Origin of the sequence: Caballeronia sp. LZ024, from assembly GCF_031451455.1 — a bacterium.
Taxonomy (GTDB): Bacteria; Pseudomonadota; Gammaproteobacteria; order Burkholderiales; family Burkholderiaceae; genus Caballeronia; species Caballeronia telluris.
In genome coordinates, this window is the sequence record NZ_JARUXL010000001.1 from 2,882,363 (window position 1) to 2,939,294 (window position 56,932).

Annotated in this window: 52 protein-coding genes and 1 tRNA gene (1 of these 53 only partly in view); 16 read left to right on the forward strand and 37 right to left on the reverse strand. The window is 64.1% G+C overall.

Going from position 1 to position 56,932, the window contains the following annotated elements; all coding sequences use genetic code 11:
- Positions 1–176 precede the first annotated feature (176 nt).
- The 4 genes from QCE48_RS12945 to QCE48_RS12960 form a co-directional block, all read right to left on the reverse strand.
- Positions 177–3,176, reverse strand: a complete 3,000-nt coding sequence (locus QCE48_RS12945; RefSeq protein ID WP_309787354.1) for a ribonucleoside-diphosphate reductase subunit alpha — start codon at positions 3,174–3,176, stop codon at positions 177–179.
- A gap of 545 nt (positions 3,177–3,721) precedes the next feature.
- Positions 3,722–4,324 carry a 1,6-anhydro-N-acetylmuramyl-L-alanine amidase AmpD gene (gene ampD, locus QCE48_RS12950; protein ID WP_309787352.1) on the reverse strand — a complete coding sequence of 201 codons (603 nt, stop codon included), beginning with the start codon at positions 4,322–4,324 and terminating at the stop codon, positions 3,722–3,724.
- Positions 4,321–4,638 carry a PP0621 family protein gene (locus QCE48_RS12955; RefSeq protein ID WP_309787350.1) on the reverse strand — a complete coding sequence of 106 codons (318 nt, stop codon included), beginning with the start codon at positions 4,636–4,638 and terminating at the stop codon, positions 4,321–4,323. Before QCE48_RS12955 ends, ampD begins: the two co-directional genes overlap by 4 nt.
- Before the next feature lie 30 nt (positions 4,639–4,668).
- On the reverse strand, positions 4,669–5,580 hold the full coding sequence (locus QCE48_RS12960; protein ID WP_309787349.1) for a cytochrome c biogenesis protein CcsA: 912 nt from the start codon (positions 5,578–5,580) through the stop codon (positions 4,669–4,671).
- Between the two features lie 101 nt (positions 5,581–5,681).
- On the opposite strand from QCE48_RS12960, the gene ffh reads away from it, so the two are divergent.
- Both ffh and QCE48_RS12970 read left to right on the forward strand, forming a co-directional pair.
- Positions 5,682–7,049, forward strand: a complete 1,368-nt coding sequence (gene ffh / locus QCE48_RS12965) for a signal recognition particle protein (protein WP_309787348.1) — start codon at positions 5,682–5,684, stop codon at positions 7,047–7,049.
- A 120-nt stretch (positions 7,050–7,169) separates the two neighbouring features.
- Positions 7,170–7,721, forward strand: a complete 552-nt coding sequence (locus tag QCE48_RS12970) for a hypoxanthine-guanine phosphoribosyltransferase (protein ID WP_116563688.1) — start codon at positions 7,170–7,172, stop codon at positions 7,719–7,721.
- 42 nt (positions 7,722–7,763) lie between these two features.
- On the opposite strand, the gene QCE48_RS12975 is transcribed toward QCE48_RS12970, so the two are convergent.
- Positions 7,764–8,363 (reverse strand): MarC family protein, encoded by a 600-nt coding sequence (locus tag QCE48_RS12975; protein WP_087632312.1) that lies wholly within the window; start codon positions 8,361–8,363, stop codon positions 7,764–7,766.
- 1 nt (position 8,364) lies between these two features.
- Positions 8,365–10,101 (reverse strand): proline--tRNA ligase, encoded by a 1,737-nt coding sequence (locus QCE48_RS12980; RefSeq protein ID WP_309787346.1) that lies wholly within the window; start codon positions 10,099–10,101, stop codon positions 8,365–8,367.
- Between the two features lie 214 nt (positions 10,102–10,315).
- Between QCE48_RS12980 and QCE48_RS12985 the strand changes: the two genes are divergently transcribed.
- A complete protein-coding gene (locus tag QCE48_RS12985; RefSeq protein WP_309788329.1) occupies positions 10,316–10,963 on the forward strand; it encodes an RNA pyrophosphohydrolase in 648 nt (215 codons plus the stop codon).
- A 143-nt stretch (positions 10,964–11,106) separates the two neighbouring features.
- On the forward strand, positions 11,107–11,664 hold the full coding sequence (locus QCE48_RS12990) for a CNP1-like family protein (RefSeq protein ID WP_309787345.1): 558 nt from the start codon (positions 11,107–11,109) through the stop codon (positions 11,662–11,664).
- A 58-nt stretch (positions 11,665–11,722) separates the two neighbouring features.
- On the opposite strand, the gene proB is transcribed toward QCE48_RS12990, so the two are convergent.
- From proB to rplU, 4 genes are all read right to left on the reverse strand, one after another.
- Complete coding sequence (gene proB / locus QCE48_RS12995) at positions 11,723–12,841, reverse strand: glutamate 5-kinase (RefSeq protein WP_309787344.1); 1,119 nt, start codon at positions 12,839–12,841, stop codon at positions 11,723–11,725.
- A gap of 52 nt (positions 12,842–12,893) precedes the next feature.
- Entirely contained in the window at positions 12,894–14,000 is a 1,107-nt protein-coding gene (cgtA, locus tag QCE48_RS13000) for an Obg family GTPase CgtA (RefSeq protein WP_116563680.1), read from the reverse strand.
- A 178-nt stretch (positions 14,001–14,178) separates the two neighbouring features.
- The gene (rpmA, locus tag QCE48_RS13005) at positions 14,179–14,439 is read right to left on the reverse strand and encodes a 50S ribosomal protein L27 (protein ID WP_087632317.1); all 261 of its coding nucleotides are present in this window, start codon (positions 14,437–14,439) and stop codon (positions 14,179–14,181) included.
- A 41-nt stretch (positions 14,440–14,480) separates the two neighbouring features.
- Positions 14,481–14,792 (reverse strand): 50S ribosomal protein L21, encoded by a 312-nt coding sequence (gene rplU, locus QCE48_RS13010; protein WP_008342953.1) that lies wholly within the window; start codon positions 14,790–14,792, stop codon positions 14,481–14,483.
- Between the two features lie 276 nt (positions 14,793–15,068).
- Here rplU and QCE48_RS13015 point away from each other — a divergent pair, with 276 nt between their 5' ends.
- Together QCE48_RS13015 and QCE48_RS13020 are read left to right on the forward strand one after the other, a co-directional pair.
- Positions 15,069–16,061 (forward strand): polyprenyl synthetase family protein, encoded by a 993-nt coding sequence (locus QCE48_RS13015; protein WP_309787339.1) that lies wholly within the window; start codon positions 15,069–15,071, stop codon positions 16,059–16,061.
- Positions 16,062–16,111: 50 nt separating this feature from the next.
- Positions 16,112–16,188: transfer RNA gene (locus tag QCE48_RS13020), tRNA-Pro, on the forward strand.
- 171 nt (positions 16,189–16,359) lie between these two features.
- Here the strand turns inward: QCE48_RS13020 and QCE48_RS13025 are convergent.
- The 3 genes from QCE48_RS13025 to QCE48_RS13035 are packed head-to-tail and all read right to left on the reverse strand — an operon-like array spanning position 16,360 to position 19,211.
- Positions 16,360–17,619 (reverse strand): patatin-like phospholipase family protein, encoded by a 1,260-nt coding sequence (locus QCE48_RS13025; RefSeq protein ID WP_309787337.1) that lies wholly within the window; start codon positions 17,617–17,619, stop codon positions 16,360–16,362.
- Positions 17,620–17,630: 11 nt separating this feature from the next.
- Entirely contained in the window at positions 17,631–18,419 is a 789-nt protein-coding gene (locus tag QCE48_RS13030) for a 3-hydroxybutyrate dehydrogenase (protein WP_309787335.1), read from the reverse strand.
- Between the two features lie 12 nt (positions 18,420–18,431).
- Positions 18,432–19,211: an acetoacetate decarboxylase gene (locus QCE48_RS13035; RefSeq protein WP_309787334.1), complete on the reverse strand. Its 780-nt coding sequence runs from the start codon at positions 19,209–19,211 to the stop codon at positions 18,432–18,434.
- A gap of 460 nt (positions 19,212–19,671) precedes the next feature.
- Between QCE48_RS13035 and QCE48_RS13040 the strand changes: the two genes are divergently transcribed.
- The 7 genes from QCE48_RS13040 to QCE48_RS13070 all read left to right on the forward strand — a co-directional run bounded on the left by QCE48_RS13040 (position 19,672) and on the right by QCE48_RS13070 (position 26,229).
- Positions 19,672–20,964 carry an HlyC/CorC family transporter gene (locus tag QCE48_RS13040; RefSeq protein ID WP_309787332.1) on the forward strand — a complete coding sequence of 431 codons (1,293 nt, stop codon included), beginning with the start codon at positions 19,672–19,674 and terminating at the stop codon, positions 20,962–20,964.
- A gap of 81 nt (positions 20,965–21,045) precedes the next feature.
- A complete protein-coding gene (locus tag QCE48_RS13045) occupies positions 21,046–22,245 on the forward strand; it encodes an ATPase, T2SS/T4P/T4SS family (protein ID WP_309787331.1) in 1,200 nt (399 codons plus the stop codon).
- Positions 22,245–23,441: a type II secretion system F family protein gene (locus QCE48_RS13050; protein ID WP_309787330.1), complete on the forward strand. Its 1,197-nt coding sequence runs from the start codon at positions 22,245–22,247 to the stop codon at positions 23,439–23,441. The genes QCE48_RS13045 and QCE48_RS13050 overlap by 1 nt, the downstream gene beginning before the upstream one ends.
- Before the next feature lie 39 nt (positions 23,442–23,480).
- Positions 23,481–24,392 (forward strand): A24 family peptidase, encoded by a 912-nt coding sequence (locus QCE48_RS13055; RefSeq protein WP_309787328.1) that lies wholly within the window; start codon positions 23,481–23,483, stop codon positions 24,390–24,392.
- A gap of 28 nt (positions 24,393–24,420) precedes the next feature.
- Positions 24,421–25,026 (forward strand): dephospho-CoA kinase, encoded by a 606-nt coding sequence (gene coaE, locus QCE48_RS13060; protein ID WP_309787327.1) that lies wholly within the window; start codon positions 24,421–24,423, stop codon positions 25,024–25,026.
- A 185-nt stretch (positions 25,027–25,211) separates the two neighbouring features.
- Complete coding sequence (gene zapD, locus QCE48_RS13065; RefSeq protein ID WP_062632512.1) at positions 25,212–25,967, forward strand: cell division protein ZapD; 756 nt, start codon at positions 25,212–25,214, stop codon at positions 25,965–25,967.
- A 70-nt stretch (positions 25,968–26,037) separates the two neighbouring features.
- Entirely contained in the window at positions 26,038–26,229 is a 192-nt protein-coding gene (locus tag QCE48_RS13070) for a DNA gyrase inhibitor YacG (protein ID WP_062632511.1), read from the forward strand.
- Positions 26,230–26,236: 7 nt separating this feature from the next.
- On the opposite strand, the gene QCE48_RS13075 is transcribed toward QCE48_RS13070, so the two are convergent.
- The 4 genes from QCE48_RS13075 to secA form a co-directional block, all read right to left on the reverse strand.
- The gene (locus QCE48_RS13075) at positions 26,237–26,653 is read right to left on the reverse strand and encodes an NUDIX domain-containing protein (protein WP_309787324.1); all 417 of its coding nucleotides are present in this window, start codon (positions 26,651–26,653) and stop codon (positions 26,237–26,239) included.
- Entirely contained in the window at positions 26,650–27,513 is an 864-nt protein-coding gene (locus tag QCE48_RS13080) for an ATP-binding protein (protein ID WP_309787323.1), read from the reverse strand. Before QCE48_RS13080 ends, QCE48_RS13075 begins: the two co-directional genes overlap by 4 nt.
- 30 nt (positions 27,514–27,543) lie before the next feature.
- Positions 27,544–28,785, reverse strand: a complete 1,242-nt coding sequence (gene argJ, locus QCE48_RS13085) for a bifunctional glutamate N-acetyltransferase/amino-acid acetyltransferase ArgJ (RefSeq protein WP_309787321.1) — start codon at positions 28,783–28,785, stop codon at positions 27,544–27,546.
- 180 nt (positions 28,786–28,965) lie between these two features.
- Complete coding sequence (gene secA, locus QCE48_RS13090) at positions 28,966–31,767, reverse strand: preprotein translocase subunit SecA (protein WP_309787317.1); 2,802 nt, start codon at positions 31,765–31,767, stop codon at positions 28,966–28,968.
- A 263-nt stretch (positions 31,768–32,030) separates the two neighbouring features.
- Here secA and QCE48_RS13095 point away from each other — a divergent pair, with 263 nt between their 5' ends.
- Positions 32,031–32,519 (forward strand): DUF721 domain-containing protein, encoded by a 489-nt coding sequence (locus QCE48_RS13095; protein WP_087632332.1) that lies wholly within the window; start codon positions 32,031–32,033, stop codon positions 32,517–32,519.
- A 62-nt stretch (positions 32,520–32,581) separates the two neighbouring features.
- Here the strand turns inward: QCE48_RS13095 and lpxC are convergent, their stop codons facing one another.
- From lpxC to coq7, 18 genes are all read right to left on the reverse strand, one after another.
- Entirely contained in the window at positions 32,582–33,499 is a 918-nt protein-coding gene (gene lpxC / locus QCE48_RS13100; RefSeq protein WP_116563653.1) for a UDP-3-O-acyl-N-acetylglucosamine deacetylase, read from the reverse strand.
- A gap of 277 nt (positions 33,500–33,776) precedes the next feature.
- Positions 33,777–34,280: a peroxiredoxin gene (locus QCE48_RS13105; RefSeq protein WP_309787314.1), complete on the reverse strand. Its 504-nt coding sequence runs from the start codon at positions 34,278–34,280 to the stop codon at positions 33,777–33,779.
- Between the two features lie 265 nt (positions 34,281–34,545).
- On the reverse strand, positions 34,546–35,742 hold the full coding sequence (ftsZ, locus tag QCE48_RS13110; protein ID WP_087632334.1) for a cell division protein FtsZ: 1,197 nt from the start codon (positions 35,740–35,742) through the stop codon (positions 34,546–34,548).
- A 146-nt stretch (positions 35,743–35,888) separates the two neighbouring features.
- The gene (gene ftsA / locus QCE48_RS13115) at positions 35,889–37,121 is read right to left on the reverse strand and encodes a cell division protein FtsA (RefSeq protein ID WP_062632502.1); all 1,233 of its coding nucleotides are present in this window, start codon (positions 37,119–37,121) and stop codon (positions 35,889–35,891) included.
- 27 nt (positions 37,122–37,148) lie between these two features.
- Complete coding sequence (locus QCE48_RS13120) at positions 37,149–37,901, reverse strand: cell division protein FtsQ/DivIB (RefSeq protein ID WP_309787310.1); 753 nt, start codon at positions 37,899–37,901, stop codon at positions 37,149–37,151.
- A gap of 9 nt (positions 37,902–37,910) precedes the next feature.
- On the reverse strand, positions 37,911–38,852 hold the full coding sequence (locus QCE48_RS13125; protein ID WP_309788328.1) for a D-alanine--D-alanine ligase: 942 nt from the start codon (positions 38,850–38,852) through the stop codon (positions 37,911–37,913).
- A 20-nt stretch (positions 38,853–38,872) separates the two neighbouring features.
- Positions 38,873–40,273, reverse strand: a complete 1,401-nt coding sequence (gene murC / locus QCE48_RS13130) for a UDP-N-acetylmuramate--L-alanine ligase (protein ID WP_309787309.1) — start codon at positions 40,271–40,273, stop codon at positions 38,873–38,875.
- Positions 40,270–41,412 (reverse strand): undecaprenyldiphospho-muramoylpentapeptide beta-N-acetylglucosaminyltransferase, encoded by a 1,143-nt coding sequence (murG, locus tag QCE48_RS13135; protein WP_309787304.1) that lies wholly within the window; start codon positions 41,410–41,412, stop codon positions 40,270–40,272. The genes murC and murG overlap by 4 nt, the downstream gene beginning before the upstream one ends.
- Positions 41,409–42,710, reverse strand: a complete 1,302-nt coding sequence (gene ftsW, locus QCE48_RS13140) for a putative lipid II flippase FtsW (RefSeq protein ID WP_309787303.1) — start codon at positions 42,708–42,710, stop codon at positions 41,409–41,411. Before ftsW ends, murG begins: the two co-directional genes overlap by 4 nt.
- The gene (gene murD, locus QCE48_RS13145) at positions 42,707–44,212 is read right to left on the reverse strand and encodes a UDP-N-acetylmuramoyl-L-alanine--D-glutamate ligase (RefSeq protein WP_309787302.1); all 1,506 of its coding nucleotides are present in this window, start codon (positions 44,210–44,212) and stop codon (positions 42,707–42,709) included. Before murD ends, ftsW begins: the two co-directional genes overlap by 4 nt.
- Positions 44,213–44,238: 26 nt before the next feature.
- On the reverse strand, positions 44,239–45,408 hold the full coding sequence (gene mraY, locus QCE48_RS13150) for a phospho-N-acetylmuramoyl-pentapeptide-transferase (protein WP_062632495.1): 1,170 nt from the start codon (positions 45,406–45,408) through the stop codon (positions 44,239–44,241).
- A gap of 18 nt (positions 45,409–45,426) precedes the next feature.
- Positions 45,427–46,848, reverse strand: coding sequence for a UDP-N-acetylmuramoyl-tripeptide--D-alanyl-D-alanine ligase (gene murF, locus QCE48_RS13155; RefSeq protein ID WP_309787299.1), 1,422 nt, complete (start codon positions 46,846–46,848; stop codon positions 45,427–45,429).
- Entirely contained in the window at positions 46,845–48,386 is a 1,542-nt protein-coding gene (locus QCE48_RS13160) for a UDP-N-acetylmuramoyl-L-alanyl-D-glutamate--2,6-diaminopimelate ligase (RefSeq protein WP_309787298.1), read from the reverse strand. The genes murF and QCE48_RS13160 overlap by 4 nt, the downstream gene beginning before the upstream one ends.
- Entirely contained in the window at positions 48,383–50,230 is a 1,848-nt protein-coding gene (locus QCE48_RS13165) for a penicillin-binding protein 2 (protein WP_309787296.1), read from the reverse strand. The genes QCE48_RS13160 and QCE48_RS13165 overlap by 4 nt, the downstream gene beginning before the upstream one ends.
- Entirely contained in the window at positions 50,227–50,571 is a 345-nt protein-coding gene (ftsL, locus tag QCE48_RS13170) for a cell division protein FtsL (RefSeq protein ID WP_035927432.1), read from the reverse strand. The genes QCE48_RS13165 and ftsL overlap by 4 nt, the downstream gene beginning before the upstream one ends.
- A complete protein-coding gene (rsmH, locus tag QCE48_RS13175; RefSeq protein ID WP_309787294.1) occupies positions 50,568–51,521 on the reverse strand; it encodes a 16S rRNA (cytosine(1402)-N(4))-methyltransferase RsmH in 954 nt (317 codons plus the stop codon). The genes ftsL and rsmH overlap by 4 nt, the downstream gene beginning before the upstream one ends.
- Before the next feature lie 15 nt (positions 51,522–51,536).
- A complete protein-coding gene (gene mraZ / locus QCE48_RS13180) occupies positions 51,537–51,965 on the reverse strand; it encodes a division/cell wall cluster transcriptional repressor MraZ (protein WP_062632489.1) in 429 nt (142 codons plus the stop codon).
- A 391-nt stretch (positions 51,966–52,356) separates the two neighbouring features.
- Positions 52,357–53,013, reverse strand: a complete 657-nt coding sequence (coq7, locus tag QCE48_RS13185) for a 2-polyprenyl-3-methyl-6-methoxy-1,4-benzoquinone monooxygenase (protein WP_309787292.1) — start codon at positions 53,011–53,013, stop codon at positions 52,357–52,359.
- 59 nt (positions 53,014–53,072) lie between these two features.
- Between coq7 and QCE48_RS13190 the strand changes: the two genes are divergently transcribed.
- Both QCE48_RS13190 and QCE48_RS13195 read left to right on the forward strand, forming a co-directional pair.
- Entirely contained in the window at positions 53,073–53,309 is a 237-nt protein-coding gene (locus QCE48_RS13190) for a hypothetical protein (RefSeq protein ID WP_309787291.1), read from the forward strand.
- Positions 53,310–53,348: 39 nt separating this feature from the next.
- The gene (locus QCE48_RS13195) at positions 53,349–54,521 is read left to right on the forward strand and encodes a porin (protein ID WP_116563624.1); all 1,173 of its coding nucleotides are present in this window, start codon (positions 53,349–53,351) and stop codon (positions 54,519–54,521) included.
- Positions 54,522–54,660: 139 nt separating this feature from the next.
- On the opposite strand, the gene QCE48_RS13200 is transcribed toward QCE48_RS13195, so the two are convergent.
- The gene (locus QCE48_RS13200; RefSeq protein WP_309787290.1) at positions 54,661–56,334 is read right to left on the reverse strand and encodes a long-chain fatty acid--CoA ligase; all 1,674 of its coding nucleotides are present in this window, start codon (positions 56,332–56,334) and stop codon (positions 54,661–54,663) included.
- A gap of 127 nt (positions 56,335–56,461) precedes the next feature.
- Positions 56,462–56,932: the 3' portion of a molybdopterin oxidoreductase family protein gene (locus QCE48_RS13205; protein WP_309787289.1), read on the reverse strand. The gene runs 1,620 nt beyond the window's last position; 471 of the gene's 2,091 nt are visible here — the last part of the coding sequence; the start codon falls outside the window, past its right edge; it ends in the stop codon at positions 56,462–56,464.

Sequence of the window (56,932 nt, forward strand, 5' to 3'; positions counted from 1 at the left end):
CGTCTGCTGCGTCCCCCCCCCCCCCCCACCAACCCCGGGGGCGTGTTCTTGCACCCGCCCCCCGCGCCCCGCCCCCCCCCCCCCCCCCCCCGGGGCCCCCCCCCCCCCCCGACTCTTCACTCAGTCGCGCCGGCCGGGCGTTCGCCCGGCCGGCGCTTGGGGCAGAATGCCGACGCTTACTGGCAAGCCTCGCACTCGTCGAAGCCCGGATCGCCCGGACGCATCATGCAGACCGGACCATCCGCTTCCGGCGCTGCCGCCACTGCCGGCGCCGCTGCCGCTGCCGCGTGGAAGCCGCCAGCCGACGAACCGCCCATGCTCATGCCGCCGCCAAACCCCGCACCCGACGCGCCACCCGCGCCATTGCCCGACTCGCCCGACGGCACCGAGTTCAGCGCGCCGTGCGCGACCGTCGACTTCTCGACGCTCGTCGCGGACATCGTGCGGAGGTAGTACGTGGTCTTGAGACCGCGCAGCCACGCGAGCTTGTAGACCTCGTCGAGCTTCTTGCCCGACGCGCCGCCCATGTAGATGTTCAGCGACTGCGCCTGATCGATCCACTTCTGGCGGCGCGCCGCCGCTTCCACGACCCACTTCGCGTCCAGCTCGAACGCCGTGGCGTAGATCGCGCGCAGGTCGGCCGGGATGCGGTCGATGCGCGAGAGCGTGCCGTCGAAGTACTTCAGGTCGGAGACCATCACTTCGTCCCACAGGCCGCGCGCCTTCAGGTCGCGAACGAGGTAGTCGTTCACCACCGTGAATTCGCCGGACAGATTCGACTTCACATACAGGTTCTGGAATGTCGGCTCGATACACGCCGACACGCCGATGATGTTCGAAATCGTCGCCGTCGGTGCGATCGCGACGCAGTTCGAGTTGCGCATGCCGTGCGTGGCGATGCGCGAACGCAGCGTCGTCCAGTCCATCGATTCGCTTTCGTCCACTTCGACGTAACCGCCGCGCTCTTCGGCCAGAAGCTTCAGCGAATCCTGCGGAAGAATGCCGCGATCCCACAGCGAGCCGCGATAGCTCGTATAACGGCCGCGTTCTTCGGCCAGTTCCGTCGAGGCGTAGTACGCGTAGTAGCAGACCGCTTCCATCGACGTATCGGCGAACTTGACGGCCTCATCCGACGCATACGGCGTGCGCAGCAGGTGCAGACAGTCCTGGAAGCCCATGATGCCCATGCCGACTGGGCGATGCTTCAGGTTCGAGTTACGCGCCTTCGCGACCGCGTAGTAATTGATGTCGATCACGTTGTCGAGCATGCGCATCGCGACGCTGATCGTGCGCTTCAACTTGTCGTGATCGAGCGCCAGCGTGCCGTCGGCCTGCTTCGCCAGGTGCGCGACGAGGTTTACCGAACCGAGATTGCAGACGGCGATTTCCGTGTCGCTGGTGTTCAGCGTGATTTCCGTGCACAGATTCGACGAATGCACGACGCCGACGTGCTGCTGCGGCGAACGGATGTTGCACGGATCCTTGAACGTGATCCACGGATGGCCGGTTTCGAACAGCATGCCCAGCATCTTGCGCCACAGCTGCGCCGCCGGAATCTTCTTGAAGAGCTTGATTTCGCCGCGTGCCGCCTTGTCTTCGTAAGCCGTGTAAGCCTTCTCGAACGCCGCGCCGAACAGGTCGTGCAGGTCCGGGCAGGTCGCCGGCGAGAAGAGCGTCCAGTCGCCGCCTTCGTGGACGCGCTTCATGAACAGGTCGGGAATCCAGTTCGCCGTGTTCATGTCGTGCGTGCGACGGCGGTCATCGCCGGTGTTCTTGCGCAGTTCCAGGAACTCTTCGATGTCCAGGTGCCACGTCTCCAGGTACGCGCACACCGCGCCCTTCCTCTTGCCGCCCTGATTCACCGCGACGGCCGTGTCGTTCACGACCTTCAGGAACGGCACCACGCCCTGCGACTTGCCGTTCGTGCCCTTGATATGCGAGCCGAGCGCACGCACGCGCGTCCAGTCGTTGCCGAGACCGCCCGCGAACTTCGAGAGCAGCGCGTTTTCCTTCAGCGCTTCGTAGATGCCGTCGAGGTCGTCGGCGACGGTCGTCAGATAGCACGACGACAGCTGCGAGCGGCGCGTGCCGGAATTGAACAGCGTCGGCGTGGACGACATGAAGTCGAAGCTCGACAGCACGTTGTAGAACTCGATGGCGCGCGCTTCGCGGTCGATTTCGTTCAGCGAGAGGCCCATCGCGACGCGCATGAAGAACGCCTGCGGCAGTTCGATGCGCTTGCCTTCCGTGTGCAGGAAGTAGCGGTCGTACAGCGTCTGCAGGCCGAGGTAGCCGAATTGCAGGTCGCGGTTCGCGTCGAGCGCGGCGCCGAGACGCTTCAGGTCGAATTGCTGGAGCTTGTCGTCGAGCAGTTCCGCTTCCACGCCCTGCTTGATGAAGAGCGGGAAATATTCGGCGTAGCGCTCGCTCATGTCGGCTTGCGTGACTTCGCCTTCCAGAATTTCGCGGCGGATCGTGTGCAGCAGGATGCGCGCCGTGACTTGGCTGTACGCTGGGTCCTTTTCGATCATCGTGCGCGCAGCGAGGATGGCCGAGTCGTAGACCTGGCTCATCGGCACGCCGTCGTACAGGTTCTTCACCGTTTCCGCGACGATCGGATCGGCGCTGACGGCGTCGCCGAGGTTCTCGCATGCCGAGACGATCAGCGCCTTCAGCGCGTTCAGGTCGAGCGGACGCGAGATACCGCCGTCGATCACGTTGATGCCGAGTGCGTTCGCCTGCACTTCCGGCGCGTGCGCGCGTTCCTGCGTGCGTTTCTCGCGATACAGCACGTAGGCGCGCGCGACGTTGTGCTCGCCGCCGCGCATCAGCGCGAGTTCGACCTGATCCTGAATGTCTTCGATGTGGAACGTGCCGCCGTTCGGACGGCTGCGCACGAGCGCGCGCACGACGCTCTGCGTCAGTTGCTCGACCAACTCGCGCACGCGCGCGGACGCCGCGCCCTGTCCGCCGTTCACGGCGAGGAACGCCTTCGTCACCGCGATCGCGATCTTCGACGGCTCGAACGACACCACGGTCCCGTTGCGACGGATGACCTTGTAGTCGGCAAGCGTCGTGTTCGGCGCGAGCGTCTGTGCGCCCGGCTGCTGCGTGGCCGCGGCGGGACGTGCGGAGGCGCCGTCAAAGGAGGTCGTGGTGTTGTCGGTGGTTTGCATGTGCAAATCTCCTGGTGTTCGATGGTGCGGAACGTCCGCGGTTGGTTGGTTCAAGTTCGCGCCGGGCGCGTCGCCGGTGCGGACATCTGGAAACTGAAAACGGTCAGCCGGAGAGACATGTTTCGTGCGGGCTGTGCCGTTCTTCCCCGACGCTTTTCTGCGATGGGTGGCTTTCATCGACTGTGTGGCCTTCTCGGTGCTACGTGCATGCGGTTGCCGGCGTGCTGCCGACGGATTGCAGACGCGTTTGCTGCTTACATCGCGGCGGCCCGACGCGGTTCTGGTCTTCGTTTCATGACCGCGCGGCCGCCTTCTGCTTCACCTTCCCCGTAAAGCCGACGGCGCCGGCTCTCAGAGCGGGCGCCGCCTCGACAACACAAGATGTAGTGCAATTTGCGTCTATGGGCACCAAGTATAGTGAACTTCCGCACAGTCTCAAAAAGATTTATTTGCCTGTCGAATGCCTGCGAGGGATTGACTTTTGCTTGGCCGAAGCGCGGCGCGGCCTCGGGCGTTCCCCGTGCTGCGGCGCAACGAGAATGCCCTTACGCGTGATTCAGGTACGGGAAGAATCGCGAGGAGAGACCGGTGGCGCGCACGAACCGCGGCCAGTCGAAGTGAGGACCGGGATCGGTCTTGCGGCCCGGCGCGATGTCCGAATGGCCGGCGAGCGCATCGATCGGATAGCGTTTCGCGAGTACGCCGACGAGCGTCTGTAGCGCATCGTATTGCGCGTGGTCGAAGGCAAAGCGGTCGCTGCCTTCCAGCTCGATGCCGATCGAAAAATCGTTGCAGCGCTCACGTCCGAAAAAGTCCGAGACGCCCGCGTGCCACGCGCGATCGTTGCAGGAGACGTACTGCTCGATCGCGCCATCGCGACGAATCACGAAATGCGCCGACACGCGCATGCCGCGCAGCTGCTCGAAGTACGGATGCGCGTCGTGATCGAGCCGATTCTGGAAGAAGTCGCGGATCGCGTCGCCGCCGAAGTCGTCGGGCGGCAGGCTGATGTTGTGCACGACGATGAGCGTCGGTTCGATCGCGCCGGGCCGCGCCTCGAAATTCGGCGAGGGTAGCCGCGTCGCGGTGGAGAGCCAGCCGTCGGCGTCGACCGAAGCGATGGCTTCGGCGCGCGGTGACTGCGTCATCGCGCGTCGCGGCCCGTGGCGCGCGCGGCGTGGCGATGCGCGTGATCGGAGCAGCAAAAGCGCTGCCCCGCGACGACGAGCGTTTCACTGCGCGGCGTATGCACGCCGCACTCGGCGCAGCGCACGAGCGGATCGGGCAGTTGCGGCGCGCCGCTCGCACCGTTGCCGCTGCGCGCGCTGGCGCCACTCGCGCCGCCGGTGTCGGCGCGCGTGCCTTGCGTGGCGGTCTGCGCGCGCGCGTTCGCGCGGCGCAGCTTGCGAAACAGCCACTGGCTCGCGAAGAACACGAAGATCAGGAGGAGAATTTGTCGCATGGCGTGACTAATAGAAGAAGGCTGCCCGGCTCAGACGACCGCGCGATGCAGCAGCACTTCGAACACGAAGCGGCTGCCGACATAAGCGAGCAGGAGCGCGACGAACGAAGCGAGCACCCAGCGCAGCGCGGCACGACCGCGCCAGCCGGAGACGCGGCGCGCGGTGAGGAGCGCGCCGAACATGAGCCATGAAAGGAAGGCGAACACCGTCTTGTGATCGAGCTTGAACGCGCGGTCGACGAGTTGTTCGTTGAAGGCGATGCCCGAAACGAGCGTGAGCGTCAGCAGCACGAAGCCCGCCGCGATCAGGCGAAACAGCAGCTTTTCGAGCGTGAGAAGCGCCGGCAGCGTATCGAGCCAGCTCGTCAGCCAGCCGTTCGACGTGTGACGCGCCGCCGAGCCGCGCATGTTCTGCAGGCGCTTTTCGACCATCAGCATCAGGATCGCGTGCAGCGCCGCAATCGCGAAGAGGCCATACGCGATGTTCGCGATCAGGAAATGCAGCTTGAACATCGGCGCGGCGGAATACGGCAACACGCGCACGCCGCCAAAGAGAAGCGGCAACAGCGACGCCACGCAGGCGAGCGGCAATACGAGCAGCCGCAAACCGTCGAGCGGAAAGAAAAAGCTCTCGATCCAGTAGATGCCCGCGCCGAGCCAGAACATCGCCGACAGCGCGAACGCGAAGCCGAAGATCATCGCGTTCTGCGGGAAGATGGTGGTGTGCAGCAACACCCCGTGCACGACGAGCGCGACAAATAACAGCGCGCGCCCGATGCCGCTCATGCCCGACGCTTTCGATGCCCGCGCGGGCGGAACCGGTGCGCCTGCGGGAATGCCCGCCAGCACGGGCTCGACGGCCGTGTGGCGATGCGCGCGCCAGCCCGCTACGGCAAGACCGCCGTACAGAAGCGCAGTGAGGGCATACAGTACAATATCCATGTTCGAAGTTTACACTAGGCCCCGAACTCACGACGTCTTCCCCTCCCGCCGTCAGGGCGGGCGCGGGCGCCACGGCGAGGCCGCACTCTCTACCGCTCCCCATGCTCGACAATCTCACTCAACGGATGGCGCGCGTCGTCAAGACGCTGCGCGGCGAGGCCCGGCTCACCGAGGCCAACACGCAGGAAATGCTGCGCGAAGTGCGTCTCGCCTTGCTGGAGGCGGACGTCGCGCTGCCGGTCGTGCGCGAATTCATCGCCAAGGTGAAGGAGAAGGCGCTCGGCGAGGACGTCATTTCGAGCCTGTCGCCGGGACAGGCGCTCGTCGGCGTGGTGCAGCGCGAGCTGACGGCCGTGATCGGCGGCGACTACGAAGGCAAGGCCGCCGAGCTGAATCTCGCGGTCACGCCGCCCGCCGTGATCCTGATGGCCGGCCTTCAGGGCGCGGGCAAGACCACGACCACCGGCAAGCTCGCGAAGCTGCTGCGTGAGAAGCACAAGAAGAAAGTGCTGACGGTTTCCGTCGACGTTTACCGCCCCGCCGCCATCGCGCAGCTGAAGACAGTGACCGAGCAGGTCGGCGCGGACTTCTTCCCGTCCGAGCCGAACCAGAAGCCCGCCGACATCGCGCGCGCCGCCGTCGACTGGGCGAAGCGTCACTACCACGACGTGCTGATCGTCGATACGGCCGGCCGTCTCGGTATCGACGAAGCGATGATGAAGGAAATCAGCGAGCTTCACACCTTGCTGAACCCGGCGGAAACGCTCTTCGTCGTCGATGCGATGCTCGGCCAGGACGCCGTGAACACCGCCAAGGCGTTCAACGACGCGCTGCCGCTCACCGGCGTCGTGCTCACCAAGCTCGACGGCGACTCGCGCGGCGGCGCGGCGCTGTCCGTGCGTCACGTGACCGGCAAGCCGGTGAAGTTCGTCGGCGTCGCGGAAAAGCTCGACGGGCTCGAAGTCTTCCATCCGGACCGCATGGCGAACCGGATCCTCGGCATGGGCGACATTCTGGCGCTCGTCGAGGAAGCGCAACGCGGCGTCGACCAGAAGGAAGCGCAAAAGCTCGCCGACAAGGTCAAGAAAGGCGGCGACTTCGACCTGAACGACTTCAAGGCGCAGCTCGCGCAGATGAAGAACATGGGCGGGCTGTCGTCGCTGATGGACAAGCTGCCCGCGCAGTTCCAGCAGGCCGCGCAGGGCGCGGACATGGGCGTCGCCGAAAAGCAGATGCGCCGCATGGAAGGCATCATCAATTCGATGACCATCAAGGAGCGCGCGAAGCCCGAACTGATCAAGGCCGCGAGAAAGCGCCGGATCGCCGCCGGCGCGGGCGTGCACGTTCAGGACGTCAACCGGATGCTGAATCAGTACGAGCAGATGCGCGGCATGATGAAGAAGCTCAAGGGCGGCAACCTGCAGAAGATGATGCGCGGCATGAAAGGCATGATGCCCGGCATGCGCTGACCGACGCGCCGTCGAACCCGCGCCCCGCCCGCGAAGCCGCGGCGTGCGCGGGTTTATCATATGGCGCTCGCCGCCGTTTTTTCCCACACTAGGTATTCACGCCACCGCGCCGCTTTCCTTATGAATCGCGAAGAAGCTCTCCACATTTTCAGCCACTCCGAAGAAATCGTGTCGGCGGCCGATGTCAATGCGTCGATCGAACGCATGGCGCAGGCCATCCGCGCGGCGACCAGCGAGGATTTCCCGCTCGTCCTCTCCGTGATGGGTGGCGCGGCGGTGTTCACCGGCATGCTGCTGCCGCATCTCGACTTCCCGCTCGAATTCGATTACATCCACCTGACGCGTTACCGCAACGCGATCAAGGGCGGCAGCGAAATGCAATGGCGCGTGGCGCCGGCGGAATCGGTGAAGGATCGCGTGGTGCTCGTGCTCGACGACATCCTCGACGAAGGCGAGACGATGGCCGCCATCCGCGACCGCATCATGATGATGGGCGCGAAGCAGTTTCTGTCGGCGGTGCTGTGCGAAAAGACCATTCCGAAGGCAAAGCCGTTGCGGCCGGATTTCTGCGGATTCGAGGTGCCGGACCGCTATGTGTTCGGCTGCGGCATGGACGCGAAAGGCTACTGGCGTAACCTGCCGACCATCCGCGCGCTCACTGAAGGCGCGTGAAGTTCGAATCAGCTGTAAAAAAAGCGGCCTCGGCCGCTTTTTTTACAGCTGATGCACGAAGGTGCGTATTCCGGTCAGGATCATCTCGACCGAAATCGCGACCAGCACGAGTCCCATCAGCCGCTCGAACGCGGTGACGGCCCGCTCGCCGAGCCAGTGCTGGATCTTCTCGGCAAGAATCAGCACGATCGCGCAGACGATCATCGTGACCGTCAGCGCGCCGACCCATTCCAGCATCTTTCCCGGCGCCTGCGACGTCAGCAGCATCACCGTCGCCAACGCCGAAGGACCCGCGATCGCGGGAATCGCGAGCGGCACGATCAGCGGCTCGCCGCCGCGCGAATCGCCGCCCATCGGGCCATCGGGATGCGGGAAAATCATCCGGAGCGCGATCAGGAACAGCACGATGCCGCCGCCGATCCGAAGCGACAAGTCGGTGAGACTCATCGCGCGCAGGAAGCGGTCGCCGACCAGCATGAAGACGAGCAGAATGCCGAACGCGATCGCGATTTCCCGCAGGATCACGATACGCCGCCGCTCGGCCGCCACCCCGCGCAGCGCGTTGATGAAGATCGGGATGTTGCCGAGCGGATCCGTAATCAGAATGAGCAGGACGGTCGCCGAGAGGAAGTTGTACTGCACGTTACTTCGACAGCGCCGCTTTGACCTTCTCGATCACGACGCGCCCCGCCTCTTCAACGGGCAGGAGCGTGGCTTCGGTGTCGCGGCGCGCCTGGTATTCGAGCTTGCCTTCCTTCAGCCCGCGGTCGCCGATCACGAGCCGGTGCGGCACGCCGATCAGTTCCCAGTCGGCGAACATCACGCCCGGGCGCTCGCCGCGGTCGTCGAGGATCACGTCGATGCCCGCTTCCTGCAACTGCGCGTAGAGCTTGTCGGCCTGCTCGCGCACGGCGTCGCTGCGGTCGTAGCCCATCGGGCACAGCACCACTTCGAACGGCGCGATCGATTCCGGCCAGATGATGCCCTTGTCATCGAAATTCTGTTCGATCGCGGCGCCGAGCACGCGCGTCACGCCGATGCCGTAGCAGCCCATCAGCATCGAAGCGGGCTTGCCGGTTTCGTCGAGATAGGTCGCGCCCATCGCATCCGAATATTTCGTGCCGAGCTGGAACACGTGGCCGACTTCGATGCCGCGGCACATCGCGAGCGCGCCCTTCCCGTCCGGCGACGGATCGCCCTCGACGACATTGCGGATGTCGGCGACGACCGGCTCCGGCAGATCGCGGCCCCAGTTCACGCCGGTCGTGTGATAGTCGAGCTCGTTCGAGCCGACGACGAAGTCGCTCATGTTCGCGACCGTGCGGTCCGCGACCACCTTCACCGGCTTTTTCGTGCCGACCGGGCCGAGATAGCCCGGCGGCGTGCCGAACCACTCCACGATTTCCTGCTCGGTCGCGAAGCGGTATCCCGCGAGGCCCGGCAGCTTGTTCGCCTTGATGTCGTTGAGCGAGTGATCGCCGCGCAGCATCAGCAGCCAGATGGTCGGCTCGGCGCCTTCGTTCTCGGTGGCGAGCACGATGGACTTGATCGTGCGCTCGAGCGGGATGTTCAGATATTCCGCGACCGCTTCGCACTTTGCCTTGCCCGGCGTCGGCGTCTTCTTCATCTCCTCGGCGGGCGCGGCGCGCTCGGCGATGAGCGGCAGCGCGTCGGCCGCTTCGACGTTCGCCGCGTAGTCCGAATCCGGGCAATACGCGATGGCGTCCTCGCCCGTATCGGCGATCACGTGGAACTCGTGCGAGCCGCTGCCGCCGATGGAACCGTTGTCCGCCGCGACCGCGCGGAATTCCAGCCCGATGCGCGAGAAGATGCGCACGTAGGCGTCGAACATCTTGCGATACGACTCGGCGAGGCCGGCCTGGTCCTTATCGAACGAATACGCGTCCTTCATGATGAATTCGCGACCGCGCATCACGCCGAAGCGCGGACGGATCTCGTCGCGGAACTTCGCCTGGATCTGATAGAAATTGACCGGCAACTGGCGGTAGCTCTTGATGTCGCGGCGCGCGATGTCGGTCACGACTTCCTCGTGCGTCGGTCCCACCACGAAATCGCGCTCGTGACGGTCCTTGAAACGCAGCAGTTCAGGGCCGTATTGCACCCAGCGGCCGGATTCCTGCCACAACTCGGCGGGCTGCACGGCCGGCATCAGAATTTCGAGCGCGCCCGCCCGGTTCATCTCCTCACGCACGATGGCTTCGACCTTGCGGATCGAGCGAAGCCCGATCGGCATGTAGTCGTAGATACCGCCCGCGACGCGGCGAATCATGCCGGCGCGCATCATCAGCTTGTGGCTGACGATTTCGGCGTCGGCGGGGGCTTCTTTCAGGGTGCCGATGAAGAAACGTGATGCTTTCATTGAAAAATATCCAAAAGCGAAGCGCGCCGGAGTGCCGCTGGCGGCGTAGTGGCGTGCAGAACGAGTGAACGACGGGATGGCTGGCGGAAGGAAGAATCTGCCGCCGGCCGGAATATCCGGCGAATGGCGTACCCGGATTCGGGTTCGTGCCGGTGCGCCAGGCCCGTTATCTGTTTATAATCAAAGCAATTTTAAAGGATTCGAAGGTGGTTGTATGCTGGATCGTGAAGGCTTTCGCCCGAACGTCGGCATCATCCTCTTGAACGCGCGCAACGAAGTGTTTTGGGGTAAGCGACTGCGTGAACATTCCTGGCAGTTTCCGCAAGGGGGCATCAAGTACGGCGAGACCCCCGTGCAAGCGATGTATCGGGAGTTACACGAAGAAACCGGCTTGCTACCGGAACACGTCAAAGTCGTGGGGCGAACCCGCGACTGGCTGCGTTATGAGGTGCCGGACAAATTCATCAAGCGCGAGGTGCGCGGTCATTATCGCGGCCAGAAACAGATCTGGTTTCTGCTGCGAATGGTAGGCCGGGATTGCGACATCTGCCTGCGTGCGACGGATCATCCGGAATTCGATGCCTGGCGCTGGAACGAGTATTGGGTCCCGCTCGACGCGGTGATCGAGTTCAAGCGTGACGTTTATCAACTGGCGCTCACCGAGCTGTCGCGCTTTTTGCGGCGGACAGCCGCGAGAAGCGAGCGCGGCGAGCGTGCCGCACATCATGGACCGCGCTATCCGCGCGTCATCCAGACGATGACAATCGAAGCACCCGCGGTTTCCGCGGCGGGTGCCGCGATTGAGGCAGAATGTTCGGTCGAGGAAGTGCATGTTTTCGCGCGACGCCCGTTGCACGAGTAACGCCGCCCTTCCTTGCAAACTTTTCCACTCCGCATGACTTAAAAGCGGCGACACGGCAACGTGTCCCGCTTTTTTTCCGCTCGGCACGCTTCGCTCGCTTGGTTCTGTCGGGCGTGCTGCGCGAATGTTTCGGGAAGATCTAATTGAAAGCCATCGCCTTATTTGCGGCATCCGCGGCAGCGCTTGCCGTGCTCGCCGGTTGTTCCAGTAACAAGGGCCCGTCCAATCAGGACGACGGCGTGTTCACCTACCTGCTCGACCGCAAGACCGAGTGGACTGAGAACAAGGTCGAAAACCTGCCGCCGCTGCCGCAGTCGTCGAGCTTGCTGCCGTTCACGGTTTCTCAGAACACGCCGCTCACCTTCTCCGTCGACAAGAATTCGGTTTCCGTCGGCACGGATGGTGTCGTGCGCTACACGGTGGTCGTGACGAGCCCCGCAGGCGCGCGCAACGTGAACTACGAAGGAATTCGATGCGACAACTACGAGTGGCGCCTCTACGCCAGCATCGACGACAGTCAGAGTGCCTGGGACCGCACGGTAGCGAACGACTTCCGGCGCATCGAAAACGGAGAACTGAACGCGTATCACGCGGCGCTGTATCAGGACTACTTCTGCGCGAACAAGCTGCCGATGGGCGACGCCAAGCAGATCGTCAATGCCATCCAGTACAAGCGGCCGGCGGGATCGCAGTATCGGTGAAGTGCCGGATTCGATTGAAAAAAGCCCGCTGAATCCTGAGATTCAGCGGGCTTTTTCGCTAGACCAGCACCAGATTGTCGCGATGGATCAGCTCGGGCTCCAGCATATAGCCGAGCACGGTTTCGATCTCCGCGCTCGGCCGCCGATGAATCAACCGCGCCTCCGAACTGCTGTAATTCGTGATGCCGCGCGCAACTTCATGGCCGTCCGGATTCACGCAAGCGATCACTTCGCCGCGCGCGAACGCGCCCTTCACGTCGATCACGCCGATCGGCAAAAGGCTCTTGCCGCCGGCAGTCAGCTTTTCGACAGCGCCGTTGTCGATCACGACGTGACCGCGCACCTGCAGGTGATCGGCCATCCACTGCTTGCGGGCCGCGATGCGCGCCGTGCGCGCGACGAGCTGCGTGCCGATCATCTCTCCCGACGCGAGCCGCGTGAGGACATCGGACTCCCGTCCGCTCGCGATCACCGTGTTCGCGCCGCTATGCGCGGCGCGTTTCGCGGCGAGGATCTTGGTCAGCATGCCGCCGCGCCCGAGACTCGAGCCCGCGCCGCCTGCCATCGCCTCGAGTTCGGGCGTGCCGGCGTCGGCCTGCTCGACGAGCGTGGCGCCCGGGTCCTTGCGCGGATCGGCCGTGAAGAGGCCGCGCTGGTCGGTGAGGATAATGAGCGCGTCCCCTTCGATCAGGTTCGCCACCAGCGCGCCGAGCGTGTCGTTGTCGCCGAACTTGATTTCGTCGGTGATGACCGTGTCGTTTTCGTTGATGATCGGCACCGCGCCGAGACGCAACAACGTGAGGAGCGTCGAGCGCGCGTTCAGGTAGCGCTCACGGTCGGCGAGGTCGGCGTGCGTGAGGAGAATCTGCGCGGTACGGATGCCATGCGCGCCGAAACTGCTCTCGTAGACCTGCGCGAGGCCCATCTGGCCGACCGCCGCGGCCGCCTGCAATTCGTCGATTTCGCGCGGGCGCTTCGTCCAGCCGAGCCGGTGAATGCCCTCCGCGATCGCGCCCGAACTGACCAGCACGACTTCCTTTCCCTGCTCGCGCAGAGCCGCGATCTGCGATGCCCAACGGGCGATCGCCGCGTGGTCGAGCCCGCGGCCGTCGTTGGTGACGAGGCTCGACCCGACCTTCACTACCAGACGCTTCGAAGCAGCGATGACGGAACGCATCGTGCGCATTCTCCTGGGATTAGGTAAGCCCGCGGCAAGCGCGGGCCCCGGTTTATTCCTGCTGCGCGGGCTTGGGAGCTGCTGCGGCCTCGTCGCGGAACCGCACGTCGGCGGCCAGATCTTCCGCTTCCGCCGCCCGCGACGCGTCCGAGTTCTGCGAGATGTAATCGAAGATTGCGTAGGTCAGCGCTTCGCAACCCTGGCCGGTCAGCGCGGAGATTTCGAAGACCGGACCGCTCCATTCGTAGCGCTCGAGGAAATCCGCCACGCGCGCCTCGCGCTCGTCGTCCGGCACCATGTCGAGCTTGTTCAGCACCAGCCAGCGCGGCTTCTGATAGAGCGCCTCGTCGTATTTGCGCAATTCGTTGACGATTGCCTTCGCCTCGACGACCGGGTCGACATTCTCGTCGAACGGCGCCAGATCGACCAGGTGCAGCAGCACGCCGGTACGCTGCAAATGGCGCAGGAAGCGATGCCCGAGGCCCGCGCCTTCCGCCGCGCCTTCGATCAAACCGGGAATGTCCGCGATCACGAAACTCTTGCTCGGCCCGACGCGCACCACGCCGAGATTCGGCGCGAGCGTCGTGAACGGATAGTCGGCGATCTTCGGCCGCGCGTTCGACACCGACGAAATGAACGTCGATTTTCCCGCGTTCGGCATGCCGAGCAGGCCGACATCGGCGAGCACTTTCAGTTCGAGCCTGAGCATGCGCCGTTCGCCCGGCTTGCCTTCCGTCTTCTGGCGGGGCGCGCGATTCGTGCTCGACTTGAAGTGCAGGTTGCCGAGGCCGCCCGCACCGCCGTTCGCGATCAGGACTTCCTGATTGTGCTCGGTCAGGTCGGCGATCAGTTCGCCCGTCTCCATGTCGGCAATGACGGTGCCGACCGGCATGCGCAGCGTGATGTCGTCGCCGCCCTTGCCGTAACAGTCCGCGCCGCGGCCGTTTTCGCCGTTGCGCGCCTGATGCTTCTTCGCGTACCGGTAGTCGATCAGCGTGTTGATGTTGCGGTCCGCGACCGCGTAGACGCTGCCGCCCCGGCCGCCGTCGCCGCCGTCCGGCCCGCCGAACGGGACGAACTTCTCGCGGCGCATCGACGCGCTGCCATCCCCTCCGTCGCCGGCGATGACTTCAATTCTCGCTTCGTCAATGAACTTCATGCGTTGCTCCGTCCCGTGTTTCCACCATTTTGCCGCGACCGGCGGGTGCCGGCCATCGTGCAAAAGATATAAGCCAAAGTGTCTTTCGAATAGGGTCCGTGAAACCGGACGCCCAATGAAAAAGGCCCCGCGAACTTCGCGGGGCCTTTTTCGGTCCTGAAGCCCGTGCCTGTAAACCTTAGGCTGCCGGGACGACGTTGACCAGATGCTTCTTCGCTGCGCCCTTCGTCGTGAACGTGACGTGGCCATCGGTCAGCGCGAACAAGGTGTGGTCCTTGCCGATGCCGACGTTCTCGCCCGGGTGCATGCGCGTGCCGCGCTGGCGAACGATGATGCCGCCCGCGTTGATTGCCTGGCCGCCGTAAACCTTCACGCCGAGGCGCTTCGATTCGGAATCGCGGCCGTTGCGGGAAGACCCGCCTGCTTTTTTGTGTGCCATGTGATTACTCCTTGACCGTTAGCTGGATCGACCGACGCGCTTTAAGCGTTGATCGCGTCGATGCGCAGTTCGGTATAGTTCTGGCGATGACCAGCGTGCTTTTGGTAGTGCTTCCGGCGACGCATCTTGAAGATCGTGACCTTCTTGTGACGACCCTGGGACACGACGGTAGCCTTGACGGAAGCCCCACTGACCAGCGGTGTACCGAACTGAATCGATTCACCTTCGCCTACTGCGAGAACCTGGTCGAGCGTGATTTCAGCGTCAATGTCTGCCGGTATCTGTTCTACTTTCAATTTTTCGCCGACGGCAACCTTATACTGCTTGCCACCGGTTTTTATGACCGCGTACATTGAGAACCTCACTCTAAATTCGTTTTTCCGCACACCGTGCGCGAAAACGCGTGATTATACATAGAGTTAGGATCGCCGTCAAAGGCCAGTCGACTTTGCCGGCGAGCCCGCCGGCCTGCCGCGGATTTCCGTTTGCGCCGCAATCGGCGGTGAAACGCGAAAAATCCGGCCCAAATCGGGCTTCATCAGCACGCGGCCGACGGCGCAGCGGGCGCCGAACCGCCGTCGTCAACCAGATTCGCCTTATAATTCGCGGCACTATCCTAATTGCCGATCATGTCGTCCACCGCCACTTCATCCCCCAACGCCGCCACCCTGCTCGCCCCGATCGCCGAGGACATGCAGCAGGTCAATCGCGTCATCCGGCAGCGCCTGGCATCCGAAGTGATGCTGATCAACCAGATCTCCGAGTACATCATCGGCGCGGGCGGCAAGCGTCTGCGGCCCGCGCTGCTCTTGCTCGTCGCCGGCGCGCTCGGCGACACGACCGGTCATCGGCACGAACTCGCGGCCGTCGTCGAATTCATTCACACGGCGACGCTCCTGCACGACGATGTCGTCGACGAATCCGATCTGAGGCGCGGCCGCAAGACGGCGAACGCGCTGTTCGGCAACGCGGCGAGCGTGCTGGTCGGCGATTTTCTTTACTCGCGCTCGTTCGAGATGATGGTCGGCGTCGGCAAGATGCGCGTGATGGAAATTCTGTCGGTCGCGACCAACGTGATTTCCGAAGGCGAGGTACTGCAGCTTCTGAACATGCACGACCCGGACGTCGATCAGGCGCGCTACATGCAGGTCATCCGCTATAAGACGGCGAAGCTCTTCGAGGCCGCCGCCCAACTGGGCGCCGTGCTGTCGGGCTCGGATGCCAAGACGGAAGCGGCCGCGGCGGAGTTCGGGCGACGCATCGGCACCGCGTTCCAGATCATGGACGACTGGCTGGACTACACCGGCACGGCGGAATCGATGGGCAAGAACGCCGGCGACGACCTGCGCGAAGGCAAGCCGACACTACCGCTCATCTACCTGATGGAACACGGCACGGCAGAGCAGGCGGCGCTCGCGCGCGAAGCGATCGAACAGGGCGGCACGGATCGATTCGAGACCATTTTCGAGGCGATCACCCGTTCCGGCGCGCTCGATCACACGCTCGAATGCGCGCGAGGCGAGGCGCAGGCGGCGGCGAATGCGATTTCTTCGTTTCCGGATTCCATTTACAAAGAAAGCCTGCTAGAATTATGTTCTTACTCGACGGCGAGGCAGTCTTAAACAAGACTGAAATGCCGTAAGAGTCCAGCAGTATCCAAGTCGTACCAATTCGGGGTGTAGCTTAGCCTGGTAGAGCGCTACGTTCGGGACGTAGAGGCCGGAGGTTCGAATCCTCTCACCCCGACCAGAATTTTCTTGATGAGTTGCTACGCACCGTCAAGACCGAAACCGCCCAGCTTGCTGGGCGGTTTTTTGTTTTGCGCGACCATAATCCAATAGAGCAAAGCGCGGCTCCAGCCGCACATGGAAACGCGCCTTCACCGAATAAACCGGCAAAGGCGCGCTTCGCGTCAATCACTCACTTCGCGCCGACCTCGTCAGTCGCTTCCGCCTCGCGCAGCCCCCTTCCCCCTACCGCCACCGGCGCGGCTTCGTATCGATGTACGTCATGCGTGACGAACCCCAGATCGTGACTCGGAATCTCGAACCACTCCGGATGACCGAACGAACGCCGAATATCTTCGAGCCCGCTCGCCCAGTGCTCGCCCATCGTGTCGTTGCTGAACTCGTAGTCCTTGTAATGGCCTTCGAAGAACTTGTTCTTGTAGATCAGATGCACGACATTGACCGCGCCGCCGTCGGCCACTTCCTGCGCCTGTTTCATCAGCGGATGCGTGCGCCGTACCTTTTCCGGCACGTGCTCCAGCAGTTCCTTGATCATCCGCGCGTGCTTCTGGTTCTGCGCAACGAAGTCCGTGATCGCGCGCGTGCGGCTCGAATACTGAATGTCCTTGGTGCGCTCCGAGATATCGAGAAAATCGCCCGGTAGCGTGCCCTTCGAACTCCACAGATCGACCTGGAATACGAGCGCGTCCTTGTGCTGCATTTCACCGATGATCTCGGTCAGCGGCGTATTCGACACCAGCCCGCCGTCCCAGTAATACTCGCCGTCGATCTCGACCGCCGGGAAGCCCGGCGGCAACGCGCCCGACGCCATGAAGTGCTGGGGTTCGAGACGCATCTTCGTGTTGTCGAAGTAGACGAGATTGCCGGTGCGCACGTTCACCGCGCCCACCGACACGCGCACGTTGCCGTCGTTGATGCGCTCGAAGTTCGCGTACTTCAGGAGCGTCGCGCGCAGCGCCGCCGTGTCGTAGAAGCTGACCTCGTTCGGCAGTTTCCGCGCGGCGTTCGGGAGCGGCATCGGCACGGCCACGCGCGGCGCGAAAAAGCCCTTCTGCCCTTCGGTCAGCGTGCGGGTCGCGGACCACATGCTCGACCACTTGCGCCCGATGTTCGGAAAGCCGAAGACCGTCGGAATCAGCGCGCCGAAATGTCCGAGCAAATCCGCCGGCTGGCAGATCGTGCTCCAGAAGCCGCGCAACGCCTCGACGCGATGTTCCGGCGCATTGCCCGCGATGATCGCAGTGTTCAGCGCGCCGATCGAGATGCCGGAGATCCAGCTCGGCCCGATCCCCGCCTCCGCGAGCCCTTCGTAGACGCCGGCCTGGTAGGAGCCCAACGCGCCGCCGCCCTGCAGGACGAGGCCGATTTCATCGTAGGCGGGCAGCGCGATGCGGCCCGGCTGCTTCAGTGTGTTGCGTGGACTGCGGCGCATGGTCGTCGTCCTTACTGCATGAACCAGCCGTGGCTCACGACCACCGACTGCCCCGTCAGCGCCGCCGATCCGAAGCCCGCCAGGAACGCCACCGTGTTCGCGACATCCTCGACCGTCGTGAATTCGCCGTCGACGGTTTCCTTCAGCATCACGTCCTTGATGACCTGCGCTTCGGTGATGCCGAGCGCCTTCGCCTGCTCGGGAATCTGCTTGTCGACGAGCGGCGTGCGCACGAATCCCGGGCACACGACGTTCGCCCGCACGCCGCGCGAACCGCCTTCCTTCGCGACGACGCGCGCGAGACCCAACAAGCCGTGCTTCGCCGCGACATACGCCGACTTCAGCTTCGACGCCTCATGCGAATGCACCGATCCCATATAGATGATCGAGCCGCCCTTGCCCGCCGCGTACATGTGCTTGATGGCGGCCTTCGTCGTGAGGAACGCGCCGTCGAGGTGGATCGCGAGCATCTTCTTCCAGTCGGCGAACGCGTAGTCCTCGATCGGGTTGACGATCTGGATGCCCGCGTTCGATACGAGCACGTCGATCGAGCCGAGCTTCGCGACGATTTCCTCGATGCCCGCGTTGACTTCGTCCTCGCTCGTCACGTCCATCGATACCGCGATCGCGCGTCCGCCGCCCGCGACGATGTCGTCGGCAACCTTCTGCGCGTTCGCGAGATTCAGGTCGGCGATCACGACCGCCGCGCCGTCCGAGGCGAGCTTGCGCGCGCACTGTTCACCGATACCGCTTGCTGCGCCCGTTACGAGCGCGACTTTTCCTTGCAACGACATGTGCATGTTCCTTTTGGCTTATTGATTGACGGCAAGCTTCAGCGCATCGGCGGGAGCGAGATAGTCGTAAGCGACTTCGCCGATATCGAGCGTGAGATTCGCAATGACGTGCCGCGCGCCGACGATCCGCTTCACCGGCAGATCGGCGACCGGCGCGAGCGCGTGCGCGTGGAGTTCGAGCGCGGCCGGGCCTTCCCAGGCGCCGAGCACGGTGACGTCGCGCAAGAAGAAGCGCACGAGTTCGCAGACGCGCGCCGAGCCGTCGACGTGCGGAATCACCTTCAGCAGATAGTTGGGCGTATCGGCGAGCTTGCGGCGCTCGGCTTCGAGGTCGAGCGGACTATATTTGTAGCCCATCGTGCCGGTGGCGACGCGTTGCGTGCCGTAGTCGAGCGTGCCGAGCAGCGTGTCCTTGCCGTCGACGCAAAGGCGCGGCGATGCAAGCTTCTTCGGGAATCCCCAGATTTCGCGGCCGCCGGCGATCGGCCCTTCGTCGTCGAGATACATCGCGTGGGTGTAGCTCGCCTTGCGGCCTTCTTCGTCGATGACGGAGATGACTTGCCCGCTTTCGGTGTAGTCGCCGAAACCCGATGAATCCGGCATGCGGATGAACTCGTAATGCACGAGCGCGTTGTCAACTTTCAGCGGTTCCGGCACGACCGCGCGCAGGGCGTCGAGGTCCGTTTCATACGAGATGATGAAGTATTCGCGATTGAGAAAGCGAAACGGCGGCCGAGGATAGGCGGGACGGTGCACCGGCATCGCATAGGCGTTCTTGCGGATTTCATCTTCTGTCACTGCGGCGCTTCCTGTGGATGACGAAGGCACGATGGTAGCGGCATTCGTCGGCCGGAGCGGATTACACCGACCTGACGACCGCTGCCCAGGCGCCCTCGTCGCTGCGGTGAAACGCCCGCCCCGTCTGGCTTTGCCGTTCATCGGCGGATGCAGCGGTCGCATCGTCATCGGTTTCGCAAAATATTGTTGCGCCAGTGAGTCCTATGTCAGAGCAAGGCGCGTTCAAGACTCGAACGCGCCATTTACAGAGACATCCTGAACAAAATTTCGATTCCACTAGGAATTCAACGCGCCCCGGTTCATCGAACGACCGTGCGCCCCAGACCTCGCCCGACCGCGCGCGCCGGCGATGCGAAAAATCCCCGCGAGCCCCGTCCAACGGCCGATCCGCCGGTCACGCAAGCTTTCGCAGACGGTCTGTTATAGTCCCTTCCATCCCTCCCCTTCTCTCAACGGTCGCGTGGACAACCTTCCCTTATGGGCGCAAATTTGCGCCATCTTTCTGCTTCTCTTTCTGTCCGGCTTTTTCTCGATCTCTGAAACGTCGATGATGGCGCTCAATCGCCATCGTCTGAAGTACCTCGCGAGCCAGGGGTCGCTGCGCGCGCGCACGACGCAGGGCCTGCTCGCGAAAACCGATCAGTTGCTGAGCGTGATCCTGATCGGCAACAACCTGATCAATACGATCATTCCGGTCCTCGTCACGTCGATCGCGCTGCGCACGTTCGGCCACGACAACTTCGTGCTGTCGATCGCGACGGGCATCGTCGCGTTCCTCATCATCGTGTTCGCGGAGATCGCGCCGAAGATCGTCGGCGCGACGTATCCGGAAAAGGTCGCGCTGCCCGCGAGCCTGATTCTCGCGCCGCTGATGCGCGTTCTGCGGCCGGTCGTGTGGTTCGTCAACCTGTTCGCGAACGCTTTGCTCGCCGCGCTGCACATCAATACGAAAGGCGGCCGCGACCAGCGCATGTCACCCGAGGAACTGCGCACCGTCGTGCTGGAGTCGGGCAGTTTCATGCCGACCAAGCACCGCAGCATTCTGCTGAATCTGTTCGATCTGGAGAACATCACCGTCGACGACGTGATGATCCCGCGCCGCCGGATCGAAGCGCTCGACTTCGATGCGCCGTTCGAGCAGATCATGCACCAGCTCGAAACCTGCTATCACAACAAGCTCGTCGTCTTTCAGGGCGACATCGACCGCGTGCTCGGCATCCTGCACGTGAGAAAGACGCTGTCGGCGCTGCACAACCAGGAACTGGAGCGCGAGACGCTGCGCGAACTGCTCACCGAGCCGTATTTCGTGCCGGCCGGCACGCCGGTGTTCCAGCAGTTGCAGTATTTCCAGGAGAGCCGCCACCGCATCGCGATCGTCGTCGACGAATACGGCGAGTTGCAGGGGCTCGTGACACCGGAAGACATCATCGAGGAACTGATCGGCGAGTTCACGACGACGATCCCGCGCGGCACCGGCTCGCGCGGCGGCTGGGACGAACAGGGCGAATGCATCGTGGCGGGCAGCATGCCGCTGCGCGAACTGAACCGCTGGCTGCACCTGAAACTGCCGACCGACGGCCCGAAGACGCTCAACGGGCTGATCCTCGAAACGCTGGAGGACATCCCGGACGGCGACGTGTCGGTGGAAATCGCGGGCGTGCATTTCGAGGTGATGCGCAGCGACGATCAGGCGATCCGCACCGTGAAAATCTTCCGTCCCGCGGCGGCAGCGACGACCCGCCTGCAGCGTTAGCCGTCCGGCCGAGTATGAAGGCGTGCGCGGCGGCGCGATGATGGGTCATCCCGAACCCGGACGGCCCACGCCGATCAACGCATGCCAACGCCTTCCCGCGACTCTTTCGCGCGCCTCGTGCCGCGCCCGCCCGATCCGCTTCCCGCCGACGACGCCCCGGCCGTCGCACTCCTGACCGAGACGCTGCGCATCGCGGCGGCGCGCGGCGCGTCCGACATTCATGTCGAGCCGGCCGAACACGAATGGCGCATCCGGCTGCGCATCGACGGCGCGCTGCACGTCCTGCACAAGCCGCCGCTGCATCTGCGCGATGCGGTCGTCACGCGCATCAAGGTGCTCGCGCGGATGGACATCGCGGAGCGGCGCGTGCCGCAGGACGGCCGGCTGCGACTTCCGCTCGCGAACGGCCAGCTCGAGGACTATCGCGTGAACTCGCTGCCGACCCTCTTCGGTGAAAAGCTCGTGCTGCGACGCCTCGAAGCGCTGCCCGCCGACCTCTCGCTCGGCGCGCTCGGACTCGATGCGCGACAGAGCGAAGCCGTCGAATCGGCGATCCACGCGCCGCATGGGCTTATCCTCGTCACCGGCCCGACCGGCAGCGGCAAGACGCTTTCGCTCTACTGCTTCCTTCAGATGCTCAACGCCGAGGCGCGCAACGTCTGTTCTGTCGAGGACCCGGCCGAAATCCAGTTGAACGGCATCAATCAGGTCAGCGTGCGCGACAAGGCCGGGCTCACGTTCGCCGTCGCGTTGCGTGCGTTCATGCGGCAGGACCCGGATGTGATCATGGTCGGCGAGATCCGCGACGCCGAAACCGCCGATGTCGCCGTGAAGGCGGCCCAGACCGGCCATCTCGTGCTGTCGACGCTTCACACGAACGATGCGCCCGCCGCCATCGCGCGGCTGATCGACATCGGCGTGGCGCCGTACAACCTCGCGTCGGCGCTGCGGCTCGTCACGGCGCAGCGGCTCGTGCGAAAGCTGTGCGAGGCGTGTCGCGTGCCGTCCGAACTCCCGCTCGACGACGGCATCCGCCCCTTCGAGCCGCGCGGCTGCGCGAAGTGCCACGGGATCGGCTATCGGGGACGCGTGGGCGTGCACCAGCTGATGCCCGTCACCGACGCGCTGCGCGAACTGATCGTTGCGCGCGCCGCCACGCATGCGGTCACGCGTCAGGCGCAGTCCGAAGGCATGCCGGCGTTGCGCGACGCGGCCTTTCAGCGCGTGCGCGAAGGCGTGACGAGCGTCGCCGAGGCGCTCGAAGCCACGGAGATCGCGTAATGGGCGCCGATCTTCGATTTGCATGGCGCGGCGTCGATGCAAACGGCGCGAAGAAGCGCGGCAGGACGATCGCGGCCGACGCCGCATCGGCGCGCGCCGCGTTGAGGCGCGAAGGCTGGACGGTACTGGAACTCGACGCACTCGGCGACGCGCCGCCGCCGAAGGCGGGCGGCGCCGACGTGACGCTCTTCACGCGCCAGTTGGCGGGCCTGCTGCGCGCCGGGCTGCCGCTCGCGCCTGCGCTCGAACTGATCGCGCAAACGCCGATGCGCGGCGGTTTGCCGCGCATCGTGCGAAGTGTCGCGCGCGACATCACGCAGGGCGTGCCGTTCTCCGATGCGCTCGCGCGTCATCCGGCGTGTTTCGGGCCGCTCTACTGCCAGCTCGTTTCGGTCGGCGAACTGGCGGGCGCCTTGCCGACGGTGCTCGCGCGCCTCGCTGACGACCGCGAGCGCGCGGCCTCGCAGCGTGCGAAGCTCAAGGGCGCGCTGACCTATCCGGTCATGGTGCTGCTGCTCTCGCTCTCGATCACGGCGGGCTTGCTGGTCGGCGTCGTGCCGACCTTCAAGACGATCTTCGACGGTTTCGGCGCCGCGCTGCCCGCGCCGACACGCTTCGTGCTCGCGTTGTCGGACGGTGTCGCGCGCTGGAGCGCGCCGTTCGCGATCGCGTGCTTCGTTGCAGGCGCAGCGTGTGCGCGCGTGCTCGAGCGCTCGCCGCCGGCACGCGACGCCGTCGATCGCGCGTTGCTGAAGCTGCCGCTCGTCGGCGCGCTGCTGCGCTCGCTCGCGGTGGCGCGCTGGAGCCGCGCGCTCGGCACGCTGCTCGCGGCGGGCACACCGCTCTCCGATGCATTCGGTTCGCTCGCGAACGCCACCGGCAACCGCATCTTCGACCGCGCGACCGTCGACATTGCGGCGCGTCTGCATCGCGGCGAACGGCTCGCGGCCGCCATGCGCGCGCAGGGCTGCTTCCCGCCCGAAGTCGTGCAGCCGGTCGCGGTCGCCGAGGAATCGGGCTCGCTCGACTCGATGCTGATGGACCTCGCCACTTTGGGCGACCGGCAGGTCGACGACAGGATCGGCACCTTCGCGAGCTTGTGCGAGCCGGTCGTGATCGTCGTGCTCGGCGCGCTCGTGGGCGGACTCGTCATCGCGATGTATCTTCCCATCATTCAACTCGGTAACGTGGTGTAGTGGTGTAGCATCGCTGCCGAATTCATTCCGTCACTGTCCATGCTGCCTTCGTTCGAACCCTACCTCGCGGATCATTCCGGCGCTTACCTGCACGTCTTTGCCGCGCTGCCCGTCGCGGTGCAGTACGGCTTCGCCGTGGTGTTCGGCCTCGTGATCGGCAGCTTTCTGACGGTCGTCGTGCATCGACTGCCGATCATGCTGGAACGCGCATGGCGAGCCGAGCTCGAAGCGGCGGATGAGAACCATGCCGAGGCCGAAGGCCCGTCGACGCCCGTCCGCTACAACCTCGCCGTGCCGCGCAGCGGCTGCCCGCACTGCGGACACACGCTGCGCGCATGGGAGAACATTCCGGTCGTGAGCTACGTGCTGTTGCGCGGACGATGCGCGAAGTGCGGCGCGTCCGTCAGCCCGCGCTATCCGCTGACCGAACTCGCCACGGCGCTCCTCGCTGCCGTTTCGCTTTACGCGTTCGGCCCCAACTGGCTCGCGCTCGCCGCCTTCGGTCTGTGCGCGACACTGCTCGCGATGAGTCTCATCGACTTCGACACAAAATACCTGCCCGACTCGCTCACGCTGCCGCTTTTGTGGGCTGGCCTGATCGTCAATCTCGGCGACGGCGGCTTTGCCTCGTTGCGCGATGCGGTCATCGGCGCGATCGCGGGTTATCTGTTCCTGTGGTGCGTCTACTGGATCTTCCGGCTGGTGCGCGGCGTCGAAGGCATGGGTTACGGCGACTTCAAGCTGCTCGCCGCGCTCGGCGCATGGCTTGGCTGGATGGCGCTGCCGCAGATCCTGATGGTCTCGGCGATCGCGGGCGCGCTCGTCGGACTGATCGCGACGTGGCGCAAACGCATGCGCTTCGAAGAACCGCTGCCGTTCGGGCCGTTCCTCGCGATTGGCGGCGCACTGACACTCTTCTTCGGCACGCCGCTCTACGCGCTGTTCGGTTGAATTCACGGATGAATACGAGGAGCCAGGGATGTTCAGCATCGGCTTGACGGGCGGTATCGGCAGCGGCAAGACGACAGTCGCCGATCTCTTCGCGGCACACGGCGTCACCGTGATCGACACCGATCTCATCGCGCACGGCATCACGGCACCGGGCGGCGTGGCGATGCCGCTGATCGAAAGCAAGTTCGGGCGCGAGTTCGTCGCGCAGGACGGCTCGCTCGATCGCGCGAAGATGCGCGAGCGCGTCTTCGCCGACGACGCGGCCAAAGCGCGGCTCGAAGCCATCACGCATCCGCTGATCCGTGCGGAAACCGAACATCAGCGCGGCCTGGCGCGTGGCGCGTATCACATCGTGGCCGTGCCGCTCCTCGTGGAATCGGGGAACTGGTCGTCGCGTGCCGATCGGATTCTGGTCGTCGACTGCCCGGTCGAAACGCAGATCGAACGCGTGATGCGGCGCAATGGCTTTTCGCGCGAACAGGTGCTCGCCATCATCGCGCGCCAGGCCACTCGCGAAGCACGACTCGCGGTGGCCGACGACATCGTCGTCAACGATGCGAACGCGACCCTCGACACGCTCAAGCGCGATGTCGATGCATTGCACGCGCGCTATCTGTCACTGGCCGATGCGTGAGCCGCGACGCGAGCATTCGCACGAACGCAAAGTTCACACTTAACGATTGGAAACTGTTGCGATCAGCGACGAAAATGCGTCCCGACAAGCTCATCGTGCGTCGATTTGCTAGGGTGGGGTTGCGGCATTAGAATGTCCTGACTTTCCGTCCCACGTAGCACCGACTTACGCCGAGGCGAGCGCGCTTGATCCTTTACGAGTATCCCTTCAACGAGCGAATTCGAACGCTGCTGCGCCTCGAAGACCTGTTCGAGCGCTTCACCTTCTTCTTGACCCAGGAAGACCCCCGTGAGCATCACGTCGCGCTGACGACGCTCTTCGAAATCGCCGAAGTCGCGGGCCGCACCGATCTGAAAGCCGATCTGATGAAGGAACTGGAACGCCAGCGTCAGACGCTCGCGCCGTTCCGCGGCAATCCCGGCATCGAACAGGAAGCGCTCGAAGCCGTGCTCGGAGAAATCGAACAGACGCTCGCCGGGCTCGCGCAGATGCAGGGCAAGACCGGTCAGCACCTGATCGACAACGAATGGCTCGCGAGCATCCGTAGCCGCACGATCATTCCCGGCGGCACCTGCAAATTCGACTTGCCGTCGTACTTTGCATGGCAGCAATTGCCGGTCGAGCAGCGTCGCCAGGACATCGCGAAGTGGGTCATGCCGATGCTCGCGCTACGCGACGCAGCCACCATCGTGCTGCGTCTCGCGCGCGAATCGGGGCAGGCGTCGAAGGTGATGGCAATGCAGGGCAGCTATCAGCAGATGCTCTCGGGACGGACCTATCAGCTGATGCAGGTGCGCGTGTCGCCGGAGGTGCGGGTGATCCCCGAGGCGAGCGCCAACAAGTACATGCTGTGGGTGCGCTTCACGGTGCAGGACGGCGATCTGCGGCCGCGCCCCGTCGATGTCGACGTGCCTTTTCACCTCACGCTGTGCAGTCTTTGATCCGGCTTTGACAATGCGGCCGGACGGCCTCATGGTTTAAGCTCGGTATTTTCGATAACGTTCGATCCGTATGACCACCGTCGTCAAATGTCCGACCTGCGCCAAGGAAGTCCGCTGGGTTCCGGAAAACCGCTTTCGCCCGTTTTGCTCCGAGCGCTGCAAGCAGATCGATCTCGGCGCCTGGGCCACCGGGAAATATCGCATCGGCGGCAATTCGCAGGAAACGCCGCCCGATGACGATTCGCACGGCGGTCTGAACTGAAGCGCGTCTACTTCGCTTCCATAGCAAGCCATTCCAGCACCGGAATGGCGGCGGGAAGCAGCGGCGCGACCTCCACGGGCAAGTGCTGCCAGGCGAGCGCCTGACCTTCGCGGCCGACGGGCGCGCCGGACCACTGCGTCACCTTGCAGAAATGGAGCCGCACGTAGGCGTGCGGATAGTCGTGTTCGAGCGTGCGCCAGCGTTCGCACGCGGTGACGTCGATGCCCAGTTCCTCGTGCAGTTCGCGTCCGAGCGCCTCCTCGACGCTCTCGCCCGCCTCGATCTTGCCGCCCGGAAATTCCCAGTAGCCCTCGTAGGGCTTGCCCTCCGGGCGCTGCGCGAGGAGATACTGGCCGTCCGCCTGCACCATCACGCCGACTGCCACCTCGGTCACCTTGCGTCCGTTCGCGGCGAACTCCGTCATGCCTTGCGCCCCGACCAGTCGCGCGCGAACTGCCACGCGACGCGGCCCGAACGCGAGCCACGCTCCAGCGCCCACACGAGCGCATCGCCGCGCGCGCTCTCGATTTCGCCCTGATCGCAGCCGAAGTGCTTCAGCCAGTGGCCGACGATCGAAAGATAGTCGTCCTGCTTGAACGGATAGAAGCTCACCCACAGGCCGAAGCGCTCGGAGAGCGAAATCTTCTCCTCGACCACTTCGCCCGGGTGAATCTCGCCATCGGACGTATGCTTGTACGTCTCGTTGTCGCTCATGTACTCGGGCATCAAGTGGCGCCGGTTCGACGTCGCGTAGATCAGCACGTTGTCCGACTGCGCGGCGACCGAGCCGTCGAGCGCCACCTTCAGCGCCTTATAGCCCGACTCGCCTTCCTCGAACGAAAGATCGTCGCAGAACACGATGAAGCGCTCGGGCCGCGCCGAGATCAGATCGACGATATCGCCGAGATCGTGCAGATCGTCCTTGTCGACTTCGATCAGGCGCAGACCGTCCTTCGAATACGCGTTCAGGCACGCCTTGATCAGCGACGACTTGCCGGTGCCGCGCGCGCCCGTCAGCAGCACGTTGTTCGCGGGCGCCTTCGCGACGAACTGGCGCGTGTTCTGCTCGATCAGCGCTTTCTGCCGGTCGATGTTTTGCAGGTCGTCGAACGAAATGAGGGAAATCGCCGGCACGGGTTGCAGAAAGCCGCGCCCCTGGCGCTTGCGCCAGCGAAACGCGACGGCCGAATCCCAGTCGATCTGCGGCGCCGCGGGCGGCAGCATGCCTTCGATGCGCGCCAGAACCGCTTCGGCGCGAGTCAGAAATTGTTCGAGTTTGTCCATGACGTGCCTGAGTGTTGTCGATGTCGAGCTTTACGAGCGGTAGTCGGCGTTGATGCTCACGTAGTCGTGCGAGAGATCGCAGGTCCAGATGGTCGCGCGCGCGTCGCCGCGGCCGAGCAGCACGCGGATCGCGATCTCACTCTTCTTCATCACGCGCTGGCCGTCTTCCTCGCGATAGTCCGGGTTGCGCCCGCCCGCCTTCGCGACGAGCACGTCGTCCAGATAAAGGTCGATGCGTTCGACGTCGAGATCGGTCACGCCTGCATAACCGATCGCGGCAAGAATTCGGCCGAGGTTAGGATCGGATGCGTAGAACGCGGTTTTCACGAGCGGCGAGTGGCCGATCGCATAGCCTATCTGTCGGCACTCCGCTTCGTTCTTGCCGCCTTCCACCGTGATCGTCATGAATTTGGTCGCGCCTTCGCCGTCGCGCACGATCAGTTGCGCGAGTTCCTGCGCGACCGCCGTCACCGCGTCCCGCAACGCGGCAAAAGCGGGCGAATCCGTCGACGTGATTGCCGGCAGGCTCGACTTGCCCGATGCGATCAGAATGAACGAATCGTTCGTCGAGGTATCGCCGTCGATCGTGATGCAGTTGAACGAGCGGTCCGCGACGTGCTTCGCCAACTGGTCGAGCACCGGCTGCGCCACCGCAGCATCGAACGCGAGGAAGCCGAGCATCGTCGCCATGTTCGGCTTGATCATGCCCGCGCCCTTGCTGATGCCCGACAGCGTAACCGTGTGGCCGTCGATCTGCACCCGGCGCGACGACGCCTTCGGCAACGTGTCGGTGGTCATGATGGTTTGCGCGGCGTCGAACCAGTGCGCGGGCTGCTGGTTCGCGAGCGCGGCGGGCAAGCCGGCCTTCAGCCGGTCGACCGGCAGCGGCTCAAGAATCACGCCCGTCGAGAACGGCAGGATTTGCTGCGCATCGAAGCCCGTCAGGCGCGCGAGTTCGTCGCAGGTCGCGCGGGTCGCGGCCATGCCCGGCTCGCCCGTGCCCGCGTTCGCGTTGCCCGTATTCACGACGAGTGCGCGAATGCCCTTGCCGCCTTGTCGAACCGCGTCGAGATGCTCGCGGCACACCGTCACCGGCGCCGCGCAAAAGCGGTTCAGCGTGAACACGCCCGCGACGGTCGCGCCCTCTTCAAGCTGGATGACGAGCAGATCCTTGCGATTCGGCTTGCGAATATGGGCTTCGGCCCAGCCTAGCGTGACGCCAGCGACGGGATGAAGCGCTGCGGGATCGATCGAGGGGAAATTGACGGCCATGTTCGCGACTCGCTGAATGTGGCGCGCGCCGGCGGGTGTCGTTGCACACGATGCGCCAACGCGGGATGAATGAACGGGCGCCGCTCACGCAGATTGCAACGGCGCCAGGAAAAACCGGACCTGCAAAGACAAACGACGCATCGCTGCGTCGCTTGTTCCCAACCGTAACGGATTCGCCGATTACGCCAGCTTGCCGTGACAGTTCTTGTACTTCTTGCCGCTGCCGCACGGGCACGGATCGTTGCGGCCGACCTTCGGGACATCGTCCGCGGGGCGCGTGGCGACGGTGGTGTCATCGCCGAACGCCATCGCCTGATTGACCATCTGTGCGGTGGCATCGGCCGGCGCGGGCGCCGCGGCGGCTTCCGCGAAATCCATGTGCGTGAACGCGACGTTCTCGACATGGCTGCCCTTCTCTTCGTACTGCTCGGCGGCTTCCTCGAGCTGCTCCGGCGACTGGATCTGCACGTTCATCACGACGCGCGTCACTTCTTCCTTCACCGAATCGAGCATCGCGGCGAAGAGTTCGAACGCCTCGCGCTTGTATTCCTGCTTCGGGTTCTTCTGCGCGTAACCGCGCAGGTGGATGCCCTGACGCAAATGGTCGAGCGCGGCGAGATGCTCGCGCCAGCGGCTATCGAGCGTCTGCAGCATGATCGAGCGCTCGAACGCGCTGAACGACTCGCGGCCGACGAGCGCGACCTTCGCTTCGTAGGCTTCGTCGGCGGCGGCGAGCACGGCTTCCAGGATTTCTTCAGCGTCGATCGAATTCGACTCGTTGATCATCTCCTGGATCGCGAGATCGAGCGACCAGTCGTTGCGCAGCACTTCTTCCAGTTCCGGCGCCTGCCATTGCTCTTCGATACTGCCCGCCGGCACGAACGTGCGCACCACGTCGCCGATCACGCTCTGGCGCATCGCAGCGATGGTTTCCTGCACGTCGTTGGCTTCGAGCAACTCGTTGCGCTGCTGATAGATCACCTTGCGCTGATCGTTCGATACATCGTCGTATTCGAGCAGTTGCTTGCGGATATCGAAGTTGCGCGCTTCGACCTTGCGCTGCGCGCCTTCGATCGAACGCGTGACGATGCCCGCCTCGATCGGCTCGCCTTCCGGCATCTTCAGGCGGTCCATGATCGAGCGGACACGGTCGCCGGCGAAGATGCGCAGAAGCGGATCGTCGAGCGACAGATAGAAGCGCGACGATCCCGGATCGCCCTGACGGCCCGCGCGGCCGCGCAACTGGTTGTCGATCCGGCGCGATTCGTGACGCTCGGTGCCGATGATGTGCAGACCGCCCGCGGCCTTCACCTGATCGTGCAGCGCCTGCCATTCGTCGTGAAGCTTCTGGATGCGCGGCTGCTTTTCGTCTTCGGGGATCGAGAGATCGGCTTCGATGAACGACGCCTGCTTCTCGACGTTGCCGCCGAGCACGATGTCCGTGCCGCGGCCGGCCATGTTCGTCGCGATCGTGACGACGCCCGGACGGCCCGCTTCGGCGACGATCGCCGCTTCCCGCGCGTGCTGCTTCGCGTTCAGCACTTCATGCTTGACGCCGGCCTGCGTGAGCAGCGTGGAGAGCAGTTCCGACGCTTCGATCGACGTCGTGCCGACGAGCGTCGGCTGGCCGCGCTCGACGCACTCGCGAATGTCGCGGATCACCGCGTCGTAGCGTTCCTTCGCGGTCTTGTAGATCTGGTCCTGCTTGTCGATCCGCTTCGGCGGCCGGTTGGTCGGGATCACGACCGTTTCCAGGCCGTAGATTTCGTTGAATTCGTAAGCTTCGGTGTCGGCCGTGCCGGTCATGCCGGACAGCTTCGAATACATGCGGAAGTAGTTCTGGAACGTGATCGACGCGAGCGTCTGGTTCTCGTTCTGAATCTTGACTTGTTCCTTCGCTTCGACGGCCTGATGCAGACCGTCCGACCAGCGGCGGCCGGTCATCATGCGGCCCGTGAATTCGTCGACGATCACGACTTCGCCGCCCTGCACCACGTAATGCTGGTCGCGATGGAAGAGCGTATGCGCACGCAACGCGGCGTAGACGTGGTGCATCAGCGTGATGTTCTGCGCGGCGTACAGGCTCTCGCCCTCGCCGATCAGACCCCACTCGGCGAGCAGCCGCTCCGCCTTTTCGTGGCCTTCCTCGGTGAGGAAAACCTGACGCGCTTTTTCATCGAGCGTGTAGTCGCCCGGCTTCTCGACGCCGGTGCCGTCCGCCTTCTCCTCGCCGATCTGCTGTTCGAGCAGCGGCGGCAGCGCGTTCATGCGCACGTAGAGATCGGTGTGATCTTCGGCCTGACCGGAAATGATGAGCGGCGTGCGCGCTTCGTCGATCAGGATCGAGTCCACTTCGTCGACGATCGCGAAATTGAGCGGCCGCTGCACGCGCGCGTCGGTCTCGTAGACCATGTTGTCGCGCAGGTAGTCGAAGCCGAACTCGTTGTTCGTGCCGTAAGTGATGTCGGCGGCGTAGGCTTCCTGCTTCAGATCGTGTTCCATCTGCGACAGATTGATGCCCCACGACAACCCGAGGAAGTTGTAGAGCCGCCCCATCCATTCGGCGTCGCGCTGCGCGAGGTAATCGTTCACCGTCACGACGTGCACGCCGCGGCCCGACAGCGCGTTCAGGTACGCGGCCAGCGTGGCGACGAGCGTCTTGCCCTCGCCCGTGCGCATTTCCGCGATCTTGCCGTAATGCAGGACCATGCCGCCGACCAGCTGGACGTCGAAGTGACGCATGTGAAGCACGCGCTTGCTCGCCTCGCGGCAGACGGCGAATGCTTCGGGCAGCAGAACGTCGAGCGACTCGCCGCTCGCGACGCGCTGACGGAATTCGTCGGTCTTCGCGCGCAGTTGCTTGTCCGTGTACTTTTCGATCGTCGGCTCGAGCGCATTGATCGCCGCAACGGTCTTTTGATATTGCTTGACCAGCCGCTGGTTGCGACTGCCAAAAATCTTTTGAAGGAAACCGGTGGTCATCGGATCAGTGTCTGCGTCGCGGTATCGGACAGGTGCACGGTGCATGCGCCCGAGTTCGGAGAACCTCGGCGGCTTAAGTCCATGGGTGAAATTTAATCGAGGATTTTAGCACGCGAGCCCGGCACGGCTTGTGTCCGCGTCGGGCCGGCCGCGTCGCCGCGCCGCGACAGTCAGACGCCTGAAAGCTTCGGACGGCCGAGCGCATCGGCGAGGTCTCGCGCGGGTACAATCGGCGCATCGCCTTCGCGCCTATCCCATCAAAAATGAGCCGTTTTCCGACGAATTCAAGGCCGCCGCAGCGATTCAATCCGCGCAAACCTCAGTCGATTTCCGAACTGCTCGGCCGCGCCGATGCGCTGCGCGCGCTGCGTGCCGGTGTCGACCAGATGGCGGCGATGCAGCGCGACCTGTCGGCGCTCCTGCCCGATTACCTTGCGTCCAGCGTCGAACCCGGATTCATCAAGGACGGCGTACTGTCGCTTTTTGCGGGACACAACGCGCTCGCGGCACGGCTGCGGCATATCGAGCCGCGTCTGCTTGCCGATTTGCAGCAGCGCGGCTGGGCAGTGAATTCGCTGCGAATTCGCGTGCGTCCGCAGGCGATGAAGGAAGCGGCGCCGCCCAAGCAGGCGCGCATGTCCCCGGCCGGCGCCGACGCGCTGAAGGAACTGGCCGACACGCTCGAACCGTCGCCGCTGCGTGAAGCGCTTGCAAAGATGGCGGCGCGCCATCAGGCGAAAGCGCGCAAATAAAGCGCAAAAAAAATGAGCGGCGCTTTCGCTGCCGCTCATTTCGTCGTTCGAGCCTGATGGATTCAGGCAAACGCCGTCTGCGTATCGAAGCCGAAGCCGCGTGGCGCCTTTTGCGTGTCGTCGAACGTGACGATTTCATACGCTTCTTCATGCGCCAGCAGTTCGCGCAGCAGCATGTTGTTCAATGCGTGACCGCCCTTGTACGCCGTGTACGACGCGAGCAGCGGATGACCGACCACGTACAGGTCGCCGATTGCGTCGAGCATCTTGTGCTTCACGAATTCGTCGTCGTAGCGCAGCCCGTCGTTGTTCAGGATGCGGTATTCGTCGAGCACGATGGCGTTGTCCATGCTGCCGCCGCGCGCCAGACCCAGTTCGCGCATCATTTCGACTTCATGCGCGAACCCGAACGTGCGCGCGCGCGCGATTTCGCGGACATACGATGTATTCGCAAAATCGACTTCCAGCGCCTGCCCGGTTTTATCGACGGCCGGATGGCGGAAATCGATGGTAAAGCTCAGCTTGAAACCAAAATACGGATCGAGGCGCGCGAATTTGTCGCCGTCGCGAATTTCGACGGGTTTCGTCACCTTGATGAATTTCTTCGGAGCATTTTGCTCTTCGATTCCCGCCGATTGAATCAGAAACACGAAGGAAGCGGCGCTGCCGTCCATGATCGGGATTTCTTCAGCCGTTACGTCTACATACAGATTGTCGATGCCCAGACCCGCGCACGCCGACATCAGATGCTCGATCGTCGAAACGCGCGCGCCATCCTTTTGCAGCACGGATGCGAGCCGCGTGTCGCCGATAGCCATGGCGTTCGCGGGAATATCGACCGGCGTTGCGAGGTCGATACGCGAGAACACGATGCCCGTGCCCGCCGGGGCCGGCTTGAGCGTCAACTCGACTTTGCGCCCGGAATGCAATCCGATACCCACGGTCTTGACGACAGTTTTGATTGTTCGCTGCTTCAACATGATTTTTCCGCTTCGATTTAAATTCTCTATAAAGAGAATTAATCGTGAATATCTATTCAATAGCACGAATTATACTCCATCCGCTGCGCGCCGTCCCAAACGGGAAGTATCAATCTGTTTCCCTGTGTTACGCGAGAAATTGCGCGGATGAGGAAGCGGAACGGGCCGATGGCCGGAATGGAGGCATTTCCGGTCATCGGCCCCAAGTCGCTGCCGATTTCGCGGCGTCATCGCTCGTTGCGTCACTGCAACGCAACTCCTGAAAACGCCGCGAGAATCAGCGCAACGTCGCCAGGATGCTTTCGGCGTCGCTGACTTCGAACTTGCCGGGTGTTTCGACATTGAGCGTCTTGACCACGCCGTTGTCGACCACCATCGCGTAGCGCTGGGAACGAATGCCCATGCCGCGCTCCGACAAATCCTGCTCCAGACCGAGTGCCTGGGTGAAACGCGCGGCTCCGTCGGCGATCATCTTCACCTTGCCCGAGGTTTGAAGATCGCGTCCCCACGCGTTCATGACGAACGCGTCGTTGACGGAAACGCACCAGATCTCATCGATGCCAGCGTCGTTCAGGCGCTGTGCCGCATCGACATAACCGGGTACGTGTTTCGCGGAACACGTCGGCGTGAAGGCGCCCGGCAATCCGAAGATCACCACGCGTTTTCCCGCCGTCCGCTCGCGCGCCGAGAACCCGTTCGGTCCCACGGCACAGCCCTCGCCCGCCACTTCGACGAACTCGAAGAGGCGTGCATCCGGCAACGTGTCACCCACTTTGATCATGCTCGGTCCTTTGCTCGTCAGTGCGGGTTGCAGTCCTGGCGATACAGCTTATGTCGCACGGCGCGACGCGATCGGCTTCGGATTTAGTCATTGAAAACCGCGCAAATTTCGCGCGAATCCGTGGAGGTCGGCTGACCACGGCCCGGCGTCCAGTGAAGAACGCGGCCTTGGACAGTCGCCCCAGCAGCCCGACCGGTCACGCTTTTGCGTTTTGCCTCGCCTGTGCGATGCACTGCACCTGCCCAGCAAAAAGCGTGCGCCGGTCTTAGTCGGCTTGCTTGCGCAGGAACGCCGGGATGTCGTAAGTGTCGACACCCTTTTCCTGCAGCGCCTGCACGTGCGAAGCCGCCGTTTCACGCGACGAACGCCATACAGCCGGCGTATCCAGCGCGCCGTAATCGGTCGCGTGCGACTGCTGCGGTGCGTACGTGTGCTGCGCCGCGTGCGCGATCGGCTGGTTGTCGGTGCCGGTGCGCAGAAGCGTCATCGGCGCGGCCTGCTTGTTCTTCGCCGCGCGGCCAAGACCCGTCGCCACCACCGTCACGCGCAGCGCGTCGCCCATCGCATCGTCATACACCGCGCCGAAGATCACAGTTGCGTCGTCGGCTGCGTAGCTCTTGATCGTGTTCATCACTTCGCGCGTTTCCGACAGACGCAGCGAACGGCTCGACGTGATGTTCACCAGCACGCCACGCGCACCCGACAGATCGACGCCTTCCAGGAGCGGACTTGCCACTGCCTGCTCGGCCGCGAGACGCGCGCGATCGACGCCGGCAACCGTCGCCGTGCCCATCATCGCCTTGCCCTGCTCGCCCATGACCGTCTTCACGTCCTCGAAGTCGACGTTCACGAGGCCATCGACGTTGATGATTTCAGCGATACCGGCCACCGCGTTGTTCAGGACGTCGTCGGCGCACTGGAAGCACTTGTCCATTTCGGCGTCGTCGCCCATCACTTCGAACAGCTTGTCGTTCAGCACGACGATCAGCGAATCGACGTGATCTTCCAGTTGCTGCGAACCTGCTTCGGCCACGCGCATGCGGCGGCCGCCTTCGAACTCGAACGGCTTGCTGACGACACCGACCGTCAGAATGCCCATTTCCTTCGCGATCTGCGCGACCACCGGCGCCGCCCCCGTGCCCGTGCCGCCGCCCATGCCGGCGGTGATGAACACCATGTGCGCGCCGCGCAGTGCATCGGCGATGCGCTCGCGTGCGTCTTCGGCCGCGGCCTTGCCCATGTCGGGCTTCGCACCGGCTCCAAGGCCCGTATTGCCGAGCTGGATCACCGTGCTCGCGCGCGAACGGGCGAGCGCCTGCGCGTCCGTGTTCATCACGATGAAGTCGACGCCCTGCACGCCGCGGTTGATCATGTGCTGCACGGCATTGCCGCCAGCGCCACCTACTCCGACGACCTTGATGATCGTTCCGTTGGTTTCCGTTTCCAGCATTTCGAAATCCATGTTGCCTCCGTCAAGATAAAAAGCGGCGTTATTCGGCAAACGATCGGGCAACCGCTTGTCGCGCGCCAGCCGCCGGCACCGGCGCGAATTTTCTTTTGCAGCGAGCTTTTTGAAAAGCTCTTGTTGTAACTCTCGTCAAACCTGGGTCAGAAATTGCCGAGGAACCAGTCCTTCATCCTCGTGAATACCTGTCCCATCGATCCCGACTGCACCGCGACCTTGCGGCCGCGCATGCGTTGCGAGCGTCCTTCGACGAGCAGACCCATCGCCGTCGAATAGCGCGGATTGCGCACGACATCGGCGAGTCCGCCCGCGTATTCCGGCACGCCGATGCGCACCGGTTTCAGGAAAATGTCTTCGCCCAGCTCGACCATGCCGGGCATCATCGACGCGCCGCCGGTCAGCACGACGCCGCTCGACAGCAGTTCTTCGTAGCCCGACTCGCGCACGACCTGCTGCACGAGCGAAAACAGTTCTTCGACGCGCGGCTCGACCACCGCCGCCAGCGCCTGGCGCGACAGCGTGCGCGGACCGCGCTCGCCCAGGCCCGGCACTTCGATCATTTCGTCCGGATCGGCGAGCGCCTGCTTCGCGATGCCGTAGGTCACCTTGATGTCCTCGGCGTCGGGCGTCGGCGTGCGCAGCGCCATCGCGACGTCGCTCGTGATCTGGTCGCCCGCGATCGGGATCACGGCCGTGTGGCGGATCGCGCCTTCGCTGAAGATTGCGATGTCGGTCGTGCCGCCGCCGATGTCGACGAGCACCACGCCCAGTTCCTTTTCGTCTTCCGTCAGCACCGCGAGCGACGACGCGAGCGGCTGCAGGATCAGGTCGTTCACTTCGAGCCCGCAGCGGCGCACGCACTTCACGATGTTCTGCGCCGCGCTCACCGCGCCCGTCACGATATGCACCTTTACTTCGAGGCGGATGCCGCTCATGCCGATCGGCTCGCGCACGTCCTCCTGGCCGTCGATGATGAATTCCTGCGTCAGGATGTGCAGCACTTGCTGGTCGGTCGGGATGTTGATCGCCTTGGCCGTCTCGATCACGCGCGCGACGTCCGTCTGCGTGACTTCCTTGTCCTTGATCGCGACCATGCCGCTCGAATTGAAGCTGCGGATATGGCTTCCCGCGATCCCCGTGAATACGTTGGTGATCTTGCAGTCGGCCATCAGTTCCGCTTCTTCGAGCGCGCGCTGGATCGACTGCACCGTGGCCTCGATGTTGACCACGACGCCCTTCTTCAAGCCCTTCGAGTCGTTCTGACCGAGTCCGATCACCTCGTAGTGGCCCTCGCCCTTCAATTCGGCGACGATCGCCACCACCTTCGACGTCCCGATGTCGAGGGCGACCAGCAGGTCTTTGTAGTCTTTGCTCATAGCGTGCTCATTGCCTGTTAAGTCTGCTTACTTCTTGGCCTTGTCGGTGTCGTTGATGAAGCGCATGCCGGCGGCCCGTATGGCAAAGCCGTTCGGATAGCGCAAATCCGCGTACTCGATGTCATTTCCCCACCGCCCCGTCACCGACGACCACGCCGCCACGAACCGGCGGCTGCGGTCGAACAAAGTGTCCTGATTGCGCTCGCGTCCGAGTTCGATCTGCGTGCCGTTCGAGAGCTTCACCGTCCACGCGAAACGCGGCGACAGGATCACTTCTTCCGGATGCGCGTCGAGCGGCGCGAACCACTTCGCGAAATCGCGATACCGCGCGACCACTTCCTTCGCCGTGCCTTCCGGACCGTCGAACGCGGGCAAGTCGTCGTCGAGTTCGCCCTGGTTCGCGGTGAACAGATCGCCGTCCACGCTCACGAGCTGGTCGCTGCCCCACGTGCCGAGCGGCTTGTATTCTTCGAGCGTCACGGCGAGCGCGTTCGGCCATACGCGGCGCACGCTTGCATGACGCACCCACGGCATCTGTTCGAACGCGGTGCGCGCGATGTCGAGATCGACCGTGAAGAAGTTGCCCTTCAGCCGTCCCACGACGCCTGCGCGCACCGTCGGCGAATTGATGTGCTGCGTGTCGCCGTCGATCTGGATCTCGCGCAAGCGGAACTCCGGACGCTGGATCGCCCAGTAACCCGCCGCGCCGAGCAGCACGAGCACGAGCACCACGTGCAGCGCGTTGGCAGCGAGGTTCAGTTGGCGGGCGTTGTTCCACATGGCGTCGAATCAGTCCTTGAGCGTCAGCGATAAAACTTTCACGACCAGATCCCGGTAGCTGATGCCGACCGCGCGCGCGGCCTTCGGCGGCAGCGAGTGATCGGTCATGCCGGGCGCCGTGTTCACTTCCAGGAAATACGGATTGCCGTCCGAATCGAGCATGAAATCGGCGCGGCCCCAGTCGGTGCAGCCGAGCATGTCGAAGGCGCGCTGCGTCAGTTGCTTCATGCGCGTTTCTTCGGCGGGCGTGAGGCCGCACGGAATCAGATACTGCGTGTCGTCGGCGATGTACTTCGCGTGGTAGTCGTAGAACTCGGCCGCCGGCACGATCTTGATGACCGGCAAATCCAGGTCGCCCGCGATACAGCACGTGAACTCGCCGCCGCCTTCGATGCTCTTCTCCACGATCACGATCTTGTCGAACTTCGCGGCTTCGACGAGCGCCGGCACCAGCGTCTCGGCGCTCTTCACCTTGATGACCGCGACGCTCGATCCTTCGCTCGCCGGCTTCACGAAAAGCGGCAGGCCGAGCTTCGCGATGATCTCGTGCGCACGCGCGTCGAAGTCGTCGCCGCGCAGGACGGTTTCGAACGGCGGCGTCGGCACGCCGGTCTGCTGCCACACGAGCTTGGTGCGCAGCTTGTCCATGCCGAGCGCGGAACCGAGCACGCCGCTGCCCGTATAGCGGATGCCGTAGAAATCGAGCGCGCCCTGCAATTGACCGTTCTCGCCGTAGCCGCCATGCAGCGCGATGAACGCGCGCACGAAGCCTTCGTCCTTCAGTTCCGACAGCGGACGCTCGGCCGGATCGAACGGATGGGCGTCAATGCCCGCGTCGCGCAGGCCTTGCAGCACGAGCCGCCCGGAATTCAGCGATACCTCGCGCTCGGCCGAATTGCCGCCGAGGAGCACCGCCACTTTGCCGAATGCTTTCGGATCGATCTCGTTCACGGTTTTGCCTGTTACGTCGTTCATTTCTGTTCTTGCGATTGCTGGTCTTGCGTGATGCGTCCGCACACGCCGCCGATCGAACCGGCGCCCATCGTGATGACCACGTCGCCGTTCTTCGCCAGGGTTGCGAGCGCGTCCGGCATTTCATCGACCGTCTCGACGAACACCGGCTCGACCTTGCCCGCGACGCGGATCGCGCGCGCGAGTGCGCGTCCGTCGGCGGCGACGATCGGCGCTTCGCCCGCCGAATAGACTTCGGTCAGCACGAGCGCATCGACCGTGGAAAGCACCTTCACGAAGTCTTCGAAGCAGTCGCGCGTGCGCGTGAAGCGATGCGGCTGGAACGCCAGCACGAGCCGTCGATCCGGAAACGCGCCGCGCGCCGCCGCGATCGTCGCGGCCATTTCGACCGGGTGATGACCGTAGTCGTCGATCAGCGTGTAGGCGCCGTCGTTCACCTTCACTTCGCCATAACGCTGGAAGCGCCGGCCCACGCCGTTGAATTCAGCCAGCGCCCTCTGGATATCGGCATCCGCGACTTCGAGTTCAGTCGCAATCGCAATGGCCGCGAGCGCGTTCTGCACGTTGTGCGTGCCCGGCAGGTTCAACACGATGTCGAGCGGCGGTGCGTCTTCGCGCAGCGTCGTGAAGTGCATGCGGCCGTCGCGCGCTTCCACGTTCACCGCGCGCACCTGCGCCTCGGCGCCGAGACCGTAGCGGATGATCGGCTTCGACACGAACGGCAGGATCTCGCGCACGTTCGGATCGTCGACGCACAGCACCGCGATGCCGTAGAACGGCAGCCGGTGCGTGAACTCGATGAACGCCTGCTTGAGCCGCGCGAAGTCGTGGCCGTAGGTGTCCATGTGATCGGCGTCGATGTTCGTGATGACTTCGATCACCGGGAACAGATTCAGGAACGACGCGTCGGACTCGTCCGCTTCCGCGACGATGAAGTCGCCCGTGCCGAGCCGCGCGTTCGCGCCCGCGCTGATGAGCCGCCCGCCGATCACGAAGGTCGGATCGAGCCCGCCCGCGGCGAGCACGCTCGCGACGAGCGACGTGGTCGTGGTCTTGCCGTGCGTGCCGGCAATCGCGATGCCTTGCTTCAGGCGCATCAGTTCCGCGAGCATCACGGCGCGCGGCACGATCGGAATGCGGCGATGGCGCGCGGCGAGCACTTCGGGGTTATCGGAGCGCACGGCGGTCGACACGACCACGGCGTTCGCCCCTTCGATGTTCTCTGCGTGATGCCCGATCGCGACGCGCGCGCCGAGCTTCATCAGCCGCTCGGTGACGGCGTTCTTCGACAGGTCCGAGCCGCTTACCTGATAGCCGAGATTGAGCAGCACTTCGGCGATGCCGCTCATGCCCGCGCCGCCGATCCCGACAAAGTGAATATGTTTGACGATGTGTTTCATTTCGAATCCTTCAGCGCTTGCGCGCTTTCGCCTGCACCGAGCGCCATGCCGGCCACGTCGGCGCACACGCTGGCGACGCGCTCGGTCGCGTCGGGCTTCGCCAGTTCGCGCGAACGCATCGCCATCTGGCCGAGCGACTCGCGCGTCTGGCTGCGCAACCAGCCGGCGAGCTTTTCCGCCGACAGGTCGCGTTGTTGTATCAATTGCGCCGCGCCGTTCTTTTCGAGGAATGCGGCGTTGGTCGTCTGGTGATCGTCGACGGCGAACGGGAACGGCACGAAAAGCGCCGCCACGCCGACCGCCGCGATCTCCGACACGGTCATCGCGCCCGAACGGCAGATCACGAGATCGGCGGCCGCGTAGGCGCTCGCCATGTCCTCGATGAACGGCACGAGTTGCAGGTCGTCGCCGCGTTGCAGACCGGCTGCCGCGTAGTTCGCCTCCAATGCCTCGATGTGCTTCGCGCCCGCCTGATGCACGATGCGCGGACGCAGCGCCGGGTCGAGCAAAGCCATCGCCTTCGGCACCGTTTCGTTGAGCGCCGCCGCGCCGAGACTGCCGCCGACGACGAGCACGTTCAAGCGCCCCGTGCGAGCGGCGTAGCGTTCTTTGGGTGGCAATGCGCGCGCAAGTTCCGCACGAATCGGATTGCCGGTCCATTCGGCGTTCGGCAAAGCATTCGGAAACGCGACCAGCACACGCTTCGCGAGATGCGCGAGCACCTTGTTCGCGAGTCCGGCGATCGAATTCTGTTCATGCAGCACGAGCGGATAGCCGCCGAGTTTCGTCATGAGCCCGGCCGGAAACGTGATGTAGCCGCCCATCCCGAGCACGACGTCCGGCTTCACGCGACGCAGCGCGCCCAGGCTTTGCGAACACGCGCGCAGCAGGTTCACCGGCAGCATCAGCTTCGTCTTGATGCCTTTGCCGCGCACGCCGCCGAAGCGCACGTATTCCATCGGAATGCCGTGCTTCGGGACGAGCGTCGCTTCCATGCCCGCCGCGTTGCCGAGCCACACGACACGCCAGCCGCGCGCCTGCATCCAGTGGGCGACCGCGAGCCCCGGGAACACGTGTCCGCCGGTGCCGCCCGCCATCACCATCAGCGTGCGCGAGCCGCGTGCGCTCGATGCGGTCATACCTTCCCTCCGCGCATCAGCACACGATTCTCGTAGTCCACGCGCATCAGCACCGCGAGCGCGACGCAGTTCAGCAGGATGCCCGAGCCGCCGTAGCTCACGAGCGGTAGCGTGAGACCTTTGGTCGGCAGGAGGCCGAGGTTCACGCCCATGTTGATGAAGGTCTGCGCGCCGAACCAGATGCCGACGCCCTTCGCCATCAGTCCCGCGAACGTGCGGTCGAGCGCGAGCGCCTGACGGCCAATCTCGAACGCGCGACGCACGATCCAGTAGAACAGCAGAATCACCACGATCACGCCGACGAACCCGAGTTCTTCGCCGATCACCGCGAGGATGAAGTCGGTATGCGCTTCGGGCAGATAGTTGAGCTTCTCGACACTGCCGCCGAGGCCCACGCCGAACCATTCGCCGCGACCGAACGCGATCAGCGAGTGCGTCAGCTGATACGCCTTGCCCTGCGCGTAGCGGTCGTCCCAAGGATCGAGATACGCGAAGATCCGCTCGCGACGCCACGGCGACAGCCACACGAGCATCGTGAACGTGCCCACGGCGGTGAGCACGAGGCCGCCGAACAGCTTGCCGTTCACGCCGCCGAGAAACAGCACGCCCATCGCGATCGCGGCGATCACCATGAACGCGCCCATGTCGGGTTCGAGCAGCAACAGCGCGCCGACCGCGCCGACCGCTACCGCCATCGGCAAAAAGCCGCGGCCGAAGCTCTGCATGAACTCCTGCTTTCGCACCGTGTAGTTGGCCGCGTAGATGGTCACCGCGAGCTTCATGATTTCCGACGGCTGCATGTTCGTGATGCCGAGCGGAATCCAGCGGCGCGCGCCGTTCACGCCCTTGCCGATGTGCGGAATCAGCACGACGATCAGCATCATGAGCGCGATCAGGAAGAGCTTCGGCGCGTACTTGTCCCACGCCGACACCGGAATCTTGAACGCGATGATCGCGCCGACGAGCGCCGTCGTCACCGAAATCAGGTGGCGCACGAGGAAGTGATAGTCGCGGTATTGCGCGTACTTCGGCGAATCCGGCATGGCGATGGACGCCGAATACACCATCACGATGCCGAGTCCGAGCAGCGCGATCGTCACCCACAGCAGCGAATGATCGTAGTCGAGCATGCGCGAGCGGATCGGACGCACGCCGTTCACCGCGCTCGAAATGCCGCCCAGGCGCTCCGCCGCCCGCTCGGCCGTGCGGCTCGTGCGACCGCCGAGCGCGGCGCTGTCGTTCGCGACCGCGCTGCGTTGTCCCGTGAGTTTCGATCCAAAGCGTTCGGACCAGCTCATAGCATCACTCCCCGCACGGCGGCGATTTCTTCGACCTCGCGGCGAAACACGTCCGCGCGATGTGCGTAGTTCCTGAACATGTCGAGGCTCGCGCACGCGGGCGAGAGCAACACGGCGTCGCCGGCCTCAGCGAGTTGCGACGCGGCCTGCGTCGCGGCTTCGAGCGTCGCGTGATCCTGCAGTTCGACGCCGGTCTCGGCGAGCACCTCGCGGATGCGCGGCGCATCGCGGCCGATCAGCATCACCGCGCGGCACCAGCGCGCGACGGGCGCCACGAGCGGCGAAAAGTCCTGGCCCTTGCCGTCGCCGCCGGCGATCAGCACGACGCGTTGCGCGAGGCCGTCGAGCGCGGCGACCGTCGCGCCGACGTTCGTGCCCTTGCTGTCGTCGACGTAATCGATGCTTTCGATTTGCGCGATCACTTCCACGCGATGCGGCTCGCCGCGATATTCGCGCAGGCCGTGCAGGAGCGCCGCGAGCGGCAGGTCGATCGCGCGGGCGAGCGCGAGCGCCGCCAGCGCGTTCGCCGCGTTGTGCAGACCACGGATGCGCAGCGCGTCGGCGGGCATCAGGCGCTTCGAGTAGAGATCGGGCGCGGCCGCTTCCTGCTTGCGACGGCGCGTCGGCGCGGGTTCGTGGGCCGCGTCGCGATCGTGCGCTTGCGCGAGCCACGCGATGCCGTTATCGCGCAAGAGGCCGTAGTCGCCGAGGCGGATCGGCTCGTCGAGGCCAAACGTCACCACGCTCGACGAACCTCGCGCGAGCGCCATCGTGCGGGCGTCGTCGCGGTTCAGTACGCGCACGGTCTTCGCACCGAAGATGCGACCCTTCGCGGCGGCGTAGGCGTCGAGCCCGCCGTGCCAGTCGAGATGATCCTGCGTGATGTTCAGCACCGCGGCGGCGTCGGGCGCGAATGAGTGCGCCGTCTCAAGCTGGAAGCTCGACAGCTCCAGCACCCAGACGTCGGGCAGCGCGGTGTTGTCGATGGCGTCGATCAGCTTGTCGAGCATCGCCGGGCTGATGTTGCCCGCGACCGCCACCGACTTGCCCGCGCGTTCGCACAAGAGGCCGGTGAGCGCGGTCGTCGTGGTCTTGCCGTTCGTGCCGGTGATCGCGAGCACCTTCGGCGCGTAGCCGTTCACATAGAGCGCGCGCAACGCCTGCGCGAACAGTTCGAGTTCGCCCCAGACCGGAATGCCGCGCTCGTTCGCCGCCTCGATCAGCGGCTTCAGGTCTTCGGCGAGCGGCGACAAGCCCGGACTGATCGCGACGATCTCGATTCCGCCGTCGAGCAGCGCGGGCGTGAACGCGCCGCCGACGAACTCCGCCTTGATCCCGAGCGCTTCGAGTTGCGACAGATTGGCCGGCGCCTCGCGCGTATCGGCGATCCGCAGGCGGCAACCGTGCCTGGCGCACCAACGCGCCATCGCGAGGCCGGATTCACCGAGCCCCAGCACGAGCACCATCGGACTTTGCCGATCGAGAAACTTCTCGCCAAACATCGCTTTAACCTTTCTCTGACAACGATTTAACGCAACTTGAGCGTCGAGAGCCCGAAGAGACACAACATCAGCGTGATGATCCAGAAACGCACGACGACCTGCGTCTCGGTCCAGCCGGACAATTCATAGTGGTGATGCAGCGGCGCCATCTTGAAGACGCGCCGCCCTTCGCCGTATCGGCGCTTCGTGTACTTGAACCAGAACACTTGCAGCATCACCGAAAGCGTTTCCGCGACGAAGATCCCGCCCATGATGAAGAGCACGATTTCCTGCCGCACGATCACGGCGATCGTGCCAAGCGCGCCGCCCAACGCGAGCGCACCGACGTCGCCCATGAAGACCTGCGCGGGGTGCGTGTTGTACCAGAGGAAAGCGAGTCCCGCGCCGCCCATCGCCGAGCAGAAGATCAGCAGTTCACCCGCGCCGGGAATATGCGGGAACAGCAGGTACTTCGAATACACCGAGCTGCCCATCACGTAGGCGAACGCGCCGAGCGACGCACCCACGAGCACGACCGGCATGATGACGAGCCCGTCGAGGCCGTCGGTGAGATTCACCGCGTTGCTCGCGCCGACGATCACGAAATACGTCAGCGCGATGAAGCCCCACACGCCGAGCGGATAGCTGATCGCCTTGACGAACGGCAGCATCAGGTCGGCGCGCGCGGGCAGGCCCATCGAAAGGCCGCTTCGCACCCACGCCATGAAGAGATCGAACACGCGCGCGTTGTTCGCTTCCGAGACGCTGAAGGCCAGATAAACCGCGGCGAACAAGCCGATCACCGATTGCCAGAAATACTTTTCGCGCGACGACATGCCGCGCGGGTCCTTGTGAACGACCTTGCGGTAATCGTCGACCCAGCCGATCACGCCGTAGCCGAACGTGACGAGCATCACGATCCACACGAAGCGGTTCGTGAGATCGGCCCAGAGCAGCGTCGAGACCGCGATACCGAGCAGGATCAAGACACCGCCCATCGTCGGCGTGCCGGATTTGACGAGATGCGACTGCGGGCCGTCCTTGCGCACGGCCTGGCCGACTTTCATCGCCGTCAGTTTGCGGATGACCCACGGTCCGCAGACGAGGCCGATCAGAAGCGCCGTCGCCGTGGCACCCACGGCGCGGAACGTGATGTAAATGAACACGCGCATGAAGCTGGCGTCATTCTGGAGCCATTGCGCGAGTGCGAGTAGCATGCTGGACCTTCTCTTCTTTCAATGTGCTGCGGGCGCATCGCCCGCAGCGGGTTGGTGTGGACTCGTCACGGCGTCCACCACGCGTTCCATTTGCATGAAGCGCGAGCCTTTCACGAGAAACGTGGCGCCGGGTCCGAAGCCGGCGGTTTTCAGTGCTGCGATGAGCGCGGCGACATCGCTGAAATGCTTCGCCGTCTTGTTCGATGCAGCCGAATGGAACGACTTCGCCGAATCGGCGCTGGCGTCGCCCAAAGCGAACAGCGCGTCGATGCCGCGCTCGGCCGCATACGCGCCCACTTCGCGATGAAACGCCGGTCCCTGGTCGCCGACTTCGCCCATGTCGCCCATCACGAGCACGCGCGGCGACGGCTGCGAAGCGAGCACGTCGATGGCCGCGCGCATCGAATCGGGGTTCGAGTTGTAGGTGTCGTCGATGACGGTTGCGCCTTCGATCGGCGCCACGGCCGCGCGTTTCACTTCCAGACGGCCCTTCACCGGCTCGAACGCTTCGAGACCGCGCTGGATCGCTTCGAGCGACACGTTTGCAGCGAGCGCCGCCGCCGTCGCGGCGAGCGCGTTGCGCGCGTTGTGCTCGCCGAGCACGCGCAGTGCGACCGTCAACGGTCCTTGCGGCGTGACCATCTCGACCGTCGTGCCGACGAGACGCCCCGTCACCGCCGCCTTCGAAGCGTCGTCCGTGAGCGCGAAGTCGATGATCGGATTGCCGGTTGCCGCGACGCGCCAGATGCTGGCGTAGGCGTCGTCGGCGGGGAAGACGGCCGTGCCGGTTTCGCCCAGCGCATGGATCACCGACGCGTGTTCGAGCGCGACCGCCTCGACCGTCGCCATGAATTCCTGATGCTCGCGCTGCGCGTTGTTGACCACCGCGACGGTCGGCGCCGCGATTTTACCCAGCGCGTCGGTCTCGCCCGGATGGTTCATCCCGAGTTCGACGACCGCGAGACGATGCGTCGCGTTCAGGCGAAACAGCGTGAGCGGCAAGCCGATGTCGTTGTTGAAATTGCCCGCGGTCGCGAGGCGCGCTTCTTCGCCGACCGCCGCCGCGAAGATCGACGCGATCATTTCCTTGACCGTCGTCTTGCCGTTGCTGCCGGTGACGGCGACGAGCGGCATCGTGAAGCGCGTGCGCCATCCGTGCGCGAGCGCACCGAGGGACGCGCGCGTGTCCTTTACCTTGATGACTGGAAGGGACAGATCGGCGGGTTCGCGCGACACGAGCGCCGCCGACGTCCCGCGCTCGGCAACCTGCGTCAGGAAATCATGCGCATCGAAACGATCGCCCTTCACCGCGACGAACAGATCTCCGGCCTGCGCCGTGCGGCTGTCCGTGGACACGCGTGCGATCGCGACGTTTTCGTCGCCGATGACGACCGCGCCCGGAATCAGCGCGGCGGCTTCGCGCAAGGTGAACATCGTCATTCGCCGCCTCCGCGTGTGTGCGTGGCGCGTGCGGCAAGCGCGAGGCGCGCGTGATCCTGATCGGAGAAGGCGCGTTTCTTTCCCATGATTTCCTGTGTTGCCTCGTGCCCCTTGCCGGCCAGCACGACGACGTCCTCGCGCGCCGCCGTGCGGATCGCCTGAAGGATCGCGCTCGCGCGGTCTTCGATGCGGCGTGCCTTTTGCGCCTCGGTCATGCCGGCCGCGATCTGGTCGATGATGGCTTGCGGGTCTTCGCTGCGCGGGTTGTCGCTCGTGATCACCACCTGATCCGCGCGTTTTTCCGCGATCGCGCCCATCAGCGGACGCTTGGTTGCGTCGCGGTCGCCGCCGCAGCCGAACATGCAGACGAGTTCGCCACCGCGCGCCTGCGCGATCGGGCGCAGCGCAGCCAGCGTCTTGTCGAGCGCGTCGGGCGTGTGCGCGTAGTCGATCACGACGAGCGGTTCGTCGTTCTGCAACCGGCCGCCCAGACGCTGCATGCGTCCGTTGACAGGTTCGAGCTTCGCGATCTGCGCGAGCGCGGCGTCGAGCGCCATGCCGCTTTCGAGCAGCGCGCCGAGGACCGCGAGCAGGTTGCTCACGTTGAAGGTGCCGAGCGTGCCGACTTCGATGTCCGCGTCGCCCCAGTCCGATGCCAGATGAAATGCGGTGCCGTTCGCCGTCGCGCGCACGTTGGTCGCGAGCAGCATGGCGTCGGCGCGCGGCGCGGCTTCAGCCGGAATCTCGACGCCGTAAGCGATCGTGCGCAGCTTGCCGCGCAACGATTCGATCAGGCGCTGGCCGGCGGCATCGTCGCGATTGACGATGGCGGCCGTCAGCGACGGCCACGCGAAAAGTCGCCCCTTGGCGGCTTCGTAGGCGTCGAACGTGCCGTGATAGTCGAGATGGTCTTGCGTGAGATTCGTGAAAATGGCGATGTCGAAGTCGGTGCCGTTCACGCGCCCCTGATGCAGCGCATGCGACGACACTTCCATCACGACGCCCTCTGCGCCCCCCGCCTTCAGTTGCGCGAGATTGCGTTGCAACTGCGGCGCGTCGGGCGTCGTGAAGCCGCTATGCACGAGCTTGCCCGGCATGCCGATCCCAAGCGTGCCGACGATCGCACAGGGCTTGCCCGCCGCCGTCAGCGCGGTGGCGAGCCACTGGCTGCACGAGGTCTTGCCGTTCGTGCCGGTCACGCCAATGGTCAGCATCGATTCGGTCGGCTCGCCGTACCACGCGGCGGCGATCGGACCAGCGAGTTCGTTCAGCCCTTTGACCGCGAGCGTCTTCGCGGCGTCGGGCTTGCTGTCGAAATGTTCCGGCTGGTACAGCGCGGCGGCGGCGCCGTTCGCGAGTGCGGCGTCGATGTACTGGCGGTTGTCCGCGCCGTCGACCGCATACGCGAAAAAGACGTCGCCGCTTTTCAGCGAACGCGTGTCGGCGTGAAGCTGGGCGTCGGCGGATGCGTGCGCGCGCAGCCATTGCACGGCCTGCGCGACGTCCTTGCGCGCCTTTGATTGCTTCTGCGCGCTCATCGCACGACTCCCGGATGACTCTTGTTATTGCTCGATACGGCGAGCTTTTTCGCTGCGTTCTGTCCGGGCGCCGTGGCGGCGGCAGGCTGCGAAGCCGCCTGCGATTCGTCGTTCACGACCATCTGCTTGACCGGCATGTCGGGCGGGAGATTGAGCGCGCGGAACGTGTCGCCGGCGATCGCCGAGAACACCGGACCGGACACCTGTCCGCCGAAGTGGCTGCCGACCGTCGGTTCGTCGACGGAAACCGCCACGACGATGCGCGGATTCGGCATCGGCCCCATGCCGACGAACGACGCGCGGTACTTCGACTTGTCGTAGCCGCGGCCGGCGTGCTTGTACGCCGTGCCGCTCTTGCCGCCGACGCGATAACCCGGCACCGCGGCATCCGGCGACGTGCCGCCTTTCGCCGTCACGGTTTCGAGCATCGCGCGCACTTCACGCGCGGTGGTCGGCGCGAAAACCTGCGTGGTTTGCACCGGCTGATCGCCCGGCGTGCGGAAGATCGACACCGGCAGGACCCGGCCGTCGTTCGCGATCGCCGTGTATGCGCGCGCGAGCTGAAACAGCGACGCCGACAGACCGTAGCCATACGACATCGTCGCCTGCTCGATGCGGCGCCAGCTTTTCCACGGCCGCAGGCGCCCGGTCACCGCGCCCGGGAAGCCGACCTTCGGCGCCTGTCCCAGACCGATGCTCGTATACATGTTCCACATTTCCTCGGGACGCAGTTGCATCGCGATCTTGGTCGCGCCGATATTGCTCGACTTCTGAATCACGCCGCCGACGGTCAGCGTGCCGAAACCGGCGTCGTCGGTGATGCGCGCGCCGTCGAGGACAAACACGCCGCCGCCCGTTTCCACGAGCGTATTCGGCGTCACGCGATGCAGGTCGAGCGCGAGCGACACCGTGAAGGGCTTCATGATCGAGCCCGGTTCGAAGGTGTCGGTGAGGATGCGGTTGCGCAACTGCTCGCCGGTCATCCGCGAGCGGTCGTTCGGGTTGTACGTGGGATAGTTGACGAGCGCGAGCACTTCGCCCGTCTTCACGTCGATCACGATTGCCGCGCCTGCCTTCGCCTTCGATTTCTCGACCGCCGCCTTCAGGTTCGTGTACGCGATGTACTGGATCTTGCTGTCGATCGAGAGATCGACGTCGGTGCCGTTATGGGGCACGACTTGCTCGTCGACGTCCTCGATGATGTGGCCCATCCGGTCTTTAATGACGCGCCGCATGCCGGGCGTGCCGGCGAGCACGTGCTGGTCGCCGAGTTCGACGCCTTCCTGGCCCTTGTCTTCAATATTAGTAAAGCCGATCAGGTGCGCGGTGATTTCGCCTTCCGGATAGAAGCGCTTGTATTCGCCGCGCGAATAAATGCCGGGAATGTCGAGCGCCGCGACTTTCTGCGCGGTTTCGAGCGGCACCTGGCGCTTCACGTAGACGAACGTCTTGTCCACCGACAGCTTCGTGCGCAGTTCCTTGTCGGTCATGTCGAGGAGCTTCGCGAGCTGGCCGAGCTTGTCCGCGCCGAGGTCGTTCGGCACGGTCTCGGGAATGGCCCAGATCGCCTTGACCGGCAGGCTCGTCGCGAGCACGAGGCCGTTGCGGTCGCGGATCTGGCCGCGCGTCGCCGGCAGTTCGAGCGTGCGCTGATAGCGGCTCTCGCCCTGCTTCTTGAAGAAGGCGTTGCCCGGGCCCTGAATCCAGAACGCGCGCGCGGCGAGCGCGACGAACGCCATGAACAGCATGAACACGACGAGCTTCGAGCGCCACATCGGCAGGCGCAGCGACAGAATCGGATTCGGGGTGTAGGCCACGTCCTTCTGCTTCGCGGATTTCTTCATCGCTTCGCTCCGCGCGCAGGAGGTGCCGACGCCGGCAGGGGCGGCGGCATCGGGGCGTCGGCGGCCTTGGAGGTCGCCGGATCGTAGGTGAGATATTGCGTGCGGCCGGTCGTCACGGGCTGCATCTTCAAAGAGTTAGTAGCCAACTGCTCGATGCGCGAGGTTTTCGACAACGCGCTCTGCTGGTACTGCAATTGCGAATAGTCCTGCTGAAGCTGACGCTCCTGCGACTGCGCCCGCTGCAGTTCGATGAAAATCTGCCGCTGCTGATTCGTCGCGCTGACGACGGAAAGCGCGCACCCGAGCACCACGATGAGCAGGAAAATGTTGAGGCGGTTCATGGCGCGATCCGCTCCGCGACGCGCATCACGGCGGAACGGGCGCGCGGATTCGCGGCGACTTCGGCCTCGCTCGCGAACACGCGGCCGACGATACGCATCGGCGGGCTCGGCAGATCGACGGCGCGGATCGGCAGGCGGCGATCGATCGCGGGCGCGCTCGCGTGCGCCTGCATGAACCGCTTGACGATCCGATCCTCGAGCGAATGAAAGCTGATCACGACCAGCCGCCCCCCTTGCTCCAACAGCGCCAATGCCGCTTCAAGAACTACCTGCAGCTCCGCAAGCTCTTGATTGATGTGAATCCGTATAGCCTGAAAGGTGCGAGTTGCCGGGTCCTTGCCCTTCTCACGGGTTTTGACGACGTGACCCACGATTTCGGCAAGCTCGCTCGTGCTGACGAGAGGCCCAAGACGGTCGGACTCTGCCCGGCGAGCAACAAGCGCCTTTGCAATCTGAAAAGCAAACCGTTCTTCCCCATAATCTCTGATCACCTCCGTCAATTCCTGCACCGTTGCCCGCGCGAGCCACTCGGCCGCCGACTCGCCTTGAGTCGGGTCCATCCGCATATCGAGCGGGCCTTCCGCCCGGAAGCTGAAGCCGCGACCCGGATCGTCCACTTGCGGCGACGACACCCCGAGATCCAGCAACACACCCGATACCCGCGCTACTCCTCGCTCGCTTGCCGCGTCGCGCAAGGCAGCAAAGCTGTCGTGCACGATCGAAAAGCGTGAGTCCTGAATCTGTTGCGCCGTGGCGATGGCGAGCGGATCCTTGTCGAAGGCGATCAATCGCCCTGCATCCGCAAGCTTCGCCAGAACTGCCCGGCTGTGGCCGCCGCGACCGAACGTGCCATCTATATAGATACCGTCCGTGCGCGTGACCAACGCATCTACCGCTTCATCCAGCAGCACCGTGCGATGCTGCAATTCGTTTCCCATCGCAGGTGCCATATGTTCAGCGCCGCGTCAGAAGGTGAAATTCTTCAGCGCTTCGGGCATGCCCTGCGCCATCGCCGCCGCCTCCTTCGCGGCGTACGTGTCGGCATCCCACAGCTCGAAGCGATTTCCCATACCGAGCAGCGTCACGTTTTTCTCGAGCGACGCCGCCGAGCGCAATTCCGGCGACACGAGCACGCGCCCAGCCGTGTCGAGTTCGACGTCCATTGCATTGCCAAGGAAAATGCGCTGCCACCAGGCGGCTTCCATCGGAAGCGCGGCGACCTTTGCGCGAAAGACTTCCCACTCGGGGCGGGGAAACAGCAACAGGCATCCATCCGGGCTCTTTGTGAGCGTCACCCGGCCTTCTGCCTGTGCTTGCAGCGCTTCCCGATAGCGAGACGGAACCGACATCCGTCCTTTCGCATCGAGCGTCAGCGCCGACGCCCCCTGGAACACTCGCCTCTCCTTTTTTGCGACGCCCCCGCTGGCGTCTTGCTCTGCTTGAATATGCCGGAAAGTGCTATCGGAATCACACGAAAATACACTTTCTCACACGTTCTCCCACTTTAGAGGAACGTATTTCGAGGGTCAAGACTCCGCCCTTCTATTTGATTAAATTTGTTTTCCAGAACAAGGACTTAGCGCGGGACGTTGAAGTCGCTCAAAAGGCGAAAAACGTTATGAATGAAAGAGCTAGTGCGGGATGTGAAGGTAGTACGTGAAATGAAGCGGGGAAACGCGCGAATCGTAAAGCATCTGCAGGCCGGATTCGCAGCATCCGCGCTTGCCTCTGGGCGTGCCGTGCGCGGTGGGACGCCGTCCCACCGCGCAGGAGAGAATCACGCGCTCAGATGCGGTAAGCGGTGGTGGTCATGACCTTCGACGCCGCCCGCATCAGCGCGCGAACCGGGAAAGGCAATTCAGCGCCGCCCGCCGCGATCGCCGAGGCCGCGTGCGCGCTTTCGTCGACGCGCATCTGCTCCACGATCGCGCGCGATGCAAGGTCGTTCGCCGGCAGCGTCTTCAAGTGGCGGTCGAGATGATGCTCGACCTGGCGCTCGGTTTCCGCCATGAAGCCAAGACTCGTGCGGTCGCCGAAACGCCCGGCGAGAAGGCCGATCGCGAGCGAGCCCGCGTACCAGAGCGGATTCAGCAAGCTCGGGCGCGAATCCAGGTCCCTCAGCCGCTGGGCCGTCCACGCGAGGTGGTCTTCTTCCTCGCGCGCCGCGTGCTCGAAATCGTCCTTGAGCGCGGGCGAGGCCGTCGCGAACTTCTGCGCCTGATACAGCGCCTGCGCACACACTTCGCCGACATGGTTCACGCGCATCAGGCCGGCCGCATGCGCCTTCTCTTCTGCGTTCAACTCCGGCGCCTCGACGGGCATACCGTACTCGTCGACACTGCCCGCGGCTTTCGAAACCGGAATCGGACGCGTCATGCGACTCACGCCCGCCATCGACCGCAGTCCGCGATCGAACTCCGTAATCAGTTCATCTAGCGTCATGTATTCCTCCCCTCAACGTGCCATCGCCGCACTGTCGTTCGCGATCCTTAGCAATCGCCATGCTCGACCAACTCTCTCGAAAAAGCGTGAAAAATGCGTCGCGCTTTGGAATTAGGGCAAACACCGGTCGCAAAAAAGCGGCGAAACGGGATTTTATCGCATGTTGCGTAAACGTCACAGGACATCGCCGGGCGGCCGGCTTTTCCTTTGTCGTCAAAAGCCTCTTTGTTACATTACGGTCAACTTCTCTGGAAGTACCCGGCGGGGACGTCAACACACTGGCGCTAGAACAGTGACCTTGCCAAACAGTCTCAACATCCTTGGAGATCATTTCAATGAAAAAGTCGCTTCTCGCTCTGGCAGCACTGGGCACGTTTGCGGGCGCCGCTCAAGCACAAAGCAGCGTGACGCTGTACGGCATCATCGACGCTGGCTTCGTCTACAACAACAACCAAGCCGGCCAAAAGCTGTACTCGCTGAACAGCGGTAACCTGCAAGGCAGCCGTTGGGGCCTGCGTGGCACGGAAGATCTGGGCGGCGGTCTGAAGGCCGTGTTCGTGTTGGAAAACGGCTTCAACGTGATGAACGGCCGTCTGGGTCAAGGCGGCGACGAGTTCGGCCGTCAGGCATACGTCGGTCTGTCGACGAGCCAGTTCGGTACGGTCACGCTGGGTCGTCAGTACGACTCCGTCGTCGACTTCACCGGCGCACTGGAAGTCGGTAGCCAGTGGGCGACGTACTTCGGCGCGCACCCGGGCGACCTGGACAACATGAACAACTCGAATCGCGTGAACAACGCGGTCAAGTACACGAGCGCAAACTACGCCGGCTTCACGTTCGGCGGCCTGTACAGCCTGGGCGGCAACGCCGGCCAGTTCAACCGCAACCAGATCTGGTCGCTGGGTGTTGGCTATAACCGCGGCCCGCTGCAATTGGGCGCCGGCTACTTGAACGTCAAGGACCCGAACTACTCGTTCTTCGGCAACAACGCGACGTCAAACACCACGGCGACCGCAGCGTCCTCGAACATGACCGGCAGCCGCGTGTACTCGGGCTACGCTTCAGCGAAGACGCAGCAAGTGATCTCGGCTGGCGGTGCTTACACGTTCGGCGCAGCAACGGTCGGGGCGACGTACAGCAACACGGAGTTCAAGGATGTCGGCACGGAAGGCGGCAATGGCCTGAACGCGTTCGGAAACTTCGGTACGGCCAAGTTCCACAACGCCGAAATCAACTTCAAGTATCAGTTGACGCCGGCGCTCCTGCTGGGCGCGGCTTACGACTACACGAAGGGTTACGGCATCAACGACGCGAAGTACCACCAAGCGATGCTTGGCACGGACTACTTCCTGTCGAAGCGCACGGACTTCTACGTTGCAGGCGTCTACCAGCACGCAATCGGCACGGATTCGACCAACACTGCAGCGGTTGCGAACATCAACGGCCTGTCGCCGTCGACGACGTCGAACCAGGTTGCCGCGATCGTCGGTATCCGCCACAAGTTCTAATAAGTCTGAATAAAGCAGTACCCGCTTGGAAAGGCGCCTTCGGGCGCCTTTTTTTATGCACTTTCGTTGCGACAGCGCAACAAAAAAGCCTTCGCGTCTCGCGACGCGAAGGCTTTTTTACTCGCACTCGATGCGGCGTCTACGCCTTGCCGTCGCGCAGTTCCCGTCTCAGGATCTTGCCGACATTGCTCTTCGGCAGATCGCCGCGGAATTCGATCAAGCGCGGCCGCTTGTAACCCGTGAGCTGGTCCTTGCAAAACGCCATCACGTCGGCTTCCGTCAGGCTCTGGTCCTTCTTGACGATGAAGAGCTTCACCGCCTCGCCCGAGTTCTGATCCTTCACGCCGACCGCCGCCACTTCGAACACGCCCGGCAGTTTCGCGACCACATCCTCGATCTCGTTCGGATACACGTTGAAGCCCGACACGAGGATCATGTCCTTCTTCCGGTCGACGATCTTCACATAACCGCGCTCGTCCATCACGCCGACATCGCCCGATTTGAAGAAGCCGTCCGGCGTCATGACCTTGGCCGTCTCATCCGGCCGGTTCCAGTAGCCCGCCATGACTTGCGGTCCGCGAATGCAGATCTCGCCAGCGGCGCCGGGCGGGAGTTCGTTGTCGTCGTCGTCGCGGATCGAAATGTCCGTCGACGGGAACGGCAGGCCGATCGTCCCCGTGTATTCGGTCGCCGTCACCGGATTGCAGGTCACGCAAGGCGACGTCTCCGACAATCCATAGCCCTCGATGATCGGCGCGCCCGTGGTCTCGAACCAGCGCTTCGCCACTGCTTCCTGCACGGCCATGCCGCCGCCGTTCGCCGCGATCAGCTTCGAGAAGTCGAGACTCGCGAAATCCGGATGATTCAACAACGCGTTATAAAGCGTGTTGACGGCGGGGAACGTGTTGATCGGGATGCCCTTCAACTCCTTGATCGTGCCCGCGATGTCCCGCGGATTCGGGATCAGCACGCCGAGGCCGCCGGTCCGGATCGTGAGCAGTCCGCAGACCGTCAGCGCGAAGATGTGATAAAGCGGCAGCGCGACGACGCACACGAACTGGTCGATATCCGGCCGCTTCTTGCGCGCCGGATCGAGCCACACTTCCGACTGCAGCACGTTCGCGATGAGGTTGCGATGCAGGAGCGTTGCGCCTTTCGCGACGCCGGTGGTGCCGCCCGTGTACTGGAGAAACGCGACGTCGTCGGGATGCTGTTCGACCGGCTGCAGCGTCGCGCGCGCGCCTTCCGCGAGCGCGTCGTTGAAGCGGATGTGTGCCGGCAGATGCCACTGCGGCACCATTTTCTTTACGCGACGCACGACGAAATTGACGACGAGACCCTTGATTCCCATCAAATCGCCCATCGCCGCCACGACGACATGCTTGATCGACGTGTTCTGCACGACCGCCTGCAGGGTCTTCGCGAAGTTTTCCAGCAGCACGATGGCTTCGGCGCCGCAGTCCTTCAACTGATGTTCCAGCTCGCGCGGCGTATAGAGCGGATTCACGTTCACGACGATATACCCGGCGCGCAAGACGGCTGCGATCGCGACCGGATATTGCAGCACGTTCGGCATCATCAGTGCGATGCGCGCGCCGGGCTTCAGCCCCCGCGACTGGAACCACGCTGCGAGCTTTCGCGACATCGCGTCGAGCTCGGCATAGGTGATCGACTGGCCCATGCAGAGGAACGCGCGCCGGTCGCGATTCTTGCGAAAGCTGTCCTCGAGCAGTTGCGTAACCGAGTGGTACGCCGAAGCGTCGATCTCCGCGGGCACGCCGGCCGGATAGGACTTCAGCCAGATTTTTTCCATACGGCGTCTCCTTTATATATTTTTGAATGGTCGTGCGGAAATCGAATGCTAACGGGTCGACTTCGTTATCACAACCGGGTTAGACGCCACCTTCCACTTCTTGCAGATACGTCTTGATTCATGCAGTTCAGTGCGCCGCCTCGACCTCGACGAGGCAATCGTAGAACGTCGCGGATCCGCCGAGATCGGTCAGTGCCTGGCTCGTCACCTGATTGGCGTTGCGCCCGTCCGGCGCGAGCTTCTTCCACCAGATCGACAACCCGACGACCAGGCCTTCCCGCGCGCGATCGGTTACACGGGCGCGCGCCTGCATCGAGCCGCGATCGTTGTAGATGCGCACGATTTCGCCGTCCGCGATATGGCGCGCATGCGCGTCGGCCGGATGGATGTCGACATGAGGTTCTCCCTCCGTCGAACGCAGGCTCTCCACGTTCACGAAACTGCTGTTCAGGAAATTGCGCGCCGGCGGCGAAATCATCGCGAGCGGAAAGCGCGCGGCGAGTTCGGGAGCGCCATCGGCAGATTCGTATGGCGGCAGATAATCCGGCAACGGGTCGCTTCCCTCTTTCGCCAGCCGCTCGCTGTAGAACTCGCATTT

What these genes read in the sequence shown, in the direction of transcription:
- coaE (WP_309787327.1), top strand. Translation starts at nt 24,421, where the DNA reads ATGTTCAGCATCGGCTTGACGGGCGGTATCGGCAGCGGCAAGACGACA.
- secA (WP_309787317.1), bottom strand. Translation starts at nt 31,767, where the DNA reads ATGACCACCGGTTTCCTTCAAAAGATTTTTGGCAGTCGCAACCAGCGG.
- proB (WP_309787344.1), bottom strand. Translation starts at nt 12,841, where the DNA reads ATGCGTTCCGTCATCGCTGCTTCGAAGCGTCTGGTAGTGAAGGTCGGG.
- mraY (WP_062632495.1), bottom strand. Translation starts at nt 45,408, where the DNA reads ATGCTACTCGCACTCGCGCAATGGCTCCAGAATGACGCCAGCTTCATG.
- QCE48_RS13045 (WP_309787331.1), top strand. Translation starts at nt 21,046, where the DNA reads ATGCCAACGCCTTCCCGCGACTCTTTCGCGCGCCTCGTGCCGCGCCCG.
- QCE48_RS13055 (WP_309787328.1), top strand. Translation starts at nt 23,481, where the DNA reads ATGCTGCCTTCGTTCGAACCCTACCTCGCGGATCATTCCGGCGCTTAC.
- QCE48_RS13015 (WP_309787339.1), top strand. Translation starts at nt 15,069, where the DNA reads ATGTCGTCCACCGCCACTTCATCCCCCAACGCCGCCACCCTGCTCGCC.
- argJ (WP_309787321.1), bottom strand. Translation starts at nt 28,785, where the DNA reads ATGGCCGTCAATTTCCCCTCGATCGATCCCGCAGCGCTTCATCCCGTC.
- QCE48_RS13165 (WP_309787296.1), bottom strand. Translation starts at nt 50,230, where the DNA reads ATGAAGAAATCCGCGAAGCAGAAGGACGTGGCCTACACCCCGAATCCG.
- QCE48_RS12955 (WP_309787350.1), bottom strand. Translation starts at nt 4,638, where the DNA reads ATGCGACAAATTCTCCTCCTGATCTTCGTGTTCTTCGCGAGCCAGTGG.
- coq7 (WP_309787292.1), bottom strand. Translation starts at nt 53,013, where the DNA reads ATGACGCTAGATGAACTGATTACGGAGTTCGATCGCGGACTGCGGTCG.
- rpmA (WP_087632317.1), bottom strand. Translation starts at nt 14,439, where the DNA reads ATGGCACACAAAAAAGCAGGCGGGTCTTCCCGCAACGGCCGCGATTCC.
- QCE48_RS13105 (WP_309787314.1), bottom strand. Translation starts at nt 34,280, where the DNA reads ATGATCAAAGTGGGTGACACGTTGCCGGATGCACGCCTCTTCGAGTTC.
- ampD (WP_309787352.1), bottom strand. Translation starts at nt 4,324, where the DNA reads ATGACGCAGTCACCGCGCGCCGAAGCCATCGCTTCGGTCGACGCCGAC.
- QCE48_RS12985 (WP_309788329.1), top strand. Translation starts at nt 10,316, where the DNA reads ATGCTGGATCGTGAAGGCTTTCGCCCGAACGTCGGCATCATCCTCTTG.
- QCE48_RS13070 (WP_062632511.1), top strand. Translation starts at nt 26,038, where the DNA reads ATGACCACCGTCGTCAAATGTCCGACCTGCGCCAAGGAAGTCCGCTGG.
- QCE48_RS13080 (WP_309787323.1), bottom strand. Translation starts at nt 27,513, where the DNA reads ATGGACAAACTCGAACAATTTCTGACTCGCGCCGAAGCGGTTCTGGCG.
- ffh (WP_309787348.1), top strand. Translation starts at nt 5,682, where the DNA reads ATGCTCGACAATCTCACTCAACGGATGGCGCGCGTCGTCAAGACGCTG.
- rsmH (WP_309787294.1), bottom strand. Translation starts at nt 51,521, where the DNA reads ATGGCACCTGCGATGGGAAACGAATTGCAGCATCGCACGGTGCTGCTG.
- lpxC (WP_116563653.1), bottom strand. Translation starts at nt 33,499, where the DNA reads ATGTTGAAGCAGCGAACAATCAAAACTGTCGTCAAGACCGTGGGTATC.
- QCE48_RS13190 (WP_309787291.1), top strand. Translation starts at nt 53,073, where the DNA reads ATGCTCGACCAACTCTCTCGAAAAAGCGTGAAAAATGCGTCGCGCTTT.
- QCE48_RS13050 (WP_309787330.1), top strand. Translation starts at nt 22,245, where the DNA reads ATGGGCGCCGATCTTCGATTTGCATGGCGCGGCGTCGATGCAAACGGC.
- cgtA (WP_116563680.1), bottom strand. Translation starts at nt 14,000, where the DNA reads ATGAAGTTCATTGACGAAGCGAGAATTGAAGTCATCGCCGGCGACGGA.
- rplU (WP_008342953.1), bottom strand. Translation starts at nt 14,792, where the DNA reads ATGTACGCGGTCATAAAAACCGGTGGCAAGCAGTATAAGGTTGCCGTC.
- murC (WP_309787309.1), bottom strand. Translation starts at nt 40,273, where the DNA reads ATGAAACACATCGTCAAACATATTCACTTTGTCGGGATCGGCGGCGCG.
- ftsW (WP_309787303.1), bottom strand. Translation starts at nt 42,710, where the DNA reads ATGAGCTGGTCCGAACGCTTTGGATCGAAACTCACGGGACAACGCAGC.
- murF (WP_309787299.1), bottom strand. Translation starts at nt 46,848, where the DNA reads ATGACGATGTTCACCTTGCGCGAAGCCGCCGCGCTGATTCCGGGCGCG.
- QCE48_RS13195 (WP_116563624.1), top strand. Translation starts at nt 53,349, where the DNA reads ATGAAAAAGTCGCTTCTCGCTCTGGCAGCACTGGGCACGTTTGCGGGC.
- QCE48_RS12980 (WP_309787346.1), bottom strand. Translation starts at nt 10,101, where the DNA reads ATGAAAGCATCACGTTTCTTCATCGGCACCCTGAAAGAAGCCCCCGCC.
- QCE48_RS13075 (WP_309787324.1), bottom strand. Translation starts at nt 26,653, where the DNA reads ATGACGGAGTTCGCCGCGAACGGACGCAAGGTGACCGAGGTGGCAGTC.
- QCE48_RS13120 (WP_309787310.1), bottom strand. Translation starts at nt 37,901, where the DNA reads ATGTGGAACAACGCCCGCCAACTGAACCTCGCTGCCAACGCGCTGCAC.
- QCE48_RS12970 (WP_116563688.1), top strand. Translation starts at nt 7,170, where the DNA reads ATGAATCGCGAAGAAGCTCTCCACATTTTCAGCCACTCCGAAGAAATC.
- QCE48_RS12960 (WP_309787349.1), bottom strand. Translation starts at nt 5,580, where the DNA reads ATGGATATTGTACTGTATGCCCTCACTGCGCTTCTGTACGGCGGTCTT.
- QCE48_RS13200 (WP_309787290.1), bottom strand. Translation starts at nt 56,334, where the DNA reads ATGGAAAAAATCTGGCTGAAGTCCTATCCGGCCGGCGTGCCCGCGGAG.
- ftsZ (WP_087632334.1), bottom strand. Translation starts at nt 35,742, where the DNA reads ATGGATTTCGAAATGCTGGAAACGGAAACCAACGGAACGATCATCAAG.
- QCE48_RS12945 (WP_309787354.1), bottom strand. Translation starts at nt 3,176, where the DNA reads ATGCAAACCACCGACAACACCACGACCTCCTTTGACGGCGCCTCCGCA.
- ftsA (WP_062632502.1), bottom strand. Translation starts at nt 37,121, where the DNA reads ATGAGCAAAGACTACAAAGACCTGCTGGTCGCCCTCGACATCGGGACG.
- murD (WP_309787302.1), bottom strand. Translation starts at nt 44,212, where the DNA reads ATGTTTGGCGAGAAGTTTCTCGATCGGCAAAGTCCGATGGTGCTCGTG.
- QCE48_RS13095 (WP_087632332.1), top strand. Translation starts at nt 32,031, where the DNA reads ATGAGCCGTTTTCCGACGAATTCAAGGCCGCCGCAGCGATTCAATCCG.
- murG (WP_309787304.1), bottom strand. Translation starts at nt 41,412, where the DNA reads ATGACCGCATCGAGCGCACGCGGCTCGCGCACGCTGATGGTGATGGCG.
- QCE48_RS13030 (WP_309787335.1), bottom strand. Translation starts at nt 18,419, where the DNA reads ATGCACATGTCGTTGCAAGGAAAAGTCGCGCTCGTAACGGGCGCAGCA.
- QCE48_RS13160 (WP_309787298.1), bottom strand. Translation starts at nt 48,386, where the DNA reads ATGAGCGCGCAGAAGCAATCAAAGGCGCGCAAGGACGTCGCGCAGGCC.
- QCE48_RS13025 (WP_309787337.1), bottom strand. Translation starts at nt 17,619, where the DNA reads ATGCGCCGCAGTCCACGCAACACACTGAAGCAGCCGGGCCGCATCGCG.
- ftsL (WP_035927432.1), bottom strand. Translation starts at nt 50,571, where the DNA reads ATGAACCGCCTCAACATTTTCCTGCTCATCGTGGTGCTCGGGTGCGCG.